Source organism: Natronococcus sp. (genome assembly GCF_047921035.1).
GTDB lineage: Archaea > Halobacteriota > Halobacteria > Halobacteriales > Natrialbaceae > Natronococcus.
Window position 1 is genome coordinate 1 of record NZ_JBLRWX010000017.1, and the last position, 43339, is coordinate 43339.

The following is a 43339-nucleotide window of genomic DNA, read 5'->3' on the forward strand; positions in this document are numbered from 1 at the left end:
GCCCTCGACTTCGATCTCGACGTCGTCGCCGTCCTCGAGCGGGCCGACGCCCTCCGGGGTACCCGTCGCGATCACGTCGCCGGGCTCGAGGGTCATGTAGGTCGTGATCTCGGCGATCAGCTCGGGCACCGAGAAGATGAGCTGATCGAGCGAGCCGTCCTGTTTCGTCTCGCCGTTCACGCGGGTCCGGACGGCCGCGTCGTCGGGGACCTCGTCGGGCGTTGCGAGTACCGGCCCCATCGGCGCCGCACCGTCGAAGGCCTTCCCCCGGATCCAGTTCTGCTCCTCGCGCTGGTCGTCGCGGTTCGAGACGTCGTCGACGCAGGTGTAGCCCTCGACGACGTCCATCGCCCCGCTCTCGGGGACGTGGCGACACTGCTCGCCGATGACGACGCCGAGTTCGGCCTCGTGGTCGATGCGCTCCTTGCCCGCGGGGGCGGTGACGGTGTCGCCGTGGCCCGCCAGCGCGTTCGGCGGCTTCAAGAAGAGCAGCGGTCGGTCCGGGACGTCGTTGCCCATCTCGTCGGCGTGGGCCGCGTAGTTGCGACCGATGCAGACGATCTTCGAGGGCTCGCAGGGCGGGAGGACGTCGATCTCGTCGTCCTCGAGCGCGTAGCTCTCGTTTGCGAAGTGGACGTGACCGCTCTCGAGTTCGCCCCGGCGGACGGCTCCGGCGGGGTCCCGGAATCGTACGTATTTCATGGCCGGTGGGTCGTAGCGCGGCTTCAAAAGAATTGAGATGGCGGCGGGTATCGCAACGAGAGTGCGCTCGAGTGGAAGACCGTCTCTGAGTTAGGGTGTGTCACGACGGCCACGGAACGGAACGTTTTTTACTAGGCCTCGGCAAGCAAAGGATGCGTTGGCTCCGTTGGTGTAGTCCGGCCAATCATTTCGGCCTTTCGAGCCGATGACCTGGGTTCAAATCCCAGACGGAGCACTATGGTTCGAGAGAGCTTCGCTCTCTCGTCATCACGAAAATCTTCGATTTTCGAACGACAGCGAGCGAACTTTTGTGAGCGAGCGAAGCGCGCACGGCTGGGATTTGAAGCACGGAAATCCGAGCAGAGCGAGGATTTGCATCGGGTTCAAATCCCACACGGAGTACCCCTCCTACCGGTGAGAGCAGAGTCTCGCTCGAGCGCCCGTCCAACTCACTGCCGGCTCGAGTGGGGGACGGTTCATCGACGCGAAAAACGGGGACGGCGAGTTCAGTAGTAGTAGAACTCGAGTTCGTGGCCGCAGTTGTGACATTCGGTTTCCGTGCCGCGGAGTCGGTTCGGGGACGGGCTTCCGAGTCCGGACCCGGTCGGAAGGGATGCGTTTACGGTTCCGTTACACTGCGGGCAACCGACACGCACGTCCGGGTTGTTGGATTGTGACATACCTCGACGTACTCGGAACTCCAAAATAGTTATCCGAGTCGTAAGCTCCGGGGCGTCGAAGACACGGTGACGTTTCGCGACGTTTCACGGCCGGGCGTACGGCCGGTCGGGCCGTCCTCGATCCGAGACTCGAACGTCCCGGAGAGGGTGGGAGACGAGTCGTTACGATCCGAGGCGGAGTTCGGTGAACGGATTAGGTGGCTGTTAGACAGTGACAATCAACGAATGTGGCGGGAGACCCCGAGGAGGGCGGTCGGAGATGTTCGGCTCGAGAGGGGCCGAACCCATCGATGTGGGGTTTTCACGGACGAACCAACGAACATTTGACGGCCCGCTCCTACGACTCGAGTATGAAGCGACGCGCGTATCTGGGAACGCTGGGGGTTGCCGGAATGGGCGGACTGGCGGGGTGTCTGGGCGATCTCCCGGTCGTCGGCGACAGCGAGACGGCGCTGGGCGAGCCCGAGCAGTCGCGGGGCAACCCGTCGCACCCGATCCACGGCGACGAGTTCCCGACGATTACGCTTCCGGACCCGCACGCTGGACGGGAGGTCTCGCTCGAGGAGTTCGAGGGCGAGCGCGCGTACCTGCTGACGTTCATCTACACGTCCTGTACCGACGAGTGTGGCACCCTGACAAACATGCTCGGACTCGTCCAGGAGGACGCCGCCGAGGAGGGGTACAAGGACGACGTCGCCCTGCTGGCGATGACGTTCGATCCCGAAACCGACAGCCCGGAGGCGCTGGCGGAGTACGGCGAGCAGTACGGCGTCGACTACGAGGCCGAGAACTGGCACTTCCTCCGCCCCGAGACCGAGGACGAGGCGATGGACCTGCTCAACGAGGAGATCGGCGTCCCCGCACAGCTCGGTGACGGTGACGAGGACGATCAGGAGGGCCACGATGACCACGACGGCGAGGACGACGATCACGATAGCCACGCCGAGGACGAAGCGCACGACGATCACAACGAGGACGACGGTCACGGCCACGACGATCACGAAAATGGCGACGACAACCACGGCGACCACGAAGACGCCGACGACGGCCACGACCACGACGACCACGACCAGGAGATCCACTACTACATCATCTTCCTCGTCAACGAGCAGGGGATCGTCGAGCGCTCGTATCCGAACGTGACGGACAGCCGCGAGGAGAACCGTCCGCAGGCGATCATCGACGACGTCCGAACGGTGGTCGAGTAACGATGCGACGTCGGGAGGTCCTCGCCGGAGTCGCGAGCGCTGGAACGCTTGCCGGCGCCGGTGCGCTCGCGGTGTACGGCCTGCCGGGCGACGACGAGGAACCCCGCCACGACCCTGTCACGATCGACACTATCGAGGCGACCGGCAGCAGCGAGGGGACGGTACAGATCCCCGACGAAGGGTCGGTGACGTTCGTCGACCTGTTCGCAACCACCTGCGGGATCTGCAAGGAACAGATGCCCGCGCTGGGCGAGGCCTACGATCGGGTCGGCGACGACGTCACCTTCGTCTCGATTACCAACGAGAACGAGGACCAGGTTCCCGACGCCGAGATCGCCGACTGGTGGGACGAGTACGACGGCCACTGGCCCGTCGGCCGGGACGGAACCTCGGATCTCATCGTCCACTACGGTTCGGGAACGCCGATCGGCGTCCTCTTCGATTCGGACGGGATCGTCAGGTGGGAGGAGGGCGGTCGAAAGGAGAGCGACGAGATCGTCTCCCGCATCGAGGACGTTCTCGAGTCGGAGCGCGAATGATCGACGCGGCCCTGCTGTCGACGCTCGCGTTCGCGCTGACCGCCGGCGTCTTCACCTTCTTCTCCCCGTGTGCATACCCGCTGTTGCCCGGCTACGTCGGCTTCTACGTGAGCCAGACCGGTACCGAGGAGTCGTCGCTCTCGAGCGCGATCGGGCGGGGGCTGGTCGCCGGGGCCGGCGTCCTCGTCACGCTCGGGATCCTGCTCGCCGTCGCGTTCTGGATCGGCAACTCGCTGCTGGCGAACACCACGATCTTCGAGGCGCTCGTCGGGGTCGCCCTGATCGGCTTCGGGCTGCTCGTCGCGGTCGATCGCGCGCCGTCGCTGTCGGTCGCCCTGCCGAAACGGCGGTCGGGGACGATCGGGTTCGGCCTCTTCGGCGCCGGCTACGCGCTGGCCGCCGCCGGCTGTGTCGCACCGGTGTTTCTCGGCGTGGTCGCCAGCGCGGCCGCGCTGCCGGCGACGTCGGCGGCGCTGGTGATCGGGACCTACGTCGGGATCGTCGTTCTCCTCATGGTGTCGCTGACGGTCGCGACCGGAATGGGGCTCGCCGCAGGTGCGGGGCGGCTGTCCGCCTACGGCGAGACGCTCCGGCGAGTCGCCGGCACGGTCATGATCCTCGCCGGAATCGGCCAGCTGTACGTCGCGTTTTTCGTCGACGTGCTCTGACTCCGCGTTTCCTCGAGTCTCCGTGGCCCTTCGAGTCGGCAAACTCCCTGGCAACTGCAGGTATGAAACGTATTCGACAGTGTGCCGAATGCCGAGACGAAAATGTACCAGGAACTCTTGCTCGCGACCGACGGAAGCGACGGCGCTCGACGGGCGGCCGACCACGCGATCGAACTCGCGCGCCAGCTGGATGCGGACCTGCACATCGTCTCGGTCTCGGAGGACGGTCCCCACGCCGAGACGAAGCGAGACCAGATGCGCACCGACCTCGAGGACCAGGCCGGCGAGGCGATCGAACACGCCGAGGAGAAGGCCGCCGGCCACGGGATCGAAGTCAGGGAGACGATCCGTCACGGCGTCCCCCAGGAGGAGATCGTCGACGCCGCCGAGCAACACGGCGCGGATCTGATCGTCGTCGGCACGGTCGGCCGGTCGGGACTCGACCAGCTGATCGTCGGTAGCGTCGCCGAGGAGGTCGTCCGCAACTCGCCCGTACCGGTCGTTACGGTCCGCGACGAGAGCTGAGAGAGCCGATTCGGACCGATCGACCGGGGTCGTAATGGATCGCTACCGCCGACTACGGAAACGATAATTAACTCGACCGGAGCGCAAGGGGAGTCAACCGTGGCTCCCCGCCAGACAGGCGCTTCGCGAGCGATCACCCGCTCGTTCTTCCGCCGTCCGAACGCCCGGAGAGCGCCCGGTCCGGAGGGAGCGCCGTGAGCCACACCGATCCAGCCCTCGAGCCGCTGTGTCGGGTGCTCGTCGTCGGCGACTCCGAAGCGATCGAGTCGGTGACGGAGACGGTGACGTCGGGTTTCGACTCCGTCTCGCTGGTTCGGGAACGGACCGTCTCGAGCGCGGTTGCTCGCCTCGGAACGGTCGACGTCCACTGCATCGTCTGCGAGTTCGAGCCGAGCCGGAATCGATCGCCCCTCGAGCGACTCCGCCGGGAGTCCGAGTCCGGCGGCTCCGTTCCGATCGTCGCGATCACGGACGAGTCCGTCGATGCGCTCGAGGCGGGGGCGACGGACGTCGTCGACCCCACCGATCCGGATCGGCTGGTGCTCGCCCGCCTCGAGCGGATCGTCGAGAGCGAGCGAACTCGGCTGGCTATCGACGCGTCGAACGAACGATACCGATCGATACTCGAGGGCGCGACCGCCGTCGTCTGGGCGCTCGAGTCCGACGGCGCGGTCGCGTACGCGAGCCCGGCGACCGACGCCGAACTCGGCGTTCCGCCGGACGAACTCGAGGGCCGGACGGTAACGCGAGCGGTCCATCCCGACGACCGGGACGGCGTTCGGGAGACGGTCGCGGCGGTCGCCGACGGGCCGTTCGGCGCTTCGGAACGCGTCACGGCCCGGATCGGCCGACCCGACCGGACGTGGCGGCTCGCGGAGCTTCGAGCGACGAATCGACTCGAGGACCCCCGCCTCGAGGGAGTCGTAGTGACGGTCCTCCCGACGAGCGACGCCGAACCGTCGGGGCGGGAGGCGTCGGTACTCGACCGGATCGCCGATCCCGTCTTCGAGGTCGACGACGGCTGGAAGCTGCGGTACGCCAACGCCGCGGCGACCGACCTGCTCGAGGGTGAGTCGGATCCGGGAACCCCGATCGGCGGGCTGCTCCCCGAGGCGTTGCGGGAGCCGTTGCTCGACCGCCTTCGAGCGGTTCGGACGGACGGGAGGGCGGCCGGTTTCGAGGTCCCGACTCCCGACCGGGACCGAGCGGTTCCGGTCTGGATCTTCCCGTCGTCGTCGGGAACCGTCGTTCAGCTACGCGACCCGGGGGTCGCGGCGGAGGCGGACGAGAGCACGGGTCGACTGAGCGAATCGGTCGTCGACGCGTTACCGGACGGGGTCGCCGTCCTCGAGGACGGCGTCGTTACGCTGGCGAACGCGCGGCTGGCCGAACTGGTCGATACCGATATCGTCGGCCGGGAGCGCTCGGAGCTGTTCGACCGGGAGCTGGCGGCGACGGTTCGCGAGCGCGGTCGCTCGGCGCCGTTCAGGTGGACGGAGCCCGTTTTCGGAACCCTCGCGCTCGGGGATCGCCGTCCCGTCGCGGTCTCCGTGATCCCGCTTCCCGACGGCGAGCGAACGCTCTGTCTGGTCCGGGACCGGCGACGGTCGCCGACCGGAGCGCTGCGGACGCTCGAGTCCGCGGCCGAGTCGATCCGCGGAGCCGAAACCGCCTCGACCGTCGGCCGAGCGGTCGTCGAGACCGGTCTCGAACTCGCCGGCGGCGACGTCGTCGGCCTGTACCGACTCGAGGACCGGACGCTCCGACCGGTCGCGGCCGCGAGCCGCGACTCGAGGACGGTCGGGCTTCCCGCGGTCGATCGCGCGACGATCCCGGACGACGTCGTTCGCGACGGGGCCCGCGCGACGACCCGCGACGCCGGAGGGCTCGAGCCGTTCCTCGAGGCGGCCGATCTCCGGGCCGAACAGGTGCTCACGGTTCCGGTCGGGGCGGCGGTGCTGGTCGCGACCACGACGGAGCCGATGGGGTTCGATCCGGTCGACCTCGGCCCGCTCGAGACTCTCGCCGAGATCGGCGCCCTCGCGCTCGACGAACGGGACGCGGCCGCCGAACTGCAGGGCTGTCGGACGAGTCGAGCGGCCCTCGAGGCGACCCTCGATCGGCTCGAACGGCTCGGAACGGTCGAGCGAGACCTCCTCGAGGCGAGCAGCCGGGAGGCGGTGTACCGCCGGCTCTGCCGAGGGGTGACGTCCCTCGAGTTCGCCGAGGGGTCGAGGGAGTTCGCCTGGATCGGAACGGCCGGGAACGGCAGTGAGTCCGTCGATCCGCGGGCGGTCGACGGAGACGCCGACGTCCGACCCGACTCGCTCGTGATCCCGCCGTCGCCGACCGAACGGGACTCGCCCCCGGATGCGGTTTACGTCGGCGACCTGACCGAGGCTCCGGACGAACCCTGGCGCGAGCGGGCGCTCGATCGGGGGATCCGAGCCGTGCTGAGCGTCCCGCTTCGGTCCGGGTCGTTCCGGTACGGAACGCTGACGGTCTACTCGACCGAGCCGGGAGCGTTCGACGGTCCCGTTCGTCGCGGAGTCGAGCGACTCGGGGACGTCGGCGGCTCCGTCGTCGACGCCATCGAGACCAGGCGGGCGCTTCGCGACGAGGCCGTCACCGAACTCGAGTTCGTCCTCCGCGACCCCGACTCCCTGGCGACGGTCGCCCACCGGATCGGTCGCCCGCTGACGGTTCGGTCCATCGTTCCGCGCTCCGCCGGGGGCGGGACCGTGTTCGCGACCGTCCCCGACGACTCGGAGTCGGGCACCGACACCCTCGCCGATATCGAGGACATCGAGTCGGGGCGCACGATCGGAACGGTCGGCGGGGAGCGGCTGCTCGAGGTCGTCGTCGCCGACCCCTCGGTCGCGGTAACCGTCGCCGAGCACGGCGGCGTCGTCCGGTCGCTGACGCCGGCCGACGACCGAACCCGGCTCGTGCTCGAGCTCTCGGGATCGGCCGACGTCCGCGCGTTCGTCGACGCGCTCGGGCGCGGATGGGACCTCGAGCTGGTCGCCCGTCGCCAGCGCGAGCGCTCGCCCGAGGACGCGTTCGCGCTCGACTCGGTCCTCCGCGAACGGCTCTCCGAACGGCAACGGCAGACGCTCGAGGCGGCCTACTACGCCGGCTTCTTCGAGTGGCCCCGGGAGAGCACCGGCGAAGCGGTCGCCGACTCGCTGGGCGTCTCCCAGCCGACGTTCAGCCGCCACGTCAGGGCCGCGCAGGCGACGCTGCTGTCGGTACTGTTCGAGGAGTTCGACGGCCTCGAGTAGTTCGCGGCCGCGGTAGATCGGTATTACTGCGAGTAGCATCGGGCTACGCGCGCGTTCGAGTTCGTCCGGACGACAGTCGGCCCCGGTGACCGATGAATCGGTATAGCCCCGTTGCGGGGGGTCGTGTCGATAGCTAGCCCCCACGGTCATCCGTTCGCGCTCGAATCAGCCATTCGATGACTACGGACCCGGTAACGAGATCTTATCGCTGTCGTCTCCCCGGACGGCGGATGCGTCGATGAGCCTCGACCTCGCTGCGGATCCCGACAGCGCCGTCGTTCGAACGCAGGCCGACGACGGCGTTCTGGCTCAGCTCACGCTCTCGCACCCGGAGCTGGTGTTGCGGCCGTCGCTGCGACGCGCGCCCGAGGTCAGTCTCGCGCCCGAGTACTGGACCGACGCGGGCGGCGACCGAACCCTCCTGTTCGTCACCGCGTCGGGGTCGGAGTTCGGAGCGTTCGAGACCGCCCTCGGGATCGATCCGACCGTCACCGATCCCGTCCTCGTGGATCGCACCCCCGACCGGCGAAGCTACCGCCTCGAACTCACCGACCGGGCGATCACGCTCGTCGAGGCGACCGCGGCCGTCGGCGGTCGCCTCCGCGAGTGCTCGAGCTGTCGGGACGGCTGGCGGTTCCGGCTCCGCTTTCCCGACCGGGACGCGCTCGTCGCGTTCAACGACCGGTGTCGGGAGCGGGACGTTTCGGTCACCGTCGACCACCTCCGGCCCGCCGACGCGGGCACCGACGGCCCCGTCTCGCTCACCGAGAAACAGCGGGAGCTGCTGACGGTCGCCTACGAGGAAGGGTACTTCGACGTCCCTCGGCGGATCTCCCAGGACGAACTCGCCGAGCGACTCGGGGTCTCGAAGTCGGCCGTCTCCCAGCGACTGCGGCGCGCGATCGCACAGCTCTGCGGGTCGACGTTCGCCTAAAAAGCGGGTTTCCGAAGCCGATCGCGCCGTTGTACTGTCGGACGGAACTGTTTGGCGTCCGTCCGGAGGTATTACTCGTCGTCCTCGTCCTTCATCGAACCGAGCTGGGAGACCAGCTGGTCGGTCGAGACGTCGGACTCGAACTCGAGCTGTCCGTCGTGGTCGTGCTCGTGGACGTTGACGGCCTCGACGTCCTCGTCGTCGTTGTCCTGCGGTTGTTGCTGTTCGGACTCGTCGTAGCTACCAAAACCCATACCGGAACGTCGGGCGGCCCGAAGAAAGGTGTGGCGGTTCGGTCCGTCCCCGCATCGCCGACCCCACAGGTCACTTGAGTCGGAGGTACTGTCGGTCGTACTCCGGTTCGCCCTGGCGCGGGTGGATCGTGATGAACGACTCCGGCGGCATATCCGCGAGGCGGGCCGGCAGGTCGCCGAGTTCGTTGTGCCAGCCGACGTCCCCGCGGCGCGGCGAGATGGCGACGATGAGGTCGTCGTCCTCCGTTCGGGCCTCGAGCGTCGGCAGCAGCTTCCCCCAGTCGTCGATCGACTCGAACTCGGCGGTGACGTCTTCCTCGACGAGGCCGAACAGCTGCTCGAACTGGTGGGACGCCCCCTCGACGACGATGACGTTCAGCTCGGCCCCGAGGGTCGCCGCGATACGCTTGACGAGGTGGACCGCCTCGTAGAACCCCTCGTGGTGGTCGGCGCCGATCGGGACGACGACGAAGATCCGCCGGGTCGTGTTGATCGGGTGGCCGAGCCGCGAGATGAGCACCGGCAGCTTCGTCCGCTCGAGCACCTGGTCGATGATGCTGCCGAAGATGCGGTGGCTGAAGCTCTGGGTGGCGTCCCAGCCCATGACGATCTGGTTGGCCTGGACCTCGACGGCGCCCTGGACGATCCCGGAGGCGACGTTGTGGTTGACCCGGGCTTCCGTCTCGATGGGCACTTCCGCGGCGCTTCCCTCGGCCGCGAGTTCGTCGAGTTCCGCCTGCACGGTCGCGATCTGGTCCTCCGGCGACTGGCTCGTGTCGGGCTGGACGACGGTCATCACGTGAACCGGGTTCGTCCCGCCGTCGCCCTTGAGTACGAACGAGAGTTCGAGCAGCCGGCGCTGGAGTTCGGCGTTGTGCGACAGCGGCAGCAGGATATTTGGATCCCGCGCGTCGTCGCTGTCGTCCTCGACGTCGCGCTCGAGCGCGAGCCGGTTGGCGGCCCGCTCGGTCAGCCACGGACTCACGAGCGCGGTGATCAATAGCAGGAGGACGACGGCGTTGAGGATCGCCTCGCTGAAGAGGCCGGCGTCGAACCCGACGAGCGTGATCGCGAGCGCTGCGGCGGCCTGGCCCGTCGAGAGGCCGAAGATGACGTCGCGCTCGTGTTTCGTGTAGTCCTGGATCTCGGCGACCGACCAGGCTGCGGCGCCCTTCGTCGCGATCATGATGGCGGTGACGAGCGCGGCGATCTGGAGCGTCTCGGGGCCGGCGAAGATGACGCCGAGGTCGACGAGCATCCCGACGTGGAGCAGGAAGAAGGGGATAAAGAAGGCGTTGCCGACGAACTCGATGCGGTTCATCAGCGTCCCGCCCTGCGGGATGAGCTGGTTCAGCGCCAGCCCGGCGACGAACGCGCCGAGGATCGGATCCAGGTCGAGGATCTCGGCGAGGCTGGCCGCGGCGAAGATCCCGACCATCACGAACAGGAACTCGAAGTAGCTCTCCTCGCTGAAGTTCTGGAAGAACCACCGCGAGGCGGGCGGAACGAGGAACCAGACCCCGCCGAACAGCAGCGCGAGCGAGAGCGCGATGTCGCCGAACAGCAGCGCCGAGAGTCCGCCCTCGACGGCGCCGGTGACGATCGCGAGCACGACCAGCGCGAGGGTGTCGGTAAAGAGGATCCCGCCGAAGACCGCGCTCACGGCGCGGTTTTTCGTGACGCCGAACCGGTTGACGATCGGGTACGCGAGCAGGGTGTGGGAGGCGAACACCGCCGAGAGCAACAGCGCCGCCCACACGTCGAGCCCGAGGATCGTGTACGTCGCGAGGGTCCCGACGGTAAACGGCAGGAAGAAACTCAGCAGGCCGAACAGGGCGGCGTTCTCGGGCGCCTCCTTGAACCCCCGGAGGTCGACCTCGAGTCCCACCGTGAACAGCAGGTAGATCAGCCCGACCTCGCCGAGCAGTTCGATCGCGTCGGAGTGTTCGACGATGCCGGTCGCACCGGGGCCGATGATCGCCCCGAAGACGACGATACCGACGATCCCCGGCTGGCCGAGTTTCTTGACGAACAGCGGCCCGACGAGAAAGATCAGCATCGCGAGGGCGAAGATCAGCACCGGCTGGTCGAGGGGGAGCCCGAACCCGTCGACGACGAAGAGAACGGTCCAGTTCATCGTCGCTGAGCTGTAGTCGACGGCGCGTGTCGTAGTCCTATCATCGGATGGAACGCGTTTCGTCCTGGCGTAGTTCGAGAGGAGACAATCGTGCGCTGGAGATGGTGTGGCTGGATAATAAAACGCCTGATTCCGGATATCGATGCCTAACGGCTGCGTGATCACAGGTATCCGATCGTATCGTCCAACTACCCCGAGATAAGACAACGTTCGGTCAGTTATCGCCCCCGTATCCGCTCCACTCTCGAGGGTCGGTTCCGAACTGGACCGACCGAGACGGCAGCGACGGAGCGTACGCAGTCGCTACCACCCCTCTCGAGTGCCGGTCGGTTCGTCTCGCCGCCGGCGCCGGTCGATTCGAGACGTCGGCCGTCGGGACGGTCGTTGGGGCGAGGGCCGGGGACGAACGTACAGTTCCGATCCCACTCGGATCGACCGGTTTCGCCGCGGGCCGATCGTCACGGCTCGAGCGGGTGTCCGCTCTCGAGTATCCGTTCACTACGGACGCCGGTAGCCCGTCTATAGTAATGGGTTCCCGAGGCCGTAGCTCCGCGTATGTTCACGTACCGTTCGTTCTCCCGAACAGATTTCCCGGCCGAACAGCCAGCGACGGGATCGCTCTCGAGCGACAGCGACCGCGACCGCGACGGGGGACGGTGACCCGCCGATGTGTGGAATCATCGGCCGCGTCGGCGACGGCAACGCGCTCGAAACGCTGCTGACGGGCCTCGAGAACCTCGAGTACCGCGGCTACGATTCGGCGGGCGTCGCCGTTCAGAACGGCGCGGGGATCGCCGTCGAGAAGCGATCGGGGAAGGTCGAGGCGCTGATCGACTCGATCGAGGACGACCCGCTCGAGGGGCGGGTCGGGATCGGGCACACCCGCTGGAGCACCCACGGGCCACCGACCGACGAGAACGCCCACCCCCACACCGACGCCACCGAGGACGTCGCGGTCGTCCACAACGGGATCATCGAGAACTACGCCGAACTCCGCGCGGAGCTTCGCGCGGCCGGCTGCGAGTTCACCAGCGACACCGACACCGAGGTCGTTCCCCACCTCATCCAGCACTACCTCGACCGCGGGGCCGACAACGAGACCGCTTTCCGGAGGGCGATCGACGACCTCGAGGGGAGCTACGCGATCACGGCGATGTTCTCGGGCGAGCACGTCCTCTACGCGGCCCGTCAGGGATCCCCGCTGGTCGTCGGGGTCGAGGACGGCGAGTACTTCCTCGCGAGCGACGTCCCCGCCTTCCTCGAGTACACCGACAGCGTCGTCTACCTGCGGGACGGCGACGTCGTCGTCGTCGACGGCGACGGCGTCGAGTTCACCGACCTCGAGGGCAACCCCGTCGAGCGGGAGCCCGAAACGGTCGAGTGGGATCCCGAAGAGGCCGGGAAAGGCGAGTTCGACCACTTCATGCTCAAGGAGATCTACGAGCAGCCGACCTCGCTGGCCCAGGCGATCGAGGGGCGGATCGACCCCGAGAACGGCCGGATCGCGCTAACCGACTTCGATCCGGGAACGTTCACCGACGTCTCGAACGTCCAGCTCGTTGCCTGTGGCACTTCCTACCACGCCGCGCTGTACGGCTCGCTCGCGCTCAATCAGGCCGGGATCCGGGCCACCGCGCTTCTGGCCAACGAGTACAGTACCGTTGCGCCGCCGATCGACGACGGGACGCTCGTGATCGCCGTCACCCAGAGCGGGGAGACCGCCGACACCCTGAACGCCCTGCGACGGGCCGATGCCGACGGTGCCGAGACGGTCACGGTCACGAACGTCGTCGGCTCGACCGCCGCCCGAGAGGCCGACGAGACGCTGTTCATCCGAGCGGGGCCGGAGATCGGCGTCGCCGCGACCAAGACGTTCTCCTCGCAGGCCGTAATGCTCACGCTGCTCGCCCAGCGAATCGCCGCCGACCGACTGGGCGAACCGCCGGCCGACCTCGAGTCGCTGCTCCCGGCGCTGGCCAGGATGCCCGAGGAGATCGAACGCGTACTCGAGACGTCCGACGCCGCGGCGGTCGCGAACCGCTACCGCGGCAGCCGGTCGTACTTCTTCATCGGTCGCGGGTTGGGCTACCCCGTCGCGCTCGAGGGGGCACTAAAGTTCAAGGAGATCACCTACGAGCACGCCGAGGGGTTCGCCTCGGGGGAGCTCAAACACGGGCCGCTGGCGCTCGTCACTCCGGAGACGCCGGTGTTCGCGGTCTTCACCGGTCAGGAGGACGCGAAGACGCTGAACAACGCCGAGGAGGCCCAGACCCGCGGGGCGCCGCTGGTCGCCGTCTGTCCCGACGGCCACCCCGCCCTCGAGGTCGCAGACGCCCACCTCGAGATTCCCGACACCGAGCCGGTGCTCGCGGGGCTGCTCGCGAACGTCCAGCTCCAGCTCGTCTCGTACTACGCGGCCGATCTGCTGGGGCGACCGATCGACAAGCCCAGAAACCTCGCGAAAAGCGTCACCGTCGAGTAGGTTCGACGAGCCGTTGCGCTCGCGGCTCCTCCCGTTATCGGTCCCGTTCGACGACCTCGCCGGGGGACGTCGTCGCCTCCGTGTCGAGTTTGAGTCCCGGCGTCAGGCTCGTGTTGATGCCCGTCTTCGCGTCGTCGCCGACGACCACGCCGAACTTCCGCCGGTTCGTCGAGACGCGATCGCCCTTCACGGTAAAGCGCACGTCCCCGCCGTCGTGGCGGAGGTTCGCGACGGTCGTTCCCGCCCCGAAGTTGACGTCGCGGCCGAGGACGCTGTCGCCGACGTAGGAGAGGTGGCCGACCGTCGCTCCGCGGGAGAGGACGCTGTTTTTCACCTCGACGGCGTTCCCGACCTTCGCCCCCTCGTCGATCAGCGTCGCGCCGCGAACGTAGGCGTTCGGCCCGACCGTCGCGCCCGATCGGATCAGGGCCGGCCCCTCGATCACGACGCCGGGTTTGACCGTCGCACCCTCCTCGACGACGACGTCGCCCTCGAGGTGGGCGTCCTCGCTGACCTCGCCCTCGATCCGTCCCTCGAGTTCGCCGAGCTTCCACTCGTTTGCCTCGAGCAGCTCCCAGGGGCGGCCGACGTCCATCCAGCGCTCGAGGGTCACGGGCGTGACCGCGAACTGGTCGATGACCTGCGCGACCACGTCGGTGATCTCGTGTTCGCCCCGCTCGCTCGCGGGGACGTCGAGCCACTCGATGGCCTCCTCGGGGAACGCGTAGGCGCCCGCGTTCGCGAGGTTCGTCGGCGGATCGTCCGGTTTCTCGACGATGTCGGTGACGGTCCCGTCCGTGGTGCTGAGCACGCCGTAGTTGCGCGGGTCCTCGACCTCGATCGCACAGATCGCCGGACACTCGTCGAACAGGTCGTCGATCGCGTCCTGGTCGTAGAGGTTGTCGCCGTTCAGCACGGCGAACGGGCCCTCGAGGTGGTCGCTGGCGGCGTTGACGGCGTGGGCCGTGCCGGCCTGTTCCTCCTGGACCGCATACGAGATCGGGACGCCGCGGTACTCCTCGCCGAAGTACTCCCTGACGGTTTCGGCCTCGTAGCCGATGACGAGGATCACCTCGTCGGCGCCCGCGTCGACGGCGGCGTCGACGGTGTGGGCGGCGAGCGGTCGGTCGGCGACGGGCAACATCGGTTTCGGCACTGACGAGGAGAGCGGTCGGATCCGCGTCCCTTGTCCTGCTGCGAGCACGACAGCTTTCATTACGTCCGCATTGTTCGATACCCCCGATTAATATACGGCCGATAATCGTTCGCCGGTTCGGGCGGCCGATTCGGCCCGTCGAACGGGGGCGTCGACCAAGGCGAACGCCCTCCCTCCCGGTACACTCCGGGAACGCCCCGAAACCTCGAGCGTCGGTCCCGTCCGGTCGCTCGAGAACGGTGTTTACCCCTCGTTAACCGGCCCATTACTGTTCAGAAATATGTAATTTCTACGGGTTCACCGCACGACGCCGCCGATATCGCGACACCGGTTGCCAACCCCCTTCGAGGGGGATTGGAAACGGGAAAGATCGGACTAAATTTCACTGCAACCGTTATGGCGCCTATAGTAAATACTGTTCTGTGAGTAGCCGCTGGTGATGTCGACGGAACCAACCGACGCGAAGTGGACGCCGATCTCGTCCGGGCAGCAAACGACCTCGCCGCGGTGTATCAACTGCGACAACCAGGTGACCCGGCAGTTCGCCCGCGTGTTCGGTGACAACCGGGACGTCGTCCACGCCTGTCCCGAGTGTGCGACCTACCGGGAGATGAAGACCTCCGACTTCATCCCCGAGGAGCGACGATAGCCGCCCGTTTTGCCGCCGTGGGTCCCGTTGACTGCTTCTAGCGCTCCTCGAGCACGTTCGCCGCCTCCGTCGCCCGTTCGACGATCCCCGTCGCGGTCGCGAAGATCGAGTCCGCGTCGGCCTCCGCGCGCGCTTCCGCGGTCACCCTGACGACCGGTTCGGTTCCGCTCGCCCGGATCAGGAACCAGCCGTCGTCGGTCTCGACCCGGACGCCGTCGAGGGCGTCGACGTCGTCGTACTCCTCCTCGACGGTCGTCTCGACCGCCTCCATTACGGCCCCCTTCGCCTCGACCTCGATCGACGTCCGTCGGATCGGGTACTGGTCGATCCCGGCGGCGAGTTCCGAGAGCGGCCCCTCCCGCGAGACCAGTTCGGCGAGCTTGCAGGCCGCGAGCGGCGCGTCCGGACAGCGGGTCTCGGTCGGCCAGATCCAGGCGCCGCTGGGCTCACCGCCGAAGACGACGTCGTCCTCGGTGGTTCGCTCGGCGACGTAGACGTCCCCGACCTGCGTTCGGGTCAGGGAGGCTCCGACCGCCGCCAGCGCGTCGTCGACCGCCAGGCTCGTGTCGACGGGGGCCGCGACGCGGTCGCCCTCCCCGGCCGCGTTCCGGGCAAACAGGGCGAGCAGGGCGTCCTTCGGGACGAACTCCCCCGTTTCGTCGACGGCCATCATCCGATCTCCGTCGCCGTCGTGGGCGATCCCGAGTTCGGCGTCGGTCTCGGCCATGACGGTCATCAGCGTGCCCAGGGTCTCCCGGTTGGGCTCGCTGGGTCGGCCCGGGAACGAGCCGTCGGGCTGGCCGTTCAGCGTCCGGACCCGACAGCCCAGGTTCGCGAGGACCGTCGCCGTGACGACGCCCGTTCCGTTGCCGATGTCGACGACGACGTCGAGGGGGTCGTCGAGCGCCACCGCGGCCTCGAGCCGACTCGCGTGGTGTTCGCGAACGCCGTCGCGTCGTTCCCGCCGACCCTGGCCGTCCCAGTCGGCCAGCTCGTAATCGTCTTCGCGAACCCGGCGGGAGATCGATTCGCGCTTCTTGGGGCCGAACGCCTTCCCCGAGGGCGTCCAGAGCTTGATCCCGTTGTCGGTCTTCGGGTTGTGCGAGGCCGTGACGACGATCCCCGCGTCGGCCTCGAGGTGGTCGATCGCCCGGGCGACCGTCGGCGTCGCCTCGACGCCGACCTCGAGGACGTCGGCGCCACACTCCTGAAGTCCCGCGGCGATCGCGTCGACGAGCGTGCGGCCGCTGTCGCGAACGTCCCGGCCGACGACGACGCGGTCGTAGCCGTCGGAGGCGACTGCACGGCCGACCGAGAGCGCGAGCGCGGCCGTTACGTCCGTTCCGACGGTTCCACGGATACCACTGGTCCCGAACATACGAATCGTGACGGCGGCCCCGGAGTTAATATGTGTCGACTTCCGGATCTCGACTCCGCGTCGTCGGCTTTCGACGGCGGAACCCGCGGTCGCCCCCGCGTCAGTCGGATCGGTAGCCACCCCCTATCGAATTGAACCGTCGGTATCGTATATACGTTCCCGCGGTGGCCGTCCGGACGGCATGATCCCACACGTTCGAGAACGGGAGTGTACCGTTCGCACCGCGACGACGACCGCGTTCGGAGTCGAGCGAGCCGGCGAATCCGGCCGCCGCGACCGGCGATGAGTGCGGCCGAGAGCGACGCCGTGGAGCCCGTCGTCTCGGAGCTCCCGCCGAGTTCGAAGCTCGTCTACAAGGTCCTCGAGTACGAGGGCCCGATGACCCAGGAGGAGATCGCGGCCGAGTCGCGGCTCTGTCCCCGGACGGTCAGGTACGCGCTGGGGACGCTCACGGAACACGACGTCGTCGACAGCCGGGTCAGCCTCGCCGACGCCAGACAGTCGAAGTACTGGATCGAAGAGTAGTTCGTTTCGCGTTCGAAACAGTTGGTTTCGGACCGCCTACCGCAGTTTTCTGTAGCGATCGATCAGCAGATCGAGGCCGAACGAGCCCGCCGTGATCGTGTAGTTGGTCTCGAGCCGGGGGTTGAACTTCGCCTTGTAGCGGTTGATGCTCGGGACGCCGGCCCCGACGAGGTCGTAGCGCTCGAGCCCCGCGTGGAGTCCGTCGCGCATGACGTGCCAGTCGAGCAGATCGTTGATCGGCAGGTCGAGTTCGGTGTCGGGCTTCACGCCGCCCTGCCAGCGGTACCGGGTCGTCCGCGATTCGACGACGAGGATTCCCCCGACGAACTCGCCGTCGACCCGGCAGACGTAGGGTCGGATCGCCCCCTCGGGAAGCTCGCGGTGGACCGCCCGGGCGAACTCGGGGTTCAGCTGGAACGATCGACCCTGGCTCTCGTAGCGGGCGGCGACCTGGTCGACGATCCGCTCGACGTCGTCGTTGTCACCCTCCTCGACGACGTAGGCGTCGGGGTCGGCGTTGCGGACGTTGTTCCGGGCGTCGCTGCTGAAGCGATCGAGCAGGTCGTCCTCGCTGCCCTCGAGGTCGACGACGTAGGTGTACCCGGGCTCGACGTCGTACTCGTTCCAGACGAACGGGCGGACGTCCTCGAACTCCGCGACGACGAACTTGGAGTACTGCGGGGCGAGTTCGCGGTCGATCCACTCGAAACAGCCCTCGAGAAAGCGCTGGATACGCCTGTCGGCCTTTCGCTGTTTGAGCTTGCCGACGTTCAGCACGGAGGGGCCGAGGTAACACGACCACGCCTGGGGCGCCGGCGAGAACGCGCCGGTGATCGGGCCCTTGTTGTACTCGAAGACCGGGAAGATCCCGACCGCCTCCTGGCCCTTGAAGCCGGCGAGCAGGTGGGCCGTCGTGTCGGTGTCCTCGGCCTGCAGGCGGATCGCCTCGGCCCGGCTGAACGGGTTCGTCCCGTCGGAGCGCTCGACGTACCGGTTCCACTCGTCGGCGTCGGCCTCCGGATCGAGAGCGGTGATCTCGACGCTCATAGGTACCCGAGGTCCGAGAGCCTGTCTTCGACGGCCCCGTCGTCGGTGACGGCGATCGTCGCCGGCTCGTAGGCCGGATAGTCGGCGACGTCGCTCTCCTCGACGACCGGAAGGGCGGTACCGTCCATATCGGCGTCGACCGGGACGTCGAACAGCGAACAGATCGTCGGCGCGATATCGAAGATCGTCGCCCCCTCGAGGGCGGCCGACTCGTCGAACGCCGAGCCGGCCGCGGCGACGATACCCGTTCGCTTGTGGTTCCACGTCTCGCGGGGCCGGCCGAACTCGGCCCCGCCGAGGTCGGCGACGATGGCGTTGTCGAACCCCCTGGGAACCGTGACGACGTCCGGTCCGTTGTCGAGATACGGACCGTTGAAGTACCGCTCCCGCGGTTCGACGGCCTCGAACATCGGCTCCCCGTCCGGGGTTCGCATCGTCGACAGCCGTTCGACGAGCGCCGAGCGGATCGACTCGTACTCCGAGGGGGGGACCGTGCCGTTCGGCTCGCGTCCCTCGAGGTTGATCCGGATCCCGAGTTCGCTCTTCGAGCGGACGTAGGCCCGCGACTCGGGGAAGTCGACCTGGGTGCTGGCCGCCCGGAGCAGGTCGTTGGGTACTCGCCTGCCGATCGGCTCCTTCAGGCCGACCAGATCGAGCGCGTCGGCGACCCGCTGGGTCGTGATCCCGACCGTCGCGGCGACGTTCATCGCCCGCTCGAGCGGGCCGGCCTCGTGGTCGTCGGCGTCGTTCCCGGCGAGCAGGTCGTTCTCCCAGGCCCGCGACCAGTCGGGCATCCCCTCGCCGCCCTTCCGCGCGGCGAGCAGGCCCTCGTTGTGAAGGAACTCGTTGACGCGGAACTCGTGGCCCGTCACCCGTCCCATCCCGTGGTCGCTGACGACCAGGACGTTCTCCGGGTCGTGGCGCTCGATGGTCGCCTCGATCTGGCGGTCGACCTCGCGGTAGACGGCCTCGACCGCGCGCTTTTCCCCGTCGCGCTCGTGGAAGACCGAGTCGGTCTGCTGGAACTGCAGAAAGCCGAAGTCGGGCTCGAAGCGCCGACAGAGGTAGCGAAACGCCTTCCCCCGCAGCTCCGTCACCCGCTCGTAGGCCTCGATCGACTCGGCGGGTTCGGCCCCGTTCTGGGGGTAGATCCGGTACTCCCCGCAGGCCTTCTCGACGTCCTCGAGGATCCCCTCCGGGTGGCAGTCGGGCTCCTCGGGCGCGGTCATCCCCGGGATCAGGGCCCCGTCGAACTCCCGCGCGGGGTGGGTTACGGGGAGGTTGACCACGACGCTCGAGAGCCCGTGCTCGCTCAGCAGCTCCCAGACGGGTCGTTCCCGGACGTGCGTCGAGTTGACGACGGTCCAGTCGTAGCCGTCGAAGGAGAGAAAGTCGAACACGCCGTGTTTCCCGGGGTTCTTCCCGGTGTACAGCGAGGGCCAGGCGCTCGCGGTCCAGGGCGGGATCTGGGACTCGAGGGGGCCGCTGGTCCCCATCTCGAACAGCCGCCGTAACGTCGGCGTCTCGCCCGCCTCGAACAGCGGCTCGAGGATCGGCCGACAGCCGGCGTCGAGCCCGATGACGAGTAATCGAAGACCGTCTCCGTCGTTCGAACCATCCATAGGCGACTGCTGTGCCCGTCCGGGCTTTGTTATGCAACCACTGGGCGGACTGTAGGCGGTTGCTGTCGGTCGCCGTCGGCGAGCAGTCAAACGCCGTAGTGCGGCTTTAGGGCGCGCCTATCGCCCGAAACGCCGTCGTATGGCCGACACGACTATACGGGTCGGTCGGGTACGCCGTCCGGTATGCTCGAGCCATCGACACTGCCGGCCGACGGGTCGGCTCGAGGGAGTTGATCCGTGGACTCGTCGTCGCTGCTCGCGCGGGCGTTCGGACGGCCGGACCCGAACGGAGTGCTGTCAACGCTCGAGGGACACGACCCGGGTCTGACGGCGTACGGGTCGGGAAAGGCGGCCCTCCGCGACGGGCTCGCGCCGGTCGCCGACGACGGCGGCAACGTCCTCCTGCCGGCGTACCTTCCCGACGGCGTCGTCGAGCCGCTGTTCGAACTCGGCCTCGAGCCGCGGTACTATCGGGTTCGTCCCGATCTCGGCCCCGACCTGGCCGACGTCGACCGCCGACTCGACGCCGAGACGGTCGCGGGCCTGTCGGTGGACTACTTCGGCTTTCCCCAGCCGCGGTTCGACGAGTTCGGCGCCCTGCTCGCCGAGTACGGCTGTCAGCACGTCGACGACAACGCCCACGCCTCGCTCAGCGTATCTGAGGGCACCCTGCTCGGAACGCGGGGCGACCTCGGCATCACGAGCCTCTGGAAGCTCCTCCCGATCCCCGACGGGGCGGTGCTGTACTGCAACAGCGACGCGGCTCGAGCGGCGTTCGAGCCGTCCTCGATCGCCGGGACCCGCGATCGGATCGACGGCAGCGACTGTCGCTTCGTCGCGAAGGCGCTCGCGACCGACGTGCTCGAGTCGAACGCGCGGCTCCGCCGCTCGATCGATCGCCTGCTCGCGGGCCGGAACGGCGCGTCTCCCGTTGCGAGCCCGAACGATCGGTACGAGGCCGGGAAGCGGCCGATGTCGAGGCTCTCCACGCGGATTCTCGAGCGCGTCGACGCCCGCGCGATCCGGGCCGCTCGGCGGGAGAACTACCGGACCTGGATCCGGCTGCTCTCGGGCCGTAACGACCTCGAACTCGTCCGACCCGCCCTTCCGAAGGGGATCTGCCCGCAGGCGGTCCCCGTTCGAACGTCGGAACCGGATCGGTTGCTCGCCGCCCTCGAGGCGGCGGGGATCTCGGACGCCCACACCTGGCCGCGCCTGGCCGAGTCGGTTCGAACGGATCCGACGTACGCGACCGCGACGAAACTGGCCGTGGAAACGGTCGCGATCCCGGTCCGCGATCGACCCGATCGCGACGCGTTAGGCGACGCCGTCGCTCAGTCGGCCCGTGTCGACGACTCGCCTGCCGTCGACCGGAGCCCGTCCTCGAGCCCGTAGGCCCCGGACCCGGTCCGCTCGAGCACCGATCGCGTTCGCAGCTCCGAGACGAGACTCTGGACCGCGATCGTCGACCGATCGACTCGCGTTGCTACCTGTTCGGTCTCGAGTGGCCCCTCCCGGACGAGCGTCTCGAGGATCTCCTCGCCGGCCTCGAGCGAGCACAGCGATCGGTCACAGGCCCGCTCGAGGCGGTCGGCCACCCGCTCCTCGTCGAACAGCGCCTCGATGTCGACGTCGTCGTCGTCGGAATCGCTCTCCTCGCCCGCTTCGTCGCCGAACTCGGTGTAGCTGATCTCGCGACCCGTCTCCGGCTCCTCGAGTTCCGCGACGCGCTCGCGCAACTGTTCTACCTCCTCGCGCAGTCGATCCCGCTCGTCGGTTCGGTCGGCGAGTTTCTCCCCGAGGCGTTCGATTCGCTCCTCGCGGTCCTCGAGTTCGGCCCCGAGGTCGACGACCTCCTCGTGGAGCCGACGACGTTCCTCGTCGTTTCCGGGGAGCTGTGACTGGGTCGTCTCGACCCCGGCGACGGCGTCGGCCAGCTGCTGGGCCGCCGTCGAGATGTCCCGCGCGGACTCGAGTTCGCTCTCGAGGGTCGCGATCCGCTGCTCACGTTTCTCGAGTTCGGCCTCGAGTTCGTTGACCCGGTCGGCCTCCCGTTGCTCTCGCTCGGAGATCTCCTGGAGGTCGCCGACGAGCGTATCGGAGACCGACTTGAGATCGGGTCGCTCGAACTCCTCGAGGCCGGGGGTCGCGCCGGCGTCGAAGGTCCGCTTGCGCCGGAACTGGACCTTCCGGACGTCGGTCTCGGTCCAGTCGGTCTGGACGAACGCCTGGCCGTCGTCGAGATCCGAGACGCGCTCTTTGTACTCGGTGTCGATGATCCGCCCGACGACCTTCGTGTCGTTGTCCCAGGTCAGCCGGTGCCAGACCAGCCAGTTGGCCTGCGTGATGAAGTCCTTTTTGACGTCCGCGGGGCGCTGGCTGATCCCCAGGATGCCGAGTCCGTGTTTGCGTCCGCGCTTGCCGATCTTGATCAGCATGTTCCCCGTCTCGCCGACACCGCCGCCCTCGGGGATGTACTCGTGGACCTCCTCGACGACGAGCAGGAAGGGCTTCTTGAGCTTCTTCTCCTTGACGAACAGCTGACGGGCGACCTCCCGCAACAGCTCGTCGGCTGCGTCCTCCTCGAGGTAGCCCGAGACGTCGAGGATGATCGGGACGTTCTCCTCCAGCGCGAGGGTCGCCATCTGCTCGGCGTGTTCGGGGCCGATCTGGACGTCGCACTCCTCGTCGGCGCCGGCGTGGAGCATCTCGTACTCCTCTTTCAGCCCGTAGTACTCGCCGTCGGTGTCGACGATCAACAGGGGGAAGCCGGCCTCGAGCAGCTCCTCGGCGATCACCGAGGCGGTGTTCGATTTCCCCGAGCCGCTCTTGCCGGTCGCGAACCCGCGACCCGTCAGCAGCTCGATCACCGGCAGCGTCAGCTCCGTGCCGTCGGCGGTCTCGCCGACGAGGACCTCCCGCTGGTCGCTCACCGGCCGACCACCCGCGGACGCGACTCGTTCATTGTCACTGTTGTTCGAATGCGAGACCTTGAATACTTTCTTCACGACGAGGTTAGCTACTCGAGTCCGTTTCGATACGTCGCAACTGCTCGGCGTCGGTGAAGACGTACTTGCCGATCAACAGGCTGCTGGTCATGCTTGTCAGTCCTCCTGCGGCGAAGATCATCGCCATGATGACGAACTGATAGAGCGCCGCGTAGATGGGGTTCTCGCCAGCGAGAATCATCCCGGCCATGATCCCCGGAATCCAGACCCAACCCAGACTTTTCAGCGAGTCAATAACTGGGATGAGAGACGCCTGAACGCCCGTCTCGACGTGCCGAGAGATCACGGCGGTCGGCGGCGCACCCAGTGCCAGTCCCACTTCGATCTCGGCTCGGTTGTCCGCGATCTCGCTTTTGAATCGATCCAGTGCGAGCGAGTTGATCTGCATCGCGTTCGCGATGATCATGCTACCGACCGGGACGAGGTTTCGGACCGTCGCCTCGATCGCGCCGGCGAGCGTCATCGTCACGATCACGAGTCCCGATCCGAAGACGATCGCGAAGAACGAGACTCGCACGACGCCGGGCAGCCCTTCGCCCCGGTTCTTCGATATCCACGTCGCGCCGATCATCATACCCAGGAGGATGACGCCGCTCCAGACGAAGTCCACCGTCAGCAACACGCCGACGATCGATCCCATCGCGACGATCTGGATCAGCCCCCGGACGAGCGCGACGCCGAGCTCTCGCTCGAGCGTCAGCCCCCGGAGGTGCGAAATGCCGACGACGAGCGCGGCGAGCGCGGCCGCGGCGGCAACCTGGACAAGCCCCGTAAGCAGAATCGGATCGGCGAACTGTTCGAGGAACTCCTCGAATACGGCGTCCATCACGCCAACACCTCTTCGACCGGACCGATGCAGTCGACGCGGCCGTCGCGGAGGATCATCACGCGGTCACCGATTCGTCGCGCCTGATCCTCGTCGTGGGTAACCGTCACGACGGTGAGATCGAACCCGCGGATGAGTTCGACGAGAAGCGCCTCCACGCGCTCTTCCGCCGCCGAATCGAGGTGGGAGGTCGGCTCGTCGAGCAGGAGCACGTCGGGGTCGTTCAGCAGGGTCCGGGCGATCGCGACGCGCTGTTGCTCGCCGCCGGAGAGGTCCTCGACATCGCGGTCCTCGTAGCCGGTCAGCCCGAGGCGTCCGAGCAACTCCTCGAGAGACGTTTCATCGACGGGTTCGTCTCGGAGGATCGAACCGCGAGCGGCGTTCTCGAAGACGGTTCCGGGGACGAGCGCGGGATCCTGCGGAACGAGACCAACGCGCCTGCGAAGCTCCCTCGGCGGCAGGTCGCGGTAGTCCTCGCCGTCAAGCACCACCGTCCCCTCGGTGGGTTCGTCGAGGCGGTTGAGCAGCCTGAGAAACGACGACTTGCCGGCGCCGGACGGACCCACGACGACGAGGACCGTCGACTCCGGAATCGAAACCGAAACGTCCTCCAGGATGCGCTCGCCGTCGACGACCCGTCCGAGGGCGCGCGTCTCGAGTTTTGGAGTCGGCGTCATTGTCGATACGGTCCTTGGCTCGCTCGAGCGAAAAGTGAGAATCGATCTGGTACACGCGAAGCGACGGACCGATCCGACGAGCCCGAACTGGCGGCCCCACGAGCCCGAAGAACGCGTCCGATCATGCGAGTACCACGAGATGGTAGAACAGCCCGGCGGCCATCGCTGCGGCGAGCGTCCGGAGCATTCCCTGCTTGAACCGGAAGATCAGTACGAACGAGCCGATGACGATCACCAGCGCGGCGACGTCGAGCGTCTCGAAGAAGGGGACGAGGAGGTCCATCCCGTACCCCTCGTACGTCCAGTGGTCTTCGAAGAGGACGTGCAGGCCGAACCAGACGGCGAGGTTGAGAATGATACCGACGACGGCGGCGGTGATCCCCGACAGGGCTGCTGTCAGCGATTCTTTTCCGCGGAGGTACTCGATGTACGGCGCACCGAGGAAGATGAAGAGGAAACAGGGAACGAACGTCACCCAGGTGACGACGACCGAACCGAGGATCCCGGCGACGAGCGGTTCGAGGGTTCCCGGATTTCTGTAGGCCCCCATGAAGCCGACGAACTGGACGACCTGCACGAGCGGGCCGGGCGTCGTCTCGGCCATCCCCAGGCCGTCGATCATCTCGCCCGGCTGGAGCCAGCCGTAGGTCGCGACGGCCTCCTGGGCGATGTAGGCCAGTACGGCGTACGCGCCGCCGAAGGTGACGACCGCGACCTGGCTGAAGAAGATTCCTTCCTGCGTGAAGATGTGGCCGGCACCGAGAACGAGGTACAGGCCCAGTAGCGGACCGAACCAGAGCGCCCCCCAGAAGACGGCGACGCGAGCGGCCCGCCACGTCGACGGTCGTTCGTGGTCCGCGACGAGTTCGTCCGAGATGACCGCCGGGGTCTCGCTCTCGTCGCTGGCGACTGGTTCCTCGGTACCCTCGTCGGAGCCGTGGCCCGTGATGACGGTGAACACCTCCGGGGCGTATCGGTGGCCGAAGAAGCCGACGAGTCCCGCGGCGAGAATGATTATCGGAAACAGGATATCGAAGACGAAGATACCGATGAACGCTCCCGCGGCGATGGCAACCATGGCCGCGTTTGCCAGCGCTCGAGAACCGATTCTGACCAGGGCCTCGACGACGATCGCGAGGACGGCGGCCTGAAGACCGAAGAAGATCGCCTCGACGGTCGTCACCTCCCTGAACTCCGCGTAGAGGATACTGAGCACGAGAATCGAGACGAATCCGGGGAGGATAAACAGCGTTCCGGCGACGATCCCGCCTTTCGTTTTGTGCAACAGCCAGCCGATGTACGTCGCGAGCTGTTGTGCCTCCGGTCCCGGGAGCAACATCGTGTAGTTCATCGCGTGGAGGAACCGCCGCTCGCTGATCCAGCGCTTCTGCGAGACGAGCAGTTTGTGCATCACGCCGATCTGGCCGGCGGGACCGCCGAAGCTGTAGGCGGCGACCTGTACCCAGACCCAGAACGCCTCGCGGAACGAAACGTCGTGGTCCGGACCCGAGACGGCGTCCTCGGTCGGCGGAACCGTGTCGGTTGGTTCGTTCGAGCGAACCGAATCATCTGTCATCAGTTACTGTCGATTACGGATCGAATTATAAGGTCGAGTCCGCCGTTCCACAGTCGGTCCGGGAGCCGACAGCCGCTTCGATCTCCCGAAGCGAAGGGCGGAAAACAGGTATACCCCCGGCCGCTGTTGGTCAGTGTATGACTGCTTCCGAATGCGGGTGTGGCTGTGACGAACCGGAAGTCGCCTACTACGACCCGCTCGTCGAAACGCTCGAGTTCCTCGCGAACAAGTACGCCCTCGAGACGATCAGCGTCATCGACGCTCACGGGCCGATGCGGTTCGCGACGCTCGAGACGCACCTCCCGGACGCGAGCAGTTCGACGCTCTCGAACAGGCTGCACGAACTCGTCGACGACGGGCTGGCGACGCGAACGCAGTACGACGAGATCCCTCCGCGCGTCGAGTACGAACTGACCGAACGCGGCCACGAACTCCGGGCGGCGCTCGAGCCGATGCTCGAGTGGTCGTCGGCCCGGGAGATCCCCGCCGACTGACGGCTCGCCGGTATCGGTACCGACACCTCGAACTACTCCTCGCTCGACTCGGATTCGACGGTTCGCTCCTGGACCGTGATCCCCTTCCGACCCAGGTGCTGGAGCTGTCGGCGGGCGAACTCCTCCTCCCGAGTCCCGCGGGTGGCCAGCACGTAGACGAGCGCGCCGCCCGCGGGTCGCATCGTGCGGCCCGCTCGCTGGGTTCCCTGCCGTCGCGAGCCCCCGAGCCCGGAGGCGACGATCGCCATGTCGGCGGTCGGGAGGTCGATCCCCTCGTCGCCGATCCGGGAGATCACCAGCAGGTCGCGTTCGTCCCGGCGGAACTCCTCGAGCAGCCGACGGCGCTCGTGGTGGGGCGTCTCCCCGCTGAGGAAGGGAACGTCGAGCGCCTCGGCGATCTCCCGGCCCTGCTCGAGGTAGTCGACGAACACCAGCGACTTCGCGCCGGGATGGGCCGACAGCAGGTACCGGATTTCGTCGATCTTCCCCCGGTTCTGGGCGGCGATGCGGTACTTCTCGCGGCCCTCCGCCGAGCCGTAGGCGTTCCCCTGCTCCTCGTCGCCCCACGGCACGTAGCGGATCTCGAGTTCGGGTTCGGCGACGAAGCCGGCCTCGAACAGCGCCTCCCAGTCGGTGCCGATCGGCGGGCCGACGAGGGTGAAGATCTCTTTCTGGCGGTCGTCCTCCCGGATCGGGCTCGCTGACAGCCCGAGTCGGTGGCGGGACTGCAGATGCGTGCTGCGTCGGTAGATATCCGAGGGGACGTGCTGGCACTCGTCGAACACGACGAGCCCCCACTCGCGGTCGTCGAACAGCGAGCGGTGGCGATCCATCCCCGCGATCTGGTAGGTCGCGATCGTCACCGGCCGAACGTTCTTCTGCCCGCCGTGGTACTGGCCGATCTGGTGGGGCTCGAGCGAGGTGTACTCCTCGATCGTCTCGGCCCACTGGCGAGCCAGGTCGCGACTCGGTACGAGGACGAGGGTCTCGCCGCCGACGTGGGCCATCGCTCCCATCGCGGCGACGGTCTTGCCGCTGCCTGGCGGGCCGACGAACACGCCCTCGCCGGCCTCGGCGAAGTGGTCGACCCACTCGCGCTGGTAGTCCCGCAGCGAGACCTCGAGGTCGATCTCGAGTTCCTCGCCGGACTCGAGGTCGCGGTGGTCCTGGACCGGGTAGCCCGCCTCGTACAGAATTCGTTTGATCGCGGCCTCGGCTCCCTCGCGGACCCAGTCCTCGGTCTCCGAGATGGGTGCGTGGACGTGCTCCTCGTCGAGCTTTTGGCGGGCGACGTTGCCCATGACCTCCGGCGTCCGGGCCTCGAGCACGGTGTAGCCGTCCTCGTGGGTGGTCAGGCGGAACTGGTGGGCGCGGTCCCACTGGCTGTGGACCCACTCCTCGAGTTCATCGTTGCGCTGACCCAGCGCCTGGCGCATCGTCCGGGCGAGGTCCTCGAAGGAGTCGTGGGGCGTGCTCCAGACGTCCTCCGGTCGGACGACGTAGCGGTACCCCTGCTCGCCGTTGGCGTCCGCGAGGTGGGCGAACTGCGAGAGCTGCGCCCGCGTGAACTGGTCGGGTCGATCGACGACGATCTCCCGGCGCTTCGGGAAGACGACGACGCGCTCGCGGTCGGTGAGGTCCTCGAGTTCGCTGGGGTACCAGACGACGGGATCCGTCGACACGGAGAGGCGCTCGAGGTCGCCCCGGGCGGCGAGGGTCTCGAGTCGCTCGCTGGCCTCCTCGTGGGGGATCTCGAGGGCGCGAGCGACGGCGGCCGCGGTGAGCACCGGGGAGCCCTCTCGCTGGGAGGCGTCGTGGAACTCGGCGATCGTGGGCTCCTCGTCGGTCGGTTCGTCCGTCACCTCGCCGGTGGTACCGTCGTCGGCGTCGGTCGAGGAGTGGTCGGTCACTGCCAGCTTGTAGCGGGAGTACGGGTAAACCGGTTACGTTCGGGACTCCGAAACGGGCGGTCCCCACACTATATGCGGATCGACAGCGTAACACACGGTGCATGCTCCGCGCGATTCTCCCCGAGGGACAGATCGTCTGCGAACGGTACGACCGAACGGACGACGGCCTCGAGCTGTACAACGGTGACGACGAGTTCGTCGCGTTCGTCCCCTACGCCAACCTGCACGTGCTGCTCGACGACGACGTCTACAGCGAGAACGAGCGGTCGATCATGTAGCCGGCTGCTGGTCGATCGCCTCGAGCTGCTCGCGGTACCTGTTTCTGACGGTGACGACGGTCGTCTGTGCCGTGTCGGCGACCGCTCGCTGAGGGATCGTCTCATCGCAGAGCAACCCCGCGGCGTAGATGGCCGCGGCGGCGAATCCCGTCGGCGACTTCCCCGAGTGCAGTCCCTGCGTGGTCGTCTCGTCGATGATCTCGATCGCCTTCGACTCGACGTGGTTGTCGACCTCGAGCTCCGAGCAAAACCGCGGGACGAACTGTCGAGGGTTCGTCGGCTCCAGGTTGATCCCGAGTTCGTCCGCGATGTACCGGTATGTGCGTCCGATCTCCCGTTGATCGACCCGGGAGACGGCGGTTACCTCCTCTAAGCTGCGCGGGATGTCCTCCTTGCGACACGCCGTGTACAGCGCGCTGGTCGCGACGCCCTCGATCGAGCGGCCCCGAATGAGATCCTGCTCGAGGGCCTGCCGGTAGATGACGCTCGCCGTCTCCTTGACCGGTTTCGGAACCCCGAGGGCGCTGACCATCCGATCGATCTCCGAGAGCGCGTACTTGAGGTTGCGTTCGCCGGCGTTTTTCGTCCGGATGCGCTCCTGCCAGACCCGGAGTCGATGGAGCTGGCCGTGTTTGTCGGCCGACATCGAGTGGCCGTTCGCGTCGCGGTTTCGCCAGTCGATCGTCGTCGTCAGCCCGCGGTCGTGCATCGACTGGGTCAGCGGCGCGCCGACCCGGGAGAGCTCGTCGTGCTCCTGGGCGTTGAACGCCCGCCACTCCGGCCCGTAGTCGATCGGATCCTCGGTCAGGACGAGCCCGCACTCCTCGCAGACCCGCTCGCCGCGGTCCGGATCGTGAACGATCGTCTCGGTTTCACAGTCGGGACAGCGGGCAGCCTCCCGACTCCGTGACTCCGATTCGGCTCTGGCGTGATCGACGATGGACCGCGTCATCAGTACCGAGAACCCGTCCCGACACTGTAAGGGGGTCACATGGTTTCGCGAGAAACCGAGACTTACTGATTCGTGTCCGAAAGCGCCATCGAGTGAACGTGCGATGACCGAGCCGTCGTCGCATTTCCACCCGATACCGAAACGGGACTCGCGTCGAGAACGGTGTTCGAGAACGCCCGTTCGATGGGACGCGTCTCACCCGACCGCCGGTCGCGGCCGGCGAATACCCGTCGATTCTATCGTTTCAGCGGGGACATAAGGTAAATCTCACGTTCATCGTGTAAGCCCCGTTTGCGGGTTCGAACCGTCGGCCGACTTTATAGCCTTGCAGTCGAAGGCATCGATCCAGTGTCGCGTTACCGACCCGTCCGTCCTCGACGCCGGTCCGCCCGACCCAGCCGTACGTGGTCACTACGCATCGCCAATCGGTCGATACCGCGACCGCTCTGTCGGCCGGATGGGCCCTCGAGCGGTCGGTTTCGGCCGCTCACGTCGCCTCCGGTCGGAAGCCGATCCGTATCGCCTTTGCAGGCGGTGCGAAACGTGGTTGTGCTTAAGAGAATCAGTGTTGGCGTACAACACGGTGTGTCAATCGTGATCGCAACGTCGCTTTCGAAGCTGCAGCGGTCGCTGTCGGCCCGACAGCCCGACCGCTACAACCACCGGTCCCGAACGAAATCAGCGGGGACCGGACGTACAGATGGGGGAGGCGTTCGCTGATGTCGTCGATCGACAGCTCGCTTCCCGACGAAATCGCCTCGGTTACCGAGACCGACGACGACGGTCGACTTTCGAAAGACGTCATCTTCGAACTCCTGAAAAACCGGCGCCGAAGGGAGGTTCTAACCTACCTCCTCGAGGCCGACGAGACCGTCACCCTGGGCGAACTCGCCGAGCAGATCGCGGCCTGGGAGAACGACACGAGCGTCAACGCGTTGAGCTCCGACCAGCGAAAGCGGGTGTACGTCGCGCTGTACCAGACGCATCTGCCGAAGATGGACGACGCCGGTATCGTCGAGTACGACCAGGACCGGGGGCTCATCACGCTGGCGGACAACGCCGATCTGCTCATGATGTACCTCGACACCGACACCCACCAGCAGGATCGGTGGGACCGGTGGTACGCCCTACTGAGCGTCGTCGGCATCGTCGTCGTCGCCGCAGCGACGCTCGGACTCCCGCCGCTCGCCGCCGTTCCGACGATGGCTCTGGCCGGAGCGGTCGTCGGCGCGTTCTCCGTGCTGACGGTCGTCCACGCCGTGACGAACCGGCAGGCCGAACGGACCGTCAACGGCAAACTCTCCAGAATCGACTGAGTCCGCCCGTCTCCAGCCCGTGGTCGTCGTCCACAGCCGGCGGGAGCCGAACCACCCGCCGGCGGTCGTCGTCTCACCCGCCGATCGAGCAGCGGCGGCCTCGAGCGCCGGCGAGCGCTCGAGAAGGACTTTTATTCATCTAGCTCGTAGTGACGCTTGGCTCCCAGGACCGCCATCCAGTACCGGAACAGTTCGCGTGCCAGCTGCTGTTCCTGGCGTGGGAGCCGTCTTCTACTTGAGCGACGAATCGGGGAGTGGCGACGCCGCAGCGGCGTCGCGAAACGCCGTCGTCACCGTCGGTCGGGACCGGGCCGTGTCGCGGTCGACCGGTTACTGATCACGAGCGTTGTACTGCACGTCGACGGCCGCGTCGCCGGCGAGCTGGAACGCCGTGATCTCGCCCTCGAACCAGTAGGCGTCGCGCCAGTCGGAGACGGTGCCCCGAACGGTCGCTCCCTCGATGATGTCCTCGTCGTCGATCGAGGCGTCCCGGTACTCCGATTTGACGACCGATCCGTCGACCGTAAAGGAGTACACGCTCGGCGCGTCGGCCTCGGTGCCGTCGATCACCAGCGCGTGGGGAAGCAACTCGCTGTCGCCGTACTCGTCGGGATCGACCTCCTCGCCGTCGACGGAGACTCGAGCCTCGCCTTCCGAGAACGTGACGTCGGTGAGCGTCCCCGAGAAGCGGAACATCCGGCTCCCGTCGGTCACGGAGTCCTGAACCGTCGAGCCGGAGCTCGGGATCTCCTCGTCGTCGGCCTCGATGGTTCCGTCGACCGTGATCTCGTAGCTCGCCGGCTCGCCCGTGCCCTCGAGCTCGAGGACGTGGGGGAGTTCGGGGCCGTACTCGTCGGGGTCGATCTCCTCGTCGTTGAGAACGACGGTCGCGGGTCCGTCGACGGTGACGCTCTCTACGTCGCCGTCGAACCGGAAGGCGTCGATCCAGTCGGCGACGCTCCCGTGGACCGTCCCGTCCTCGAGTTCGAGACCGTCGTCGATCGTCGCACCCTCGTCGGTCGAGGGGACGACCTCGCCATCGACGACGAACTCGTAGCGGCTCGCGCCGGAGGCGTCGCCCTCGAAGCGGATTCGGTTCGGGAGGTCGGTCTCGTCCGCGTCGTCTTCCTCGTCGTCAGTTGAGGGTCTTGATCCCTGGCTGGCGCCGGCCGCGGCTTCCTCGGCGCTCGTCGGAACACCGTCGGGGACCGAGAGGTCGGGGTCGGTGGCGACGTCGCCGGTCTGGACCTGGCCCTGCGTCCCGCCGCTGTAGGCTCCCGACCGGAAGTCGATCGTCCCGCCCTGGTGGGTGAGCAGCGCCGCGGCGTACGGGCCGGCGGCGAACTCCGAGTCCTCGATCGTGACCGGACCCGGCGACCAGGCCCAGACGGGACGGCCGTGCTGTTCGGTGTAGCCGCCCCAGCTTCCGTTCGCGGTGGAGTAGTCGGTGTCGTCGTTGTACGCGACGCAGTCGACGATAACGTCCTCGGCGCTCGCACACCGGAACGTCGCCACGCCGTTGTTCTTGCCGTAACAGGACTCGAACCGGACGCTGCCGCCGCTGGCCGTATTGGAGCAGTAGAACCCGTTGTTGGGCCACCCCTGAACGTTACAGTGGCGGAACGTGACGTCGGCGTTGCTGTCCTTGTGCAGGAAGACCGCGCCGGGACCGTGGACGAAGCTCTCGCCGCTCTTGTTCGCCCCGTCGCCGAGGTAGACGTTCTCGACGAGGACGTCGCCGGCGGGAACGTTGATCGTGATCGCGAAGTCCCCGCCCTGGTAGAGCCCCGAAAAGCCGACGTTCCGGATCGTGGCGCCGGCGCCGGTGACGTTCAGCAGGATCCCGTTTCCGTTCGAGACGTCGATCAGCGTGTTCTCGAAGGTCTCGCCCTCGCCGATCTGGATCGTCTGCCCGCTGGCCTCGACGACGTCGTAGTCGTCGTCCGCGCTCGCGACGCCCGCGAAGGCCGCCGCAGCGGTCGTCGTCCCCGCCAGTTTCAGGTAGGACCGCCGATCCAGTAATCCGGGATTACCGCCCGTTTCCGACGGCTCGTCGCCGTCACCGCCGAACCGCTCCGCATCAAGTACCGAAGGTTCGCGTGCCATTGCAATCGAGTAATTCCGTACTACCCGTATAAAGTTTCTCCTCTAGTTCGCATAAAATTAACAGACACTAAATCGGCGGTGGCGATTAGTTACGTAGATTTTCTATTTTATGCCACGGAATATTATATACACAAGTGTTCGACGGCTTCTCGAGTAATTGCCGATTACCGGAGTCTGGCGTTCGATCGTGGCACCGATCTTCTGAAATAAGGAACAGTTATTCCGGCCGGCGCTCCGGATCGCGCTCGAGTCGCGGACGAAAAAATCGGCAGGAGGAAAGCGGCGGGTGGAGGACACAGCGGAGGGCCGTGTCAGCGGCGGACTGCGTCAGCGAAGAACTGCATCGGTGGAGGGCTGCGTCAGCGGAGGGCTGCGTCAGCGGGGCAGTTCGCGGTGGCGCGGTGGAGGGCAGCGCCAGCGGGGATCGGTCGTTACTCGCTTGCGGCTTCCTCGGCGCTCGTCGGAACGCCGTCGGGCACGAACGCCTCGGGGTCGGTGCCGACGTCGTCGTCGAACTGGACGCTCGAGCCGTCGTGTTCGGCGACCCCCGCCCCCTCGTCGTAGTCCGTGTCGCTGACGACGACGGTGGTGCCGTTCCCGTTCGCGCCCGCGTCGATCGCGGTGTTCGCGCCGTTCATCTCGAGCTGGCAGCCGTCGACCTCGATGGTACCCGGTGCCCACGCCCAGATCCCCCGTCCCTCGAACCCCTCCTCGTCGACGAGGACGCTCGAGTTCGTCACCCGACTGCCTTCGGTCGCGAGGCGGTAGTGGGAGACGTAACAGTTCGCGGCGAAACAGCCGTCGATGTGGACGGTGCCCCCGCCGGCGTTGCCGGGCGCGGACGCGTAGATCGCGTTGTCCGCGAACCCCTGGATGTTGAGGTTCCGGAAGTCGATGTGGCCGGAGTGGTCGGGGTTGACCCAGAAGGCGGTCTGGCCGTGGCCGGTGCCGGACCCGTTCTGCGAGTCCGAGCCGTCGCCGAGGTAGACGTTCTCGACGGTGCTCGTCGCCCCGCCGGTGTCGGCGACGCCGAACGTCGCGGAGCCGGCACCGGAGGTGTTCTCGCCGTGGAAGCCGACGTTTCGGATCGTCCAGTCGGTTCCCTCGGCGATGACGGTGATGTCACCACCGGTGGTCATGTCGATCAGTTTGTTCTCCCAGGTCTCTCCGTCGCTGATCGTGACGGTCTGGCCTTCGGCTTCGATAACCTCGTACTGCTCGTCGGCAGCGGCGGCGCCCGTTGCACCAACCGAGACCGCTGCCGTTGCAACCGCTGCGAGTGACTGCACGTAGCTTCGACGGGTTAAGGACGTCTTACTGTCCGTATTCGTCGCGTTACTCGCATCGGTTGTACGGGGTTGCTGCGCCATACAGTTTCGTAACCTGGCCTTACGGGATATAAACCTTTTCTTGTTATCTTGGGTTAAATTTACAGATTATATTGTCAGCATCACCCATCTGGACAGAATGTAGAACGGTTCCGTTACGAACATACGAAAGTCGCTCGACAGTGTCAGTCTCGCGGCGACGATGGTGAAGGAGTGATTTCGTGGACGGCGTCGACCTCTGGCGCTCGAGTAACCTCGGTATTCGCCGCGAAAAGCCGGCCTTTCCGATGACCGATCGTGATCAAACAGTGGTTATCAGTAGCGGGGAGTATGCCTTCGTTCAGTCTGGGTCGAAATTCGAAGTGGCCGATTCGTTACGTAGAGCGTGCAAACTGCTCGCTTCGCTCGCAGTTTCTACTGGGCGAACAGCCGTCCGAGACGCGCGACAGCGCGTCTCTCTGCGGAACGACGATCGAAGCGCGAGCGTAGCGAGCGGTGAGTGAGTCGTCTCTACTGACCGCGAGTTTCGCGCAGCCTTCTGCAGGACAAAACCGCGCCGCTATCTACTGGTACCGACCGCCGGAGCGACGGGTCGAGTCCTCGCTCGAGGAGCGAGCTCCGATTCGATCTTACTCGTCGTCGCCGCCCGTAACCGCGTACATCCGGAAGTCGTCGTTCGAGATCACTCGGTCCACGTACGGGTCGTACTCGAGCCCGCGGTAGGCGGTCTCCTCGTAGCGCAGCCCCTGGTAGACGTCGAACTCGCGGGTCTCGTCGAACGAGGAGATGACGATGTAGTGGTCGGCGTCGTTGTACGCGCCGCTGTAGTTCCCCTCGTTGAACGCGTCGGCGTCGAGTTCGCCGCTGGCCGCGGTGCCCGCGGTCAGCGACTCCTCGCCCTCGAGCCCGTTGATGCCGTGGTCGAGCCGGTAGGGGTCGTAGCCGATCCCCACGTACGGCGTGTCGTCGGCGCCGCGGTCCATACCCGTCTCGTAGCCGTTGTACGTCCCCTCCGGGACGTGTTGGCCCGGACTGTAGATGATCGGCGAGGCGTAGACCGTCATCAGTCCGAGCACGAGACAGGCGCCGAGGATCACCGTTGCGACGGCGGTTGCACCCGGCCTCGAGATGAACCGGGAGAGCCCGCCGACCCCGTGTGCGATCGCGACGCCCGCGAGGATCGTCAGCACGACGTAAATAAAGCCCATCTGGCGAAACGCCATGTTGGGCGTGCCGAGGAAGTAGAGGAGGAACATCCCCCCGAGGGGGACGAGCGCGGCGGTGAAGTACGTGATCAGCGACCGCCCCTCCGCGTCCAGCGCCGTGCGTCCGATCACGGCGACCAGGAGGAACAGTCCGACGACCAGCCCGATCACGGCGGCGTCGAGGAACATCGTGACGAACAGCTCCGCGAGGCTGCCGCCGATCTCGGTGAGCGACCCGCCCTGCTGGTCGATCTCCGCGCCGGCGCCGACGTCCGCCGCGAAGATTCCGGTGACGAACCCCTCGACGGCGTCGCGGAACCGCTGGTTGCTCACCGCCCAGAGGCCGAAGATCGTCCCGAGGACGACGGTCTGGCTGTGCAGCGTCGGCTGCTCGAGCATCGGGTGGTCGGCGTACCGCCTACGAGCGAGGTACTGGACGCCGCTGATCGCGGCGACGAAGACGACGACGTTGGCCATCTGCTGGGGGTGGACCAGCAGGAGAGCGATCGCCGAGAGGTACACCAGGACGCTGAACGGCGAGAGTCCGAACGGGAGCCGTTCGATCGTCGCGCGCCGACGGAGAAAGGCGACGACCGCGAAGACGACGACGGGAACGAGAAACAGCGCGTTCGAGTTGGTGTGGACGCCCATGTGGGTCGCGACGTTGTTGATCGGCAGGACCATCCAGGAGACGATCGCCGCGACGCCGACCGCGAGCGCGTTCCCGCTCAGATCCCGCACGGCGAGGGGAACGAAGATCAGGAACGGGACAAACGTAACCACGAGCGCGAACAGCAGGCCGCGCTCGATCGGGATTCCCCCGAGGAAGTAGAAGATCGAACCCAGCGAGTGGACGGCCGGGTAGAGCAGTTCGTGGGCCGCCATCTCCCCCTCGACGATGTCTCGGGTCCAGCCCAGATGCGAGAGGGCGTCGCCCATCCCGTAGAAGTAGTAGCCCCGGATCACGGGCAGGCTCACGATCGACGTCACCGTCGCGGCGCCCAGCCCGATTCCGACCGCCTGCTGGCGCCCGTAACAGGTCAGGCTCGCGCTGACGGCGATCGCCAGCGCCAGCGCGAACAGGATCCAGACCGGCGTCGGCGTCCCGGTGTAGACCGACGACTCGTAGGTGGTCGCGGGATCGTTCCGAGCGAGCGCGATTCCGGCCGCGAGCGCGAGAAAGCCGGCGGCGAAGAGCCAGTCGAGCGTCGATCGGTTCATGGGCTGGCGGTCCGACGTCTCCTCGGTGGTGTCGCGATACACATGTCCTGGCGCGAGCGACGTCGACGGCGGGGTTTGTTATAGGGAACCTACGTCGATTCCGGTCCCGACGCCCGCTCGAGGCGGTTTGGAGTTCGCGGAACGGAACCGAGCGGCGGTCGGTCGAGGCCCGTCGACCGGACGACGACCGCCGAGAGCCCGGCTCGACGGCGGGTCCGCCGGATCGTCGCGACCGGCGACGAGTATGCCGTCCCTGTCCGGTTCGGACGAGCGGCTACGGGCCGGTTTCTCCGGTTGCGGACGAGTCAACGACGTTGATGCTTTTTGTGCGCCCTCGGCGTGCTCTGGGAGAGACGAACTAGTCTATGAGTGCTATCATCATCGAACGGCCGACCGTCGACGGACGAACCCTCGAGTGCGAGGCCCGCGCCACGCCCGACCTCGAGCGGTTCCTGACGGGCGAGCCGTTTCGAACCGAGTACGACGTGCCGATCGCCGACGTCCCCGAGGGGATCCTCGCGATTCCCGTCCTCGCGCAGGTCTGTCCCGTCGCGTGGGCCAACGGCGCCGACGTCTACGTCGAGACCGTCGACGCGACGTTCGCCCGCGCGCTCGAGGACGTGAAGGAAACGCTCTGCGGGATGTACGACTTCCTCGAGGGCGGCACCCTCTATGCCCGGCGGACGATCGATCCCGACCCGCCGGCGGACGGCGAGGGCGACGGCGAGAGCGGCCTGCTGTTCACGGGAGGCGTCGACTCGACGTGTTCGTACGTCCGCCACCGCGAGGAGGAGCCGACGCTGATCAGCATCCGCGGCTGGACGATCACGCCCGATCCTGCCGACGACGACAAGTGGCGTCACCTCACCGACCGCGTCGAGTCCTTTGCGGCCGAACGGGACCTCGAGACGGCGTTCCTCGAGTCGAACATGCTCTCCTTCCTCGATCACCCGATGCTGTTGGCCCACTACAAGCGCCACGTCGACGGCGCCTGGTACAGCTCCGTCGGCCACGGACTCGGCCTGCTCGGGCTCTGTGCGCCGCTCGCGTACGCCCGCGGGATGACGGATCTCTACGTCGCCGCCACCCACTGGGCGGGGATCGACCTCGAGTGGGGCTCCCGCCCCGACATCGACGACAACGTCCGCTGGGCGGGCACCCGGTGTCACCACGACGGCTACGAACTCACTCGCCAGGAGCGACTCGACGCCATCGCCGACTACGTCCGGAGCGACGCCCCGAACCTCGAGCTGCAGACCTGCAACCGTCAGATGAAGGGGAACTGCGGGCGCTGCGAGAAGTGTTACCGGACCGCCGTCGGCCTCCGCCTCGCGGGCCTCGAGCCGACCGCCCACGGCTACCCCTTTGCCGACCACGAGTACGAGCGACTGCGGGTCGCCCTCGAGGGCGGCGAGTGGGTGCTCGGCCAGGACGAGCGCTACATGTGGGAAGATATCCGCGAGCGCGCACGCGAGGTCGAGCCCGAGTCGGCGACCGAACGCGCCTTCTTCGAGTGGCTCGAGCGGGCGGACCTCGAGGACCTCGTCTCCGAGTCGGGCCCGCCGCTGTCCCACCGGCTCCTCCGGGCGGGCGCGAGAAACGCACCCAACGGCGTCTACAACAGAGTGTATCCGGCCTGGACGGCAGCCAGGACGGGGCTCCGGCTGGTTCGCTCCGATCGGTAGGGAACGGCGAGGAGACGCTCCCGAACGCCCGGGACGAGACGGTGGCGGGACACGGACACGTCGTCCAGGCGACCGGGCCGGAGCGGTTCGTCGAGGCGGTGCTCGGGTTCCTCGAGGAGTCGGGTTGAGCGCCCCGGCGCGTCGCGTCGCCGGTCCGGCGCCGATCCGCGTCGAGGTGACGTTCGTCGTGCGTTCGGAGTCTCGACTCGAGTAGGCGGATCGACTCCGGGTGGATAGTCGGGAAAAACGAGGACGCGGCGCGGCGATCCTATCGGCCGATCGGATCGTCGTCCTCGGGTTCGTCGATATCGACGTTGATCGGGTCGGTGTCCTCGCGTTCGCGCTCGCGGCGGCCGGCGCTACCGCCGCCGACGGGGATCTTCGTCCGGAGATCCGACGCGAACGACTGGACCTGATCGACCAGCGTGCTCACTTCCTCCTCGAACTCCTCGACGGATCGCTCGACGTAGTGGACCCGCTGTGCCGGGATCCGGCGAACGATGTCGCGGCCCTCCTCGTCTTCGTCCGTTTTGATGATCCAGTGGTCCTGGAAGTAGGCGACGTGTTCGTTCGGCACCGTCTTCTCGACGGTTCCCTCGTCGGGGTCGTCGTAGACGATCGTTGCCTCGCCGACGTCGCGCTCGAGTTCGAGATCCTCGTCGACCATGCGTGACACTGCGGGCCGACGGGGGGTAGTCGCTGTGCTTGCAGGCCTCGGGCGGCGACGTCAGCCGTGGGGGTCGGCCTCGAGTGCGGGCCCGCCGAGCCCGCATCGTCGGTCACTCCATGTATCCCAGTCCCTTCAGCCGATCCTCGACGTCGGAGAAGTCCTCCTCGACCTCGCCGCCGCCGGTCCCGGAGACGCTAGTTCGTTCGACCTTCGTCCGCGAGGGGGTCGCCCGTTCGTCGAAGGCGTCGAACAGCACGCGGCCGTCGGTGTTCTCCGGGATCGGTTCCCCGATCCCGTGGAGCAGGGTCGGCGCGACGTCGACGACGCGGGCGCCCCGAAGCGTCGCTCCGGCGTCGATCGAGGGGCCCCGACAGAGCATGATCCCCTTGCTGCGGTGGCTGGCGGCGTACGTGCCGGTTTCGCCGAACGGCTCGTCCGTGATCGTGTTCCGCGAGTCGTAGCCGTCCCGACCGTTGACGACCAGATCCGGCGACCGGTCGTCGGTCGGGAACAGTTCGTCGCCGTCGAAGACCTCGAGCACTCGAGTCCCGTCGGCCTCGGTGACGGACTCGAACACCTCGACGAGTGTCTCCTTGACGTTCGGGATCTCGCTCGGTTCGACGACTCCGTGCTCGAACCGTTCGGTGTCGTTGACGTAGCAGGTGCCCGCGCCGTGGACGAACGCGACGGTTCGGTCGTAGTCGACGTCGTAGAGGGCGTGATCGCCCGGAATCTGCTCGGCGACCGAGTCGACCAGTCGTCGCGGGAGCGTCGAGACGAGCATCTCCTCGGAGATGCCGACCCGATTGAGCGTGTTCGTGATCGTGTCCCGGGAGATACCGAGGCTCGCGAGCGCGCCCCGGGTGCCCTCGTCCTCCTGTCGGAACAGGTAGCCCTCGCGCTCGAGGATGTGGTTGACGTACACGAGCCGGTCGATCGGCCCGAAGCCGTGGTCCGAGATGACGTAGAGGTCGGCGTCGTGCTCGTCGGTGTACTCGATGACCTCGCCGAGGATCCCGTCGAGTCGCTTGTAGTGTTCGAGCAGCGGCTCCATCTCCCAGACCAGGTGCTGGAACCGGTCGGGAGCGGTGTAGACGAAGAAAAACAGCTGCCAGTCGTCGCCGGCCTCGTCCATCTGCAGGCGCATCAGCTCGCGTCGTTTCGAGAGCATCTCGTCGACGGCGTCGGGGAACTCCTCGAGGCGGTCGGCGTACTCGGGGTAGTCGAGGCTGATCTGATACTCCGGCACGCGTCGCTCGAGTTTCGACTGGAACTCGGGCGGGTAGGTGAACTCCCGCTCGGTCGAGGGCGTCATCATCCCCGACACCATCGTCCCGTCGATCTCCCGGGCGGGGTAGGTCATCGGAACGTTGCCGACGTGGGCCGGCGAGAGCTGCTCCCAGAGGGCCGGCTGGCGGCGGTCGTGGCTCGTGTACATCCGCTGGGAGTACTCCGCGGAGAGTTTCTGGAAGCCGTAGATGCCGTGTTTGTCCGGCCAGACCCCGGTCGCGATCGAGGGCCACGCCAGCGGCGTCGTCGGCGGCCGGGTGCTCTCGAGGACGCCGGAGGCTCCCTCCGACCGCATCCGGGCGAAGTTCGGAAGCTCCCCGGCGTCGGTCCATCGCTCGATCAGTCGCCACGGTACGCCGTCGAGTCCGAGGACGAACGCTCGCTCGGACGCTTTGGAAGATCCGCTCATGATTGGGTATCGAGACGTCGGAAACGTCTACTGTGGTGCAGGTGACCCGACGACCGCTTTGTTATAGATCGGCTTCAGCCAGGGTCGAGATCGGCCGACGGAGCGTTGTCTCCCCCTACCGACCGACGGCTCGTCGGCCGGCCGCCGGCCGTTCGTTAGCGGCCGCGGGTATCGGTCAGTTACCCGGTAGAACGGACGAGAATCGGAGTGGAACGGCGCCCATAACAAAACGATTTAGCCCCTATCGGCACCCACATGAGCAATCCTCAACGGTGGTGGACGCTGTGGGAAGCGTCGTGATCTCGCTCGACGCCGAACTCGGGTGGGGGTTTCACGATCTCGAGCCCGCGCCGACCGATCGGGTCGAGGCGGGACGACGCGGCTGGGAAGTCATGCTCGAGCTGTGTGCCGAGTACGACGTGCCCGCGACGTGGGCCGTCGTCGGCCACCTCATGCTCGAGTCCTGCGACGGGCGACACGCCGACCACCCGGCACCCGAAGGGTGGTTCGCCCGCGAGCGCGGGGAGTGGGCCGACCGCGAGGACCTGCGGTTCTGTCCCGACCTGGTTCGTGCGATCCTCGACGCCGACGTCGACCACGAGTTCGCCAGCCACTCCTTCTCGCACGTGCTATTCGGCCGGCCCGGGACCGACCGCGAACTCGCCGCGGCCGAACTCGAGCGAAGCGTCGAGCTGGCCCGCGAGTGGGGGCAGACGGTCGACTCGTTTATTTACCCGCGAAACGATATCGGGCACCGCGACGTGCTCGCCGAGTACGGAATCGGCGCCTACCGCGGTCGGTCGCCGACCCACGACGGGATCCGGGGGCTCTTCGACTCGACGCTCCGGGATCGATCGATGATCGTCGAGCCGACCGTCGACGAGTACGGGCTGGTGAACGTCCCGGCGTCGCTGTTCCTGTTCGGCTTCGAGGGACCCGCGCGGACGGTCGCCGAATCGGTCTGGAGCGACCCGATGGTCGTGCTGGCCCGCCGCGGCATCGACGAGGCCGTCGACACCGACGGCGTCTTTCACATGTGGCTCCACCCGAACAACCTCACCCACGGGCGCGACGACGAACGGATGCGAGCGGTCCTCTCCTATCTCGACGAGCGACGTTCCGAGAGCGAACTCACCGTCGAGACGATGGCGGACGTCGCCCGCCGAACGAACACGGTCGACGGGATCGACGGGGCCGCAAGCGGCATCGATAGCCGGGCGACGGCGAGACAGCCCTGAGTTCGGGCTCGCCGACCGATCCGCCACCGTCTAGGCCGCGTATTCGTGCGGAAGGGGCGATCTACTCGCCGTTCGACGGCGGTACGACGGCGATAACAAAGCCCGCAGCCACCACGTTCTCGAGCGAATGCTCTCACAGTTTCGCGGCCGGTCGACCGACTCGAAGCCGCTCTCGATCGGCGTTCTCGGGGTCGGGAACATCGGCATGGTGCATCTGAAATCGGCGCTGGCGATGCCCGGCGTCGAGGTCCGCGCGGCCGCAGACGCGGTCCCGGAGAACCGCGCTCGAGTCGAGCGGGCCGGCGTCGAGCGAACGTACGACGACTACGCGGCGTTGCTCGCGGCGGAGGAACTCGACGCCGCGGTCGTCGCGCTTCCGCCGTTTCTCCACGCCGAGGCCGTCGAACGGGCCGCCGAGTACGGGATCGACGTCTTCGTCGAGAAACCTCTGGCTCGCTCGACGGAGGAAGCTGACAGGATGCTCGAGACCGCTGAACGGGCGGGGATCGCGGTCGGCGTCGACCACACCCTCCGATACCAGCCCGACATGGTCGGCGTCAAGTCGGCCTACGAGGAGGGTGGCGTCGGCCACGTCCCCTACGCCTCGATCACCCGGCTCAACGACGGTCCGCTCGGCCGACCGCCCGCGGACACCGCGCCCCCCTCCTGGCCGCTGGATCCGAACGCGGTCGGGGGCGGCTCCCTGCTCGAACTCGGAGTCCACTGCTTCGACGTCCTCGAGTGGCTGTTCGGCGACCTCGAGGTCCGGGACGCGACGATGGGACACACCCTCGAGATCCCCGTCGAGGACGCCGCGACGGTTCTCCTGCGGGCGCCGGAGACGGAAACGACGATCACGCTACACTGCGGCTCCTACCAGTGGGAGAAGCTGCCCGAGGTGAACACGCGGCTGCGCCTCGAGGGGATCACGGGGACGATCACCAACCGGGACCACCTCCCGGAGAACTTCTACGCGGACGCGGCCCGGGCGGCCCTCGAGAACGTCGCCAGCCGCGTCGGCGGCGAGCGGACCGTCTTCGGCCCCACGTTCTACCTGCGGGCCCACTACGACGCGCTGGCGGACTTCTGCGAGGCGATCCGAACCGGCGAGGAGCCGCCCGTCAGCGGGCTCGACGGGCGGCGATCGCTCGCGCTGGCCGAAACCGCCTACGACCTGGCAGCCGAGACCGCCGAGGAGGAACTCGAGGTTCCGGAGGTGCGGCCGTGAGCCGCGTTCGTCTGGCCGCGGTCGACGAGGACGGTCGAGGCGGCTGGCGACCGAACGTCGACGTGCGAACGGCCCGCCTCGAGTCGGCCGTGGAGGCTGTCCTCGAGCCCCACCGGGAGCGGCTGGCGGGCG

34 protein-coding genes and 1 tRNA gene are annotated in these 43339 nt (G+C 67.2%); 17 read left to right on the top strand and 18 right to left on the bottom strand.

Annotated elements, in window-relative coordinates:
- The coding region (locus tag ACNA7R_RS05495) for a fumarylacetoacetate hydrolase family protein (RefSeq protein WP_416282555.1) at window positions 1-702 on the bottom strand (702 nt) is incomplete at its 3' end.
- 160 nt (window positions 703-862) lie between these two features.
- Here ACNA7R_RS05495 and ACNA7R_RS05500 point away from each other — a divergent pair.
- The 7 genes from ACNA7R_RS05500 to ACNA7R_RS05530 all read left to right on the top strand — a co-directional run bounded on the left by ACNA7R_RS05500 (window position 863) and on the right by ACNA7R_RS05530 (window position 8540).
- A tRNA-Glu gene (locus ACNA7R_RS05500) sits at window positions 863-937 on the top strand.
- Between the two features lie 795 nt (window positions 938-1732).
- Entirely contained in the window at window positions 1733-2590 is an 858-nt protein-coding gene (locus ACNA7R_RS05505; protein ID WP_416282556.1) for an SCO family protein, read from the top strand.
- Between the two features lie 2 nt (window positions 2591-2592).
- Entirely contained in the window at window positions 2593-3129 is a 537-nt protein-coding gene (locus ACNA7R_RS05510) for a TlpA family protein disulfide reductase (protein WP_416282557.1), read from the top strand.
- Window positions 3126-3797 carry a cytochrome c biogenesis protein CcdA gene (locus ACNA7R_RS05515; protein WP_416282558.1) on the top strand — a complete coding sequence of 224 codons (672 nt, stop codon included), beginning with the start codon at window positions 3126-3128 and terminating at the stop codon, window positions 3795-3797. The genes ACNA7R_RS05510 and ACNA7R_RS05515 overlap by 4 nt, the downstream gene beginning before the upstream one ends.
- A gap of 102 nt (window positions 3798-3899) precedes the next feature.
- On the top strand, window positions 3900-4322 hold the full coding sequence (locus tag ACNA7R_RS05520; RefSeq protein WP_416282559.1) for a universal stress protein: 423 nt from the start codon (window positions 3900-3902) through the stop codon (window positions 4320-4322).
- A gap of 194 nt (window positions 4323-4516) precedes the next feature.
- Window positions 4517-7606 (top strand): bacterio-opsin activator domain-containing protein, encoded by a 3090-nt coding sequence (locus ACNA7R_RS05525; protein ID WP_416282560.1) that lies wholly within the window; start codon window positions 4517-4519, stop codon window positions 7604-7606.
- 238 nt (window positions 7607-7844) lie between these two features.
- Complete coding sequence (locus tag ACNA7R_RS05530) at window positions 7845-8540, top strand: helix-turn-helix domain-containing protein (RefSeq protein WP_416282561.1); 696 nt, start codon at window positions 7845-7847, stop codon at window positions 8538-8540.
- 71 nt (window positions 8541-8611) lie between these two features.
- On the opposite strand, the gene ACNA7R_RS05535 is transcribed toward ACNA7R_RS05530, so the two are convergent.
- Window positions 8612-8794: a DUF5786 family protein gene (locus ACNA7R_RS05535; RefSeq protein WP_416282562.1), complete on the bottom strand. Its 183-nt coding sequence runs from the start codon at window positions 8792-8794 to the stop codon at window positions 8612-8614.
- Window positions 8795-8864: 70 nt separating this feature from the next.
- Entirely contained in the window at window positions 8865-10931 is a 2067-nt protein-coding gene (locus ACNA7R_RS05540) for a cation:proton antiporter (RefSeq protein WP_416282563.1), read from the bottom strand.
- A gap of 667 nt (window positions 10932-11598) precedes the next feature.
- Between ACNA7R_RS05540 and glmS the strand changes: the two genes are divergently transcribed.
- Window positions 11599-13413, top strand: a complete 1815-nt coding sequence (gene glmS / locus ACNA7R_RS05545; protein WP_416282565.1) for a glutamine--fructose-6-phosphate transaminase (isomerizing) — start codon at window positions 11599-11601, stop codon at window positions 13411-13413.
- A 34-nt stretch (window positions 13414-13447) separates the two neighbouring features.
- Here the strand turns inward: glmS and glmU are convergent, their stop codons facing one another.
- Entirely contained in the window at window positions 13448-14629 is a 1182-nt protein-coding gene (gene glmU, locus ACNA7R_RS05550) for a bifunctional sugar-1-phosphate nucleotidylyltransferase/acetyltransferase (protein WP_416282566.1), read from the bottom strand.
- Window positions 14630-15008: 379 nt separating this feature from the next.
- On the opposite strand from glmU, the gene ACNA7R_RS05555 reads away from it, so the two are divergent.
- Window positions 15009-15218 carry a hypothetical protein gene (locus ACNA7R_RS05555; RefSeq protein ID WP_416282567.1) on the top strand — a complete coding sequence of 70 codons (210 nt, stop codon included), beginning with the start codon at window positions 15009-15011 and terminating at the stop codon, window positions 15216-15218.
- A gap of 37 nt (window positions 15219-15255) precedes the next feature.
- Here ACNA7R_RS05555 and glmM read toward each other — a convergent pair whose 3' ends face one another.
- Window positions 15256-16596, bottom strand: coding sequence for a phosphoglucosamine mutase (gene glmM, locus ACNA7R_RS05560; protein ID WP_416282568.1), 1341 nt, complete (start codon window positions 16594-16596; stop codon window positions 15256-15258).
- A 282-nt stretch (window positions 16597-16878) separates the two neighbouring features.
- Here glmM and ACNA7R_RS05565 point away from each other — a divergent pair, with 282 nt between their 5' ends.
- On the top strand, window positions 16879-17121 hold the full coding sequence (locus tag ACNA7R_RS05565; RefSeq protein WP_416282569.1) for a MarR family transcriptional regulator: 243 nt from the start codon (window positions 16879-16881) through the stop codon (window positions 17119-17121).
- A 36-nt stretch (window positions 17122-17157) separates the two neighbouring features.
- Here ACNA7R_RS05565 and ACNA7R_RS05570 read toward each other — a convergent pair whose 3' ends face one another.
- Complete coding sequence (locus tag ACNA7R_RS05570; RefSeq protein ID WP_416282570.1) at window positions 17158-18168, bottom strand: lipid II:glycine glycyltransferase FemX; 1011 nt, start codon at window positions 18166-18168, stop codon at window positions 17158-17160.
- On the bottom strand, window positions 18165-19790 hold the full coding sequence (locus tag ACNA7R_RS05575; RefSeq protein WP_416282571.1) for an alkaline phosphatase family protein: 1626 nt from the start codon (window positions 19788-19790) through the stop codon (window positions 18165-18167). The genes ACNA7R_RS05570 and ACNA7R_RS05575 overlap by 4 nt, the downstream gene beginning before the upstream one ends.
- Window positions 19791-20027: 237 nt before the next feature.
- On the opposite strand from ACNA7R_RS05575, the gene ACNA7R_RS05580 reads away from it, so the two are divergent.
- Window positions 20028-21185 carry a DegT/DnrJ/EryC1/StrS family aminotransferase gene (locus ACNA7R_RS05580; protein ID WP_416282572.1) on the top strand — a complete coding sequence of 386 codons (1158 nt, stop codon included), beginning with the start codon at window positions 20028-20030 and terminating at the stop codon, window positions 21183-21185.
- On the opposite strand, the gene ACNA7R_RS05585 is transcribed toward ACNA7R_RS05580, so the two are convergent.
- From ACNA7R_RS05585 to chrA, 4 genes are all read right to left on the bottom strand, one after another.
- Window positions 21125-22723: a helicase HerA domain-containing protein gene (locus tag ACNA7R_RS05585; protein WP_416282573.1), complete on the bottom strand. Its 1599-nt coding sequence runs from the start codon at window positions 22721-22723 to the stop codon at window positions 21125-21127. The two genes, ACNA7R_RS05580 and ACNA7R_RS05585, sit on opposite strands and share 61 nt — an antisense overlap.
- 82 nt (window positions 22724-22805) lie before the next feature.
- Entirely contained in the window at window positions 22806-23624 is an 819-nt protein-coding gene (locus ACNA7R_RS05590; RefSeq protein ID WP_416282574.1) for an ABC transporter permease, read from the bottom strand.
- The gene (locus tag ACNA7R_RS05595) at window positions 23624-24301 is read right to left on the bottom strand and encodes an ATP-binding cassette domain-containing protein (protein WP_416282575.1); all 678 of its coding nucleotides are present in this window, start codon (window positions 24299-24301) and stop codon (window positions 23624-23626) included. The genes ACNA7R_RS05590 and ACNA7R_RS05595 overlap by 1 nt, the downstream gene beginning before the upstream one ends.
- Before the next feature lie 121 nt (window positions 24302-24422).
- Entirely contained in the window at window positions 24423-25877 is a 1455-nt protein-coding gene (gene chrA / locus ACNA7R_RS05600; protein WP_416282576.1) for a chromate efflux transporter, read from the bottom strand.
- A gap of 137 nt (window positions 25878-26014) precedes the next feature.
- Between chrA and ACNA7R_RS05605 the strand changes: the two genes are divergently transcribed.
- Entirely contained in the window at window positions 26015-26371 is a 357-nt protein-coding gene (locus ACNA7R_RS05605) for a winged helix-turn-helix transcriptional regulator (protein ID WP_416282577.1), read from the top strand.
- Window positions 26372-26403: 32 nt separating this feature from the next.
- Here ACNA7R_RS05605 and ACNA7R_RS05610 read toward each other — a convergent pair whose 3' ends face one another.
- Window positions 26404-28281, bottom strand: a complete 1878-nt coding sequence (locus ACNA7R_RS05610) for a DEAD/DEAH box helicase family protein (RefSeq protein WP_416282578.1) — start codon at window positions 28279-28281, stop codon at window positions 26404-26406.
- A 101-nt stretch (window positions 28282-28382) separates the two neighbouring features.
- Between ACNA7R_RS05610 and ACNA7R_RS05615 the strand changes: the two genes are divergently transcribed.
- Window positions 28383-28559 carry a hypothetical protein gene (locus ACNA7R_RS05615; RefSeq protein WP_416282579.1) on the top strand — a complete coding sequence of 59 codons (177 nt, stop codon included), beginning with the start codon at window positions 28383-28385 and terminating at the stop codon, window positions 28557-28559.
- Here the strand turns inward: ACNA7R_RS05615 and ACNA7R_RS05620 are convergent.
- Window positions 28552-29511, bottom strand: coding sequence for a transcription initiation factor IIB (locus tag ACNA7R_RS05620; RefSeq protein ID WP_416282580.1), 960 nt, complete (start codon window positions 29509-29511; stop codon window positions 28552-28554). The two genes, ACNA7R_RS05615 and ACNA7R_RS05620, sit on opposite strands and share 8 nt — an antisense overlap.
- Before the next feature lie 719 nt (window positions 29512-30230).
- On the opposite strand from ACNA7R_RS05620, the gene ACNA7R_RS05625 reads away from it, so the two are divergent.
- Window positions 30231-30827: an ArsR family transcriptional regulator gene (locus ACNA7R_RS05625; RefSeq protein ID WP_416282581.1), complete on the top strand. Its 597-nt coding sequence runs from the start codon at window positions 30231-30233 to the stop codon at window positions 30825-30827.
- Window positions 30828-31157: 330 nt separating this feature from the next.
- On the opposite strand, the gene ACNA7R_RS05630 is transcribed toward ACNA7R_RS05625, so the two are convergent.
- The 3 genes from ACNA7R_RS05630 to ACNA7R_RS05640 form a co-directional block, all read right to left on the bottom strand.
- Window positions 31158-32933 carry a hypothetical protein gene (locus tag ACNA7R_RS05630; protein ID WP_416282582.1) on the bottom strand — a complete coding sequence of 592 codons (1776 nt, stop codon included), beginning with the start codon at window positions 32931-32933 and terminating at the stop codon, window positions 31158-31160.
- A 431-nt stretch (window positions 32934-33364) separates the two neighbouring features.
- The gene (locus tag ACNA7R_RS05635; protein WP_416282583.1) at window positions 33365-34303 is read right to left on the bottom strand and encodes a hypothetical protein; all 939 of its coding nucleotides are present in this window, start codon (window positions 34301-34303) and stop codon (window positions 33365-33367) included.
- Window positions 34304-34890: 587 nt separating this feature from the next.
- Window positions 34891-36687 (bottom strand): hypothetical protein, encoded by a 1797-nt coding sequence (locus ACNA7R_RS05640; RefSeq protein WP_416282589.1) that lies wholly within the window; start codon window positions 36685-36687, stop codon window positions 34891-34893.
- A 365-nt stretch (window positions 36688-37052) separates the two neighbouring features.
- Between ACNA7R_RS05640 and ACNA7R_RS05645 the strand changes: the two genes are divergently transcribed.
- Window positions 37053-38372, top strand: coding sequence for a hypothetical protein (locus tag ACNA7R_RS05645; RefSeq protein ID WP_416282584.1), 1320 nt, complete (start codon window positions 37053-37055; stop codon window positions 38370-38372).
- A 268-nt stretch (window positions 38373-38640) separates the two neighbouring features.
- Here the strand turns inward: ACNA7R_RS05645 and ACNA7R_RS05650 are convergent, their stop codons facing one another.
- Window positions 38641-39039, bottom strand: coding sequence for a hypothetical protein (locus tag ACNA7R_RS05650; RefSeq protein ID WP_416282585.1), 399 nt, complete (start codon window positions 39037-39039; stop codon window positions 38641-38643).
- Between the two features lie 112 nt (window positions 39040-39151).
- Complete coding sequence (locus ACNA7R_RS05655; protein ID WP_416282586.1) at window positions 39152-40741, bottom strand: alkaline phosphatase family protein; 1590 nt, start codon at window positions 40739-40741, stop codon at window positions 39152-39154.
- Between the two features lie 284 nt (window positions 40742-41025).
- Here ACNA7R_RS05655 and ACNA7R_RS05660 point away from each other — a divergent pair, with 284 nt between their 5' ends.
- Together ACNA7R_RS05660 and ACNA7R_RS05665 are read left to right on the top strand one after the other, a co-directional pair.
- Entirely contained in the window at window positions 41026-41979 is a 954-nt protein-coding gene (locus ACNA7R_RS05660) for a polysaccharide deacetylase family protein (RefSeq protein ID WP_416282587.1), read from the top strand.
- Between the two features lie 127 nt (window positions 41980-42106).
- The gene (locus ACNA7R_RS05665) at window positions 42107-43207 is read left to right on the top strand and encodes a Gfo/Idh/MocA family protein (protein ID WP_416282588.1); all 1101 of its coding nucleotides are present in this window, start codon (window positions 42107-42109) and stop codon (window positions 43205-43207) included.
- Window positions 43208-43339: the final 132 nt, after the last annotated feature.

Coding starts and splice junctions, on each gene's coding strand:
- ACNA7R_RS05505 (WP_416282556.1), top strand. CDS start 1,733: ATGAAGCGACGCGCGTATCTGGGAACGCTGGGGGTTGCCGGAATGGGC.
- ACNA7R_RS05510 (WP_416282557.1), top strand. CDS start 2,593: ATGCGACGTCGGGAGGTCCTCGCCGGAGTCGCGAGCGCTGGAACGCTT.
- ACNA7R_RS05515 (WP_416282558.1), top strand. CDS start 3,126: ATGATCGACGCGGCCCTGCTGTCGACGCTCGCGTTCGCGCTGACCGCC.
- ACNA7R_RS05520 (WP_416282559.1), top strand. CDS start 3,900: ATGTACCAGGAACTCTTGCTCGCGACCGACGGAAGCGACGGCGCTCGA.
- ACNA7R_RS05530 (WP_416282561.1), top strand. CDS start 7,845: ATGAGCCTCGACCTCGCTGCGGATCCCGACAGCGCCGTCGTTCGAACG.
- ACNA7R_RS05535 (WP_416282562.1), bottom strand. CDS start 8,794: ATGGGTTTTGGTAGCTACGACGAGTCCGAACAGCAACAACCGCAGGAC.
- ACNA7R_RS05540 (WP_416282563.1), bottom strand. CDS start 10,931: ATGAACTGGACCGTTCTCTTCGTCGTCGACGGGTTCGGGCTCCCCCTC.
- glmS (WP_416282565.1), top strand. CDS start 11,599: ATGTGTGGAATCATCGGCCGCGTCGGCGACGGCAACGCGCTCGAAACG.
- glmU (WP_416282566.1), bottom strand. CDS start 14,629: ATGAAAGCTGTCGTGCTCGCAGCAGGACAAGGGACGCGGATCCGACCG.
- ACNA7R_RS05555 (WP_416282567.1), top strand. CDS start 15,009: ATGTCGACGGAACCAACCGACGCGAAGTGGACGCCGATCTCGTCCGGG.
- glmM (WP_416282568.1), bottom strand. CDS start 16,596: ATGTTCGGGACCAGTGGTATCCGTGGAACCGTCGGAACGGACGTAACG.
- ACNA7R_RS05565 (WP_416282569.1), top strand. CDS start 16,879: ATGAGTGCGGCCGAGAGCGACGCCGTGGAGCCCGTCGTCTCGGAGCTC.
- ACNA7R_RS05570 (WP_416282570.1), bottom strand. CDS start 18,168: ATGAGCGTCGAGATCACCGCTCTCGATCCGGAGGCCGACGCCGACGAG.
- ACNA7R_RS05575 (WP_416282571.1), bottom strand. CDS start 19,790: ATGGATGGTTCGAACGACGGAGACGGTCTTCGATTACTCGTCATCGGG.
- ACNA7R_RS05590 (WP_416282574.1), bottom strand. CDS start 23,624: ATGGACGCCGTATTCGAGGAGTTCCTCGAACAGTTCGCCGATCCGATT.
- ACNA7R_RS05595 (WP_416282575.1), bottom strand. CDS start 24,301: ATGACGCCGACTCCAAAACTCGAGACGCGCGCCCTCGGACGGGTCGTC.
- chrA (WP_416282576.1), bottom strand. CDS start 25,877: ATGACAGATGATTCGGTTCGCTCGAACGAACCAACCGACACGGTTCCG.
- ACNA7R_RS05605 (WP_416282577.1), top strand. CDS start 26,015: ATGACTGCTTCCGAATGCGGGTGTGGCTGTGACGAACCGGAAGTCGCC.
- ACNA7R_RS05615 (WP_416282579.1), top strand. CDS start 28,383: ATGCTCCGCGCGATTCTCCCCGAGGGACAGATCGTCTGCGAACGGTAC.
- ACNA7R_RS05620 (WP_416282580.1), bottom strand. CDS start 29,511: ATGACGCGGTCCATCGTCGATCACGCCAGAGCCGAATCGGAGTCACGG.
- ACNA7R_RS05625 (WP_416282581.1), top strand. CDS start 30,231: ATGTCGTCGATCGACAGCTCGCTTCCCGACGAAATCGCCTCGGTTACC.
- ACNA7R_RS05630 (WP_416282582.1), bottom strand. CDS start 32,933: ATGGCACGCGAACCTTCGGTACTTGATGCGGAGCGGTTCGGCGGTGAC.
- ACNA7R_RS05635 (WP_416282583.1), bottom strand. CDS start 34,303: ATGGCGCAGCAACCCCGTACAACCGATGCGAGTAACGCGACGAATACG.
- ACNA7R_RS05640 (WP_416282589.1), bottom strand. CDS start 36,687: ATGAACCGATCGACGCTCGACTGGCTCTTCGCCGCCGGCTTTCTCGCG.
- ACNA7R_RS05645 (WP_416282584.1), top strand. CDS start 37,053: ATGAGTGCTATCATCATCGAACGGCCGACCGTCGACGGACGAACCCTC.
- ACNA7R_RS05650 (WP_416282585.1), bottom strand. CDS start 39,039: ATGGTCGACGAGGATCTCGAACTCGAGCGCGACGTCGGCGAGGCAACG.
- ACNA7R_RS05655 (WP_416282586.1), bottom strand. CDS start 40,741: ATGAGCGGATCTTCCAAAGCGTCCGAGCGAGCGTTCGTCCTCGGACTC.
- ACNA7R_RS05665 (WP_416282588.1), top strand. CDS start 42,107: ATGCTCTCACAGTTTCGCGGCCGGTCGACCGACTCGAAGCCGCTCTCG.